We start from the raw sequence: 57,671 nt of genomic DNA on the forward strand, positions 1-57,671 counted from the left end.
AGGGTGTAGCTGCCGGCGTTGGTGCCGGCGCCGCTGACCGTCAGGGTGCCGCCCAGGACCGACGCCGTCTCGCCATTGACGAGGCCGCTGTAGCTGGCGCCCAGGGTGGGGGTCTGGCCGTAGGTGACGGTGGTGTTGTTGGCGGTGACGGTCAAGGCGGCCTTGTTCACCGTGAGAGTGCCCGCGACATAGCTGATGTCGTAGTTGGCGGCGGTAAGGCCGCCCGGGGTGAGGGTGTAGCTGCCGGCGTTGCTGCCCGCCCCGCTGACCGTCAGGCTGCCGCCCAGAACCGACGCCGTCTCGCCATTGACGAAGCCGCTGTAGCTCGCCCCCAGGGTGGGCGTCTGGCCATAGGTGACGGTGGCGTTGTTGGCGGTGACGGTCAGGGCCGCCTTGTTCACCGTCAGTGTGCCGGCGACATAGCTGATGTCGTAGTTGGCAGCGGTGAGGCCGCCGGGGGTGAGGGTGTAGCTGCCGGCGTTGGTGCCGGCGCCGCTGACCGTCAGGGTGCCGCCCAAGACCGACGCCGTCTCGCCATTGACGAAGCCGCTGTAGCTGGCGCCCAGGGTGGGCGTTTGGCCATAGGTGACGGTGGCGTTGTTGGCGGTGACGGTCAGGGCCGCCTTGCTCACCATCAGTGTGCCGGCGACATAGCTGATGTCGTAGTTGGCAGCGGTGAGGCCGCCGGGGGTGAGGGCGTAGCTGCCGGCGTTGGTGCCGGCGCCGCTGACCGTCAGGGTGCCGCCCAAGACCGACGCCGTCTCGCCGTTGACGAAGCCGCTGTAGCTGGCGCCCAAGGTGGGCGTCTGGCCATAGGTGACGGTGGTGTTGTTGGCGGTGACCGTCAGGGCGGCCTTGTTCACCGTCAGGGTTCCGGCGACGTAGCTGATGGCCGAACCGTCCGTCGTGGCGGCCCCGCTGGCCGTGATGGTGTAGCCGCCGACGTTGGCGCCACTACCGGCCCCGGTGGAGGTGAGCGTGGGCGCGGTGCCGAGGCTGGTGCCGCCCAGATAGGCGTGCGCCACGCCGGTCGCGCCGCCGGACAGCGTGTAGGCCAGCGTGCCGCTGACATCCTGGCCGTAGGTCTTGGTCACGTCGCTGGCCGTGATCACCAAGGTGGGTTGTTCCGCGAAGACATAGCGGTTGCCGCCGACCGCCACCGTGCCGGACGCCAGGGTGCGGTTCCACAGGGCGGTGTTGCCGCTGTCCAGGTTACCGAAGGTGTCGCCGGCGGAGGTGGCGGAATAGACCAGCCAGCGGCCGCTGGCGGCGGTGATGGCGCTGGAGCCGGCGGTGTTGATGAAGGCGCTGGTGGTCGACAGGGTGACGGCATCGCCGGTGGCCTGGCTGGTGACCGCGTTGGCCAAGGTCAGCGTTCCGCTGGTTGTGATGGTGACGCCACCGGTGGCGGTGATGCCGCTGATACCGCCGGCGGTGCCAATGGTCAGGGCGCCGGCGTTGGTGAAGGCCATGGCGCCCCCGGCGGTGGCCGCCAGGGTGCCGACGCTGTTGGCCTGGGTCAGGGTGATGGCGCCGCCGGCGTCCAGGCCCAGGCTGCCCACGGTGATGGTGGCGCCGCTGGCCTGGGTGATGGTGCCGCCGGCCTCCAGCACCAGGGTGCTGGCATGGGCCGGGGCAATGGCGGCGCTGATGACGATGTCGCCGGACACAGGCGGATCCACCACCAGGGTGCCCGCGGTGACGCGGTCCAGCTCCGCCGCCGACAGCTCCAGCGTGCCGGTGGTGGCATCGCTGGCGCTGCCAAGGTCGACCGTCCAGCCGCTGGTGACGGGGGCCAGGGTGACGGTGCCGCCGCCGGTGGCGCTCACGGCGCTGGACAGGTCCATGCGATCGGCGATCAGGGTGACACCGGTACCGGAGATGGCCTGGGACACGGTCAGCAGGCTGTCGGCCCCGGCCGTCAGTTGCACCGTGGTGATGGCGGTGACCCCGCTCAGGCCGTCGACCGTGCCCACGGTCAAGGCGCCTGAGTCCTTGAAGCTGACGCTGCCGGCGCTGGTGGTGGCCGCCAGGGTGCCGACGCTGTTGGCGGTGGTGGCCAAGCTGATGTCGCCGGCGGCGCGCACGGCCAGGTTGGTGGCGGTAATGGTGGCGCCGCTGGACTGGGTGATGGCGCCGCCCGTGGCCAGGGACAGGGTGGAGACATTGCTGGGCGCGATGGCGCCCGCGATGGTGTAGCCGGCGGTCTCGCTGATGTCCGTGCGGCCGATGACCAGAGTGCCGGCGGTGACGCCGTTGATGCCGGCGGCGCTCAGCACGTCGGCGCCGGTCACGCTGCCGCCCACGGCCAGGGCGCGGTCGGCGGACTGCTGGCGCAGGGTCACCGTGCCCGTGGTGGTGATGGTGGGGGCCGCGCCGTTGGACAGGGCAAAGTCGTCGCTGGTCAGCGTGATGGCGCCGGTCTGCGTGCCACTGCCGAGGCTGGCGGCCGTGCTGACGCCGTCGCCCAGCAACAGACCGGCACCGGTGGTGCCGCTGCCCGTCAGGGCGATGGCGCCGCTGGTGGTGCTGACCGTTTCGCCGTAGAGCCGCAAGCCGGTGCCGCCCGTGCCCGTGCCGGTCAGGGTGATGGCGCCGGTGGTAGCGGTCACGCTGCCGCCGTTGATCAGCAGGCCGGTGTTGCCGCCGGGGCCAGCCGCCGCCGTGCCGGTCAGGGCGATGGCACCGGTCGCCGCCTGCACTGTGCTGGACACCAGTTGCAGGCCCAGGTGCGCGCCGGCGGCCGTGCTGGTGGTGGCCGATCCGGTCAGGGTCAGCGTGCCGCCGCCGCTGGTGGTGAGGCTGCTGCTGTTCAGCGCGATGCCGGAGGAGGTGCCGGTGACGCTGGCCTGCCCGTCACCCTTCAGGATGGCGCTGCCCCCCTCCAAGCTGATGGCGCTGTTGGTGATGCTGATGGCGGCGTCGTCGGTGGCGCTGGTGCCCGTGCTGTGGGCGTTGCCGGCCGTCGTGGGGTCGCTGACGACGGGGCCCCCCACCAGGGCCAAGGTGCCGCCCTTGGTCAGGATATTGACGTGGCTGAGGGTGATGCCGCCGGTGCCGCTGCTGTCGCTGTCGGCGTAGGCGGCCAGCGTCAGGGCGGCGGTGGCGGTGCCGTTGACGGTAATGGCGCTTGAGGTGCCCTGCAGGGTGACATTGTTGCCGGCCACCAGCGTCAGGGTGCTGGTGCCGCTGCCGGTACCGACCGCGAGGCTGGTGTCGGTGACGGTCAGGTCGCCGCCGGCCGTCAGGGTCAGGGTGCCGCCCGCCGCCAGGGTGGCGGTGTTGGTGGGGGTCGCCACCATCAGGTTGCCGCCGGCGGTCAGGCTGTCGCTGCCCGTGCCGCTCAGCGTCAGGCCGTTATAGCTGGTGCCGCCTGCGGTCACGCTGTCCACGGTGACGGCACCGGAGGTGACGACGCTGAACGTGGCGCCGTTGGCGGTGAAATGCGTGACGGCGTTGCCCGTGTTGGTCAGGGTGTAGCTGCCGCCCTCCAGCGCCAGGCCGCCGGCGCTGATCGCCTGGGTTTGGGTGATGCTGGTGCTGGCGCCGGTGAAACCCAGGCCGCCGGTCAGGGTGATGCCGTCGGTGGTCCCCACGCTTCCCACCGCCAGGGCGGTGTTGGAGCCGATCAGCACGCTACCGGTGTTGGCGGCCAGCGTGCCGATGCTGTTGATGCTGTTGCCGCCGGACAGGCCGCCCAGCTGCCAGACGCCGCCGCTGCCCAGCAGCAGCAGGCTGGGTGTGGTGATGGCGGCCGACTGCGTGCTGGTGCCGGTGCTGTTCAGCGTAAGCGTGCCGGTGCCGCTGACCGTCAGGGCGTCATCGACGGTGATGGCGCGGCTGCCGGCCTCGATATCCAGGCTGGCGTTGGCGGACAGCGTGATGGTGCCGCCCGACACGGTGTAGAGCAGGCTGGAATCAATGCCGCTGGGCCGTGCGCCGGCCAGCGCGCTGGTGCTGACGGTGGGGCCGTCGCTGGTCATCTGCACCGTGCTGCCCAGAACGGTCAGGCCGGTGGTGGTGCCGCCGCTGGTGGTCAGGTGGATGGCGTTGCCCAGCGTCGTGTTGCCCAGCGCCGGATTCAGGTAGGCGACCAAATTGCCGCCGGTGATGGGGCTGCCGTCGGCCAGGATGTAGTAATAGCCGTTGGCGCCGGCGAAGCCGCTGCCCAGGCTGGTGCCGTTGGTCAGCGCGCTGACGCGGTTGGCGACGGCGAAGCTGCTGCCGGCGGCGTCGCTGTAGGCGGTGCCGGTGACGATCTGGACGCCGCCCGAATGTTCCCAGGTGAAGTAGGGCAGGGTCACGCCGTCGACCATGCCCCAGACGGGCGTGGTGTAGTCCCACCCGGCACCGGTGAAGGTGCTGCGCGTCTGCATCTGGGCGGTCGTCTTCCCCGTGACGCCGGAGGTGGTGCCGCCACCCACGCCGACCGACAGGCCGGAGGTTTCGGTGTCATAGAAGCTGTTGCTGGCGGTGCCGACGTTGCTGCCGATCAGGCCGCCCAGGGTGGTGGTGCCGGTCAAGGCCAGCGCGCCGATGCTGTAGGTTCGGGCCACCGTGCCGCTGTTGGTGCCTACCAGGCCACCGGCGGCGGACCCGCTCTTCACCGTGCCCAGCAGCGCCACCTGCGCGTAATCGTCGGTGATGGTGCCGATCAGGCTGTTGACCAGGTCGACGCTGTTGTTGCCCACCAGGCCGCCCACGGACTGGGCGCTGCCGGCGGCGGTCATGCGGATACCCCCCAGGGCGTAGCTGCCCTGGATGGTGCCATTGCTGTTGCCGACCAGCCCGCCAACATCGGTGCCGCTGGCGGTGATCAGGATGTCGGCCTTGGCATCCTGCAGCAAGGCGCCACCGGTGATGCTGCCGATCAGGCCGCCCACGGTGCTGCCGCCCGCGATGCTGCCCCTCACGGTGACATGGCTGACGGCACCGCCGCCGGCGTCGCCCACCAGGGCCCCGACGGCGCTGCCGCCGGTGACCGATACGGTGCCGAGTGACAGGTCGTGAAGGTAGCCGATGCCGCCGGTTGTCGCGAACAGGCCGACGTCGGTATTGCTGGGCAGATTGATGGTCAGGCCGCTGATGCTATGGCCGCCGCCATCGAATGTGCCGGTAAAGCTGTCGATGGGGGAGAAGCCGCCGCTGCCCCACACGCCGCCGGTGGCGGATAGGGCGCTGCCAAGGTCGATATCGTTGGCCAGGGTGTAGCCGAGGCCGGGGTTCAGGTTCGTCAGCTGCAGCTGATGGGCCGAGCGCACGGTGGCCGACGCCTCCGCCACCAGCATCGGCCGCGTGCCGCCGTCCACCATGTACCAGGTGCCGGACATGTCCCAGCCGGCGTTGGAGAAGGTGGTGCTGGTGAAGCCCTGGGTGCCGGTCAGGCCGGTGAAGCCTGTCACCGTCAGGCCGCTGCCGCCGGAGGCGGCGCCGTAGCTCCGGCCCGTGGTCGTGACGTCCCAGAATGAATTGCTGGCGGTGAATGTCACACTGGACAGGCCCACCAGGCCGCTGGTGTAGATGCTGCCGCTGGTGCTGCTGATCCGGCCGCTGGCGTAGCTGTTGTTGATGCTGGCGCCCGCCACCTGGATGATGCCGACCAGCCCGCCTTCTTCCTGAAAGCCGGTGACGTCGCCGGTGGCGTAGGTGTTGGTCAGGCTGGCGCCATACAGGTTTCCCACCAGACCGCCGACCACGCTGCCCCCGCCGGTGACGGTGCCGCTGGCGCCGGAGGTGGCGATGTTGCCAGAGGCGAGGCCGACCAGGCCGCCGACGTCGGTCCAGCCGCTGACGGCGCCGGATGCCCAGGACCGATTGATGGTGCCGGTGCTTTGTCCCACCAGGCCGCCCACGTACAGACCGTGGCTGCTGGTGCCCGAACTGCTGACGGCGGCGGTGGACCAGCTGTCCGCGATGGTGCCATTGGTGAAACCCACCACGCCGCCGACACTGTCGGCGGTGGCGCTGACCGTGCCCGACATGCCGGCGAAGCTGATGGCGCCGGTGGCGCTGCCCACGACGCCGCCCACCTGGCTGGCACCGCTGACCGTGCCGGAAACGGTGATGTTGCTGATGGTGGTGCCGGTGGCCGACCCCACCAGGGCGCCCACGTTGTTGCCGCCGGAGACGGAAACGTTGGTCAGCGCCAAGTTGGCCAGTTTGGCCGAGGCGGTGGTGGAGGCGAACAGGCCCCTATTGGTGGCGCTGCCGGTAATGGTCAGGCCGCTGATGGTATGACCCTGACCGGACAATTCGCCGGAGAAGCTGGCGATGGGCATGAACCCGCCGCCCCATATGTCAGCGGCGTCCGCGAGGGAGGTGGTCAGGCTGATGTCATTGGCGATGGTGTAGCGGGCGGTGGGGGCCAGGGCCACCAACTGCAGTTCATGGGCGTCGCGGATGGTGGTGCTGGCTTCCGCGCGCAGGACCGGGCGGGACAGGCCGGCGGGTAGGTACCAGGTGTTGCTGAAATCCCAGCCGCTGAAGTTGGATTGAACCGCCATCTCGGCGGTGGTGCGGCCGGTGATGCCGGTCGCGCTGCCGCTTCCGACGCCGCTGGACAGGCCGGTGGTCTGCTGGTCCCAATAGGAATTGTTGACGGTGGCGCTGACGTTGAAGCCGATCAGGCCGCCAATCTTCGTGCCCGGCGCGCTGATGGCGCCGCTGGCGTAGCTGTTGCTGATGGTACCGGTGGCGCTCTGACCCACCAGGCCGCCTATTTCATCCGCGCTTCTGCCAGACGTTTCCGTGACGGTGGCGGTGGAATAGCTGTTGGAGATGTTGGTGGATATCCCCGCCAGGCCACCCGCCAGGGCTTGGCCACCGACCCCGCCGCCACCGGTGACGGTGATGGCGCCGCCGGCGTAGGACGTGTTGATGGCCGTGGCGCTCAGGTCGGCGGTAACACCCAGCACGCCGCCGGCATAAGCCTGCCCGCCATTGACGAAGCTGAGATTGACGTCAGCCATCGAGGTGGAACCGGTAATGGTTCCGCCATTGTACTGTATCCCCACGATGCCGCCGACGCCGTAGCCGCCACCGCCCTGGAAATTCAACGTGCCGGTGACATAGGCGTTCACGATATGACCGCCGCCGTTGGCGCCGACCAGGGCGCCGACATGGCTGTCGGCATTGGTGACGGTGATGGCGACGTTGGTCAGGCTGATGTTGTTGAGGGTGCCGGTGTTGCCGCCGAACAGGCCGATGTAGGTGTTGCTGCCGCCACCGTAGTTGATGGTCAGCCCATCGATGGCGTGCCCCTGCCCGTCATAGGTGCCGCTGAAGGGTGTCGAAGGGGTGCCCAGGGGGATGAACCCGGCGGGGACGCTGCCGGTGGTGGACTTCCAGATGCCGCCGGCGGTCGGCGCCGGCATGCGGATGTCGTTGCTCTGGGTGTAGCTGGCCGTCAGGTCGTGGGCGACCAGCTGCAATTGGTGGGCATTGCTGATGGTCAGTGAATATTCCCAGAGGCCCAGGGGCCGGGTGCCGCCGTCGCTCAACCACCAATCGGTGGTGAAGTTGAAAGCGCCGTAGGCGCTGGCCTTGTAGGCGTAGGTGCTGGCGCCCGACTGCGCTGGATCGCTGGTCACGGCCGCGGCGCTGCTCGTGCTGCCCCCCACGACGGCGCCCACCGCCGCCGCGCGGCCGGTGCTGTAGGTGTCCCAATAGCTGCTGGTGATGCTGCCCGCGCTGACGCTGTCGCCGTTGGTGCCCACCAGGCCACCGATGCTGCCGGCGCTGCCGCTGCTGAGCGTGACGCTGCCGCTGGCCCAACTGGTGGTGATCGGGTTGGCGTTGATGCCGACCAGGCCGCCCACGCTGGTCACGCCGGCGACGGTGCCGGTCGCGTAGCTGGTGGCGATGCTGCCGCCCTCTGAAATGCCGACCAGGCCGCCGACAGCGTCGTTGCCGGTGACATTGCCGGTGGCGTAGGCGTTGGTGATCGCGGCCCCCTGGCCGGAACCGATGAAGCCGTTCGTTCCCACCAGGCCGCCGACCCGGCTCGCGCTGGGCGCGTAAACGGTGCCCAGGGCATAGACGTCGGTCAGGCTGCCGGACCGCTGCCAACCGACCAAGCCGCCGATGCCGGTGCCGCTGTAGCCCTTGGGGACGGTGATGGCGACATCGGTCCAGCTGTTGCTGATCGACTGCTGGTCGTCCTGGCCGACCAGGCCGCCGATGAAGTCGCCGTACCCGGTGATGGAACCGGTGACATGAACGTTGGTGACGGAGCCGCCGTTGTTGGCGCGCCCGACCACGCCGCCCACACGGTTGGAGCCGGTGATGTTCACATCCTCCAGGCCCAAGTTGCTGACCTTGGGACCGTTGCCTGTGGGCGTGTCGCCGAACAGGCCCACTGCGACGGTGGTGGGCCGGTTGATGGTCAGGCCGGTGACGGTATGGCCCTGGCCGTCCAGGGTACCGGAGAAGCTGTTGATGGGGGCGAAGCCGGCGCCGCTGTTCCAGGCGGCGGTGGCGCTGGCGTCGATGTCACGCCCCAGGGCATAGGTGCCGGACAGATTGGTGGACAAATCCTGCAGGTTCTGGGCGGTGTTCACCAGCATGTAGGCGGTGAGAGAGCCGCTGCCCAGCGCGACATTGCCGGCATAGCTGGTGGGCGAGGCGTAGCTGGCCGGGTTGTAATAGAGGTTCACCGACCCGCTGCTGCCGGTCATGGCCACGCCGCCGCTGGTGAAGGTGACGGTGCCGCTGCCCGTGCCGGTGTTGTCGGCGTGCAGGGTGACGTCCCCGGACCCCGCCGTGTGGCTCAGCGTGCCGCCGTTGAAGATGATGCTGTGGTAGGCCGACAGCGTCAGGCTGTGGCTGGCCGCCCAGGTGACGTTGTTGGCGACGGTGATGTCGCCCGTCTGGCTGCCGGTGTTGCCGGTGGTGATGGTGACGTCGGCCGTGGCCAGGGTGTTCTGCAGCGTGGTCGTGTTGATGACGGAGCTGTCGCCCGTGGGGGTGAACGTGCCGCCGGACAGGCTGCTGTTGAGGTTGCTGCCGGTGGAGATGGTGACGTTTTCCGGGTCCAGCAGCAGTTGGCCAACGGCACCCAGCGGGGCGGTCAGGTCCACCGCGCCGGTGAAGTCCAGCAGCTTGTGGCTGGACACTTCGGCGAAGCCGCCGTTGCCGCTACGGGGACCGCCCTTGGCACTGAGGGCGCCGGCGAAGCCGGTGTACTGGTCCGACCAGACGATGACGCCACCGCCATTGCCCTTGGCGCCCGCGTCGGCCTTCAGGGTGGCGCCGGCCGCGACGGTGGTCTGGGCGGCGGTGGCCACGGTTTGCTTCACCAGCTTGGCGGACGCATCGCCGCCGCCCTGGCGGTCACCCCCCAGCAGGATGGTGCCGCCGGCTCCGGTGGTGCCGCTGGCATCGACCACGGCGCCGGCCTGCACGGCCACCGATTTGCCCGTCGCGATGACGGTGCCGCCGCTGCCGTCGGCGTTGGTCGCCGTCAGGGCGCCGGCGACCGTGACGGCGCCGCCCTGGTCCGTGGCCGTATCCGTCGACCCGCTGGCCGACAGCCAGATGTGCCCATTCTTGACCGTGGTGCCGGTGGCGCGGATGGCGCCGCCGCCGTTGCCGGCCAGGGCATAGATGTTGCCGCCGGCGGCCTTCAGTTCCGCCTGCGCCGCCGCGATGGCGCCGGTGTTGGTGACGTCGCCGCCCCCCACCTGGACATAGACGCGCTCACCCGCGTCGCCGTCCTTCAGCAGCACCTGCTGGCCGGCGGCCAGGCCCACGGTGCCGTTGGGCGCGGTGATGGTGCCGTCGTTAGTGACGCTGCGCGCGATCAGCAGGACGTCGCCGCCGGTGGAGGAGATCTTGCCCAGGTTTTTGACCTCGGCATCCGTGTCGCCCTTGAACAGCAGCGTGCCGCCGGCCATGAAAGCGTCGTTGGCGATGTCCAGCGTGCTGGCGGTGAAACTGCCGCCCGTGACCACCACGCCGCTGGACCCCACGACCACGCCCGCCGGGTTGATGACGTACAGTGTGCCCGTGGCCTTCAGCGTCCCCAGGATGGTGGACAGGTTGCCGCCGGTGACGCGGTTCAGCGTGGCGCCGCTGCCGTTGTTGAAGCTGACGGTGCCACCCTGGCCGATGGAAAAGCTTTTCCAATCGATGATGGCGCGCTGGCTGCCCTGGTTGACGGTCAGGCTGCCGGGGCCGCCGCTGATGCTGCCCGATCCGGCCTGGAAGGCGCCGCCCGTGGGCAGGGTGGGGCCGCTGCCGGCGCGGGCCGGTCCGGCGGCGGTGACGGCCAGCAGGGCCATGGCCGTGCCCGCCAGCAAGGCGGCCCGGTGGCCGTGCCGTTGGGGCTTTGGTGAGAAGATCACATGGCCTTCAGCGCGCGCCGCACCGCCTTGCGGGGCATTCCCCCGCATCCACATCCCAACCCGAGAACCCATGCTGTCCGCCCCTGGAACCTGTGGCCTGAAACTTTGGCGTACCGGGCTCATTGGGGACACCACGCGGGTGACGGTCCTGCCCTGGCCGCCAACACCGCGTCACTGGTCATGCCCCGGCTCGCGAATACGCCGCCAGTCACGCAACCGTTCAGCTGGCGACTGGCACCGGGACCATAACGCAACCCTTGCGGGCAATTTACAGAAATTGTCGAAAGTGTACCGCAGTTATGCTGCTAATTATCCTCAAGTGATTGATGCGTTTATTGGCATACACCCGTAAGGCATACGTGGTTAACGCAGCCACGCCGCTACCGGGCGCCAAGTGGCGGCTTCCCGGTGGGGAATCCCATATGGGCGCCCGGGAAGGTACGCATTCCCGGCCCCCGCCGGCTGGCCGGCGGGGGAAACCGGGGACGCTACTGCAGGCGCAGCTTGGCGACATCGCCGGGCGTGATCTTCGACGGGGCCGCGCCAAAGCGCGCGGTCACGTAATTGGCCACCGCCGCGATCTCCTCATCCGAATAGGCGCCGGAGAAGCCTGGCATATAGGGCCGGCCGGCGATCTGGGGGCCGGAGCCCTTCAGGATCATCAGGGCGACGTTGGCGGCACTGGGGTCGTTGACCGCCCGCTTCGCCGTCAGCTGAGCCTCCGCCGAATTGACGCCGGTGCCGCTCCAGGCATGACAGCTGGCGCAGGCACCTTCGAACATGCGCTTGCCGTCCAGGTTGTCGGCCACGGTGGCGCCATGCTCCCGCGGGGCGGGGCCGGCCGGGGCGGGAAGGCCGGTGTGCACCGCCGGCACGCTTTGCAGATAGGTCCGCATCGCCGCGATGTCCGACGGGCTGAGCTTCGAGAAGCTCAGCTCCACCGCCTCGCGCATCGGGCCGGAGGCGACGCCCTTGCCCTTGGCGTGGCCGTGGGCCAGGTAGGCTTCGATCTGCTCCGCCGACCAGTCCCCGATGCCCGACGTCGCATCCGGGGTGATGTTGTAGGCGTTCCAGCCCTCCGCCTGGCCGCCGGCGAACTTGCGCCGGGTGTCCATGGCCTGGAACGGGGTGCGCGGCGTATGGCATTCGCCGCAGTGCGCCGCTCCCTCCACCAGATAGGCGCCGCGGTTCCATTCCGGATCGCGCTCGGCCACCGGCATGAAACGGTGGTCGGGGTTGAACAGCATGCCCCAGAAGATCATCAGCCAGCGCTGGTTGTAGGGAAAGGCGAAGGTGTCGGGCAGGTTCTCCCGCCGTACCGGCGCCAGGGAGAACAGATAGGCCTTGATGGCCAGCACGTCCTCGTCCGTCATCAATGTGTACGACGCGTAGGGGAAGGCGGGGTAGAGATGCCGTCCCCCGGGCGCCACGCCCTTGTGCACCGCCTTCAGGAAGTCCGCGTCGCTCCAGCGGCCGATGCCCGTTTCCGCGTCTGGGGTGATGTTGGGGGTGTACAGGGTGCCGAAGGGCAGCTTGAACGGTCGGCCGCCGGCGTAAGGCGTGCCGCCCTCCGCCGTGTGGCAGGCCTGGCAGTCGGCCGCCGCGGTCAGATAGGCGCCCCGTTCCAGCAAGGCGGCGTTGGCCAGTTCCTTGGGCACCCCGGTGGGCGAGGTGCCCTTGAAATCCGCCAGGTTGACTGGGTGGCCGCCGGCGAAATCCAGTGGGCCGGGCAGGAACACCATCCGGGCCAGCACGGCGGCGCCCGCCACGACGATGATCCCGGCGACCAGTAGGGCCGCCCTTTTCGTGCTTCCGCGCATCAGGTCCGCCCCCCCTTGGCCAACAGTGTCCGGTCTATGGGCATGCGTGTCAGCTGCACGCCCGTGGCGGCATAGATGGCGTTGGCCACGGCGGGCTGCACCGTGGTGGTGCCGGGCTCGCCAATGCCGCCAGGCGCCTCGGTTGAGGGCACGAGGTGCACCTCCACCGCCGGCATTTCATCGATGCGGACGACGCGGTAGTCGTGGAAATTGCTCTGCTGCACGCGCCCCTTTTCAAAGGTGATCTGGCCATGCAGGGCGGCGGACAGGCCGAAGACCATCCCTCCCTGGATTTGCGAGATCACGCCATCCGGGTTCACCACCATGCCGCAATCGACGGCGGTGACCAGGCGGCGCACCCGCACGTCGCCGTCATCCCGCACGGCCACCTCGGCGATGGTGGCGAGATAGCTGCCGAAGACCGACTGCAGACAGATGCCCCGGCCCACGCGCCCACCCGCCTCGGCAGGCAACGGCGTAGCCCAGCCGGCACGCTCCGCCGCCGTGTTCAACACCTGCAACGCCCGCGGGTTGGCCGACAGCAGCGCGCGGCGATATTCCAGCGGGTCGCTTTTGGTTTCCCGGGCCAGCCGGTCGATGAAGCTTTCGACGGAGAAGACAGTGTTGTTGGGGCCCACGCCGCGCCAGAAGCAGGTGGGCACGCCCTGCGGCTCATGGCGGACGTAATCGACGTGGAAGCCGCCGACGGCATAGGGCTGGTCGCTGGCGCCATCGATGGCGTCGATGTCGATGCCGCCGGTGAAGGCCGGCGGCAGCCACCGGGCGATGACCGAGGGGCCTACCACCGTGTGGCGCCAGGCCACCGGCTTGCCATTCTCCAGCTTCGCGGACAGCCAGCTGCCGTAGGTGGAGCGGTACATCGCCTTCTGGATGTCCTCCTCCCGCGTCCAGACCACTTTCACCGGGCCATCGACATGGGCGGCGATGCGCACCGCCTTGTCGATCATATCGACCTCCAGCCGGCGGCCGAAGCCGCCGCCCAGCAAATGGTTGTGAACGGTCACCTGCTCGGGCTTCAGACCAGCGGCCTGCGCCGCCATGGCCTGGGCCTTGGTCATCACTTGGGTGCCGGTCCAGACATCGCAGGCGCCCGGCCGCAGGTGCACCGTGCAGTTCATAGGCTCCATGGGCGCGTGCGCCAGGAAGGGCAGCTCATAGCTGGCGCTGATGACGCCGGGGGCGCCCGGCTGCGCATCCGCCCCTTCGCTCTTCACCGGCACGCCCGGCTGCTTCGCGGCCTCATGCATGGCTGCGCGCAGGCTGTCGGTGGACAGCGTGGCGTTGGGGCCTTCATCCCAGGTGATGACCAGCTTGTCCAACCCCTTCTTGGCCGCCCACATGTGATCGCCGACCACGGCCACCAAATCGTCCAGCACCACCACCTGCCGCACTCCCGGCACGGCGCGGGCCTGGGCGTCGTCCACGCTCTTGACCTTGCCGCCGGGTACCGGGCAGCTGGCCAGGGTGGCGAACTTCACGCCCGGCGGCATGGCGTCGATGCCGTATTGGGCGGAACCGTTGCCCTTGGCCTCGATGTCCAGCCGGGTCTGGGTCTTGCCCAGCAGACGGAAGGTCTTCGGATCCTTCAGCGGCGGATCGGCCGGCGGGGTCAGGCGCGCGGCGGCGGCGGCCAGATCACCATAGGGCAGGGAACGGCCGGTGGCTGCGTGGAGAACGGTGCCGTCCCGGGTCTCGCAGCTGGCCGGCGCCACCTGCCAGCGCTTGGCCGCGGCCTCCACCAGCATGGCGCGCGCGGCGGCGCCGGCCTTGCGCATGGGCGTCCAGTAGGCGCGGACGGAGGTGGACCCGCCGGTCGCCTGGATCTTGAAGATGGGATTGCCGTAAAGCGCGTCGCTGGCAGGTGCCGCCTCCAGCCGGACGGCGGCCAACGGCAAATCCAGCTCCTCCGCGATGAGCATGGTCATGGCCGTGTAGATGCCCTGGCCCATCTCCACCTGCGGCATGATCAGGGTCGCGGTGCCATCACCGGCGATGCGGATGAAGGCGTCGGGCGCGAACACGGCGGGGGCGTTCTCGCCCGCCACCGCCAGACGGCCCAGTGGCAGATCGACGGCCAGCAACAGGCCGCCGTAGGCCAAGCCCCGCAGCACGTCGCGACGGGAGGTGCCGGGCGTGGAAAGATATTTGTCCATCGTGCACCTCAGGTCAGGGAGGCGGCGTGCTTCACGCCCTCGCGGATGCGGACGTAGGTGCCGCAGCGGCAGATGTTGCCCGCCATGGCAGCCTCGATGTCGGCGTCATTGGGCGCCGGCGTCTGCGCCAGCAGCGCCGCGGCCGACATGATCTGACCCGACTGGCAATAGCCGCACTGCGCCACCTGCAGGTCCATCCACGCCTTCTGCACCTTGGCGCCGGCCGGGGTGGCGCCGATGCCTTCGATGGTGACGACGGCCATGTCGCCCACATCCCCGACGGCGGTCTGGCAGGAGCGAACGGGGGTTCCATCCAGATGGACGGTGCAGGCGCCGCACTGGGCGACGCCGCACCCGAACTTGGTGCCCGTCATCCCCAGGACATCACGCAACACCCAGAGCAGTGGCGTGTCCTGCTCCACATCCACATCGTGGACGGTGCCGTTGATCGAAAGCTTGACCATGGATTTTTTCCCGTGCTGGCGGCCCTTGCCCATCCGTTGCCGGCACCGTCTGCGAAGCGGTGCCGGCAACGAAGGCGCGTGTCACAGAGCTTCGCGCAGAACGGTGCGGTTCCGGAATCATACCGCGGGCGGGGGTGGGACCATCGACGGGGCGTGGCCATGGCGGCAGAATCTCATAGACTATTGTATTATAAAATAAATTTTCATTTCCCCACCATTTTTGCCTGCGAAGTGTTGCCCGCTGTGCAACGATGTTTATGGTCAATTGCGGACCATCAGGGACTTCGCCGCCATCCTGACCATCTCTTGCCCCAGGCGGCGTCTTGCTGATTTGGCGCGGCGTCAGAGGGTGTGATGGTCATCCTTGCCGGCAGGTAACGGTGGATGGACTGTCCGTCACCAACGGGAGGGAAACGGACCATGACACGCACCATCACGGAAAAGCGCGCGGCCTTCCGCGCCCTGCATCAGGACGGCTGTTTCCTGCTGCCCAACCCCTGGGACGTGGGCAGCGCCCGGATGCTCCAGCACCTGGGTTTCCAGGCCCTGGCGACGACCAGTTCGGGCTATGCCTGGACGCAGGGCCGGCCGGATTACGGCGTGACGCGGGACGACGTGCTGGAGCACCTGCGCGCTTTGGTGCCGGCCACCGACCTGCCGGTCAATGCGGACTATGAATCCGGCTTCGCCCATGAAATCAGCGACCTCACGGCCAATGTTCGCATGGCGGTCGAGGCTGGTGTCGCCGGCTTGTCGGTGGAGGACATCCGCGCCGACGGCCAGCCCGGCCATTACGACACCGCCACGGCCATGGAGCGTATCCGCGCGGCGCGGGCCGCCATAGACCAGGTCGATGCACACGCCCTGCTGGTCGCCCGTACCGAGATCCTGTTGAGCGACCCGTCCTGCGTGACCGAGGCCATCGACAAGATGGTGGCCCTGGCCGAGGCGGGCGCCGATTGCCTCTATGCCCCCGGCCTGGTGGACAAGGCTGACGTCGTGGCCCTGGTCCGCGCGGTGGCGCCCAAGCCGGTGAACCTGCTGGTCATGCGCCCCGGCCCCAGCCTGGCGGAAATCGCCGACTGGGGCGTGCGCCGGGTCAGCGTCGGCGGCGGCTTGGCGCGTGCCGCCTGGGGCGGCTTCCTGCGTGCGGCGGAGACGCTGCGGGGCGGATCGTTCGACGGGCTGGCCGCCGGCGCCTCGGGCAAGCAACTCAACGAGATCTTTGGCGCCTTCAGCGGAGCTTGAGCGACAGTTCCACATCCTCGCCGAAGGGCAGGGAAAGATAGCCGTTGGCGGGGTCGCGCACCCGGGTCAGATAGTCCGGGCTGTGGTCAGCGTTGTCGGCGAGGATGTAGGCGCCCGGCCGCAGCCGGCTTTCCACCAGGTCCAGGATCTCAGGATAGAGGGCCTTGGCGCCGTCCAGCAGCAACAGGTCTATGGTCTGTGGCAGGTCGGCGGCCAAGGTCTGCAGGGCGTCGCCCTCGCGGATTTCCACCAGGTCGATCAGGCCGCCTTCCGTCAGGTTGGCCCGGGCGCGGGCGACCTTGGACGGCTCGAACTCCGTGGTGATCAGCCGGCCGCCGCCATTGTCGCTCAGGGCCGCCGCCAGATGCAGGGTGGACAGGCCGAAGGAGGTGCCGAACTCCACGATCGTGCGTGCGTTCGAGCCGCGCGCCAGCATGTACAGCAGCGTTCCCGCCTCACGCGACACCGCCAGGGGCATGTCCTTCAGGGCGCTGTAGAACCTGCGGTACTCGGTCTTGCTGCGCATCAGGTGGGTATGGTCGCCGCGCGCCATCATGTCGGCCACGCCGGGAATGGAGGAGGGCGTGATCCGGGCGGCCTCCGCGAACAGGCGGTCCAGCAAGGGTGCCACGGGGGCGGTGGTCAGGGTGCTCATGGGGATGAATCCGGGTTGACGCGGCGCGGTCTTGCGCCGCCCTCAAAATACGACTAATTCGTCATGTTCCCTATTCGCATTGCCCCGGCCCGCCATGCCCGACCGCGCCAGCCCCCGCATTTCCTCACGAAAGCAGCCGCAGCAGGCCCGCTCCGCCGGGCTGGTCGCCACCATCCTGGAGGCGGCTGTTCAGGTTTTGGCGAAGGAGGGGGCGGCACGCTTCACCACCGCGCGGGTGGCGGAAAAGGCGGGCGTCAGCGTCGGGTCGCTGTACCAGTATTTTCCCAACAAGGCCGCCATCCTATTCCGCCTGCAAAGCGACGAATGGCGGCAGACCGCCGACATGCTGCGCGCCATCCTGGAGGATCGCGCCCGGCCGCCGCTGGTCCGGCTGCGCGCCTTGGTCCACGCCTTCCTGAAGTCGGAGTGTGAGGAGGCGGCGATGCGAGGGGCCCTGGCCGATGCGGCCCCCCTCTACCGCGACGCGCCGGAAGCCAAGGAGGCGCGGGGATCGGCCGACGATGTCGTCGCAACCTTCATGCGTGAGGCCTTGCCCAACGCCACCGACGCCGTGCGCGCCATGGCGGGCGACCTGATCAAGACGACCGTGAGCCAAGTGGGCAAGGACTATTCCGAAACCCCGCGCACGGACACGGAAATCGCGGTCTATGCCGATGCCATGGCCGACATGTTCTGCGCCTATCTCCGCAGCTTGGACCAGGGCTGAGTCCATATACGAAGTTACGTCCTATCCCGCCGTTTTCCCTTGGTTTTAAGGTGGCGCGCGGCCTCGGGTGGCGGGGCCGGGTTCGGCCATGGGGGACCCTGAGGATGCGGACCGGGGCGATGGGCCGGCGGCTGGCCGGCGCGCTGTTTCTTTTGCTGGGCACGACGGGTTTGGCCGGCGCCTCGCCTTGGGGCGAGGTGGGCGATAACCCGTTGCGGGGCGATATCGAAATGCTGGCGGCGGCCGGCCTGATCGATGGCGTCACTACGCAATGGCCCTTGCCCTGGACGGCCATCGTGCCGGCGCTGAAGGCCGCCGATCTGGACGCCCAGCCGGATTCGGTGCAGGCGGCGGCGCTGCGCGTGCTGGGCCGCGCCACGCGGGAGAACCGGCCGGGTTTCAGCACCAGCGCCAGCCTGGACCTGACCAATGCACCGGCGCTGGTCCACGGCTTCGACAGTCTGGGCCGGGGGGAGGGGCAAACCCAGGTGGCGCTGTCCTACAGTTCCAACACCGTGGCCGCCCGGCTGGCCGTGGGCAGCTACACCCAGGACTTCAAGAACGGCGCCACCAAGCTGGCGCTGGACGACAGCTATCTCGCGGTGAAGGCGGGCGACGCCCTGGTCTACGGCGGCTGGCTGACCCACTGGTGGGGACCGGGCTGGATCTCGGCCCTGACCCTGTCCAACAACGCCCGGCCCATGCCCCAGGTGGGTATCCAGCGTCTGGACACCTCCCCCTCGACCTGGCCGGTGCTGGAATGGCTGGGTCCCTGGCAGGCGGAGTTCTTCCTGGGCCTTCTCGACGGCCCGCGCCTGCAGAAGAACACCGTGTTCGACGCCTTGCGCGTCACCGTCAACCCGGCCCCGGGGCTGGAGATCGGCTTGGCGCGGACGGGCGAAATCTGCGGCCAGGGGCACCCCTGCGATCCGGCGGAGTATTTCCAGCTGAACAACTCCCCCACCGACGTCAACAGGACCAATGACGAGGGCGTGGTGGACATCAAGTATAGCCATGACCTGTGGGGCGTGCCGGTCCAGGCCTATATGCAACTGATGAATGAGGATAGTTCGCCCATCACCCATTCCGGCACCAGCCACCTGTTTGGCGCCACCGCCTTCGTGCCCCTGGCGGGCCGCCCCCTGCGGCTGACGGCGGAGTACGCCGACAGCATCTCCACCACCGACATCTTCAGCTTCGCCAGCCGCATCTACGGCTTCTCCTACACCAACGGTGGCTACCCCGATGGTATGCGCTATCGCGGTCGCACCATCGGCTTCAGCCTGGACGACGATTCCCGCCTCTTGTCCCTGCAGGGCAGTTGGACCGATGCCGATGGCTGGACCTATGAGATGACGCTGCACCACGCCGTCATCGGCACGGCGCAGTCGGCCGGCGCCAACATCGTCAGCCCCGCCCCCGTCAAGGTGAACATCCTGGAAGGACGCCTCAGCCTGCCGTTCCGCCACTTCACCCTGGACCTGCGCGGTAGTGTCCAGGACGACCAGGCGCGGCCGGACCATGGCTTCCTGCCGGCGGTGGAGGCGGCCCTGCGCATCGCGCTGTAGGGGGCGCGCATCGCGCTGTGAAAATAGCGCGGGCTCATGGGAATAAACCCGCGGTCCGTATCCGTCATGGGATTGAGGGGAGACATCCCCACGTTGCCTGCCGGAGGATCCATGCCGTCCATCGTCGCCTGCGCCAAGACCACCACCCCGCGCGATCGCGTCCGCGATGTCGCCGCCGGCCTGTTCGCCGACCGGGGGTTGGACGGGTTCAAGATGCGGGACCTGGCGCAGCGCCTGGGCGTCAGCGTCATGACGCCCTACCGCTATTTCGAGAATAAGGAGGCCATCCTGGCCTGCGTCCGCGCCCACGGCTTCGCCTGTCTGGCAGACGCGCTGGACCAGGCGCGGGGCGGCGGCGCGCTGGAGGAGCGGGTGGCCGGCCTGGCCACGGCCTACGGCGCCTTCGCGACCGCCGAGCCCGCGCGCTATCGCCTGATGTTCGCCCTGGCGCCGGCCCAGGTGCCCGGGGTGGCGGAGGTGCGACGTCAGGAACGCCGGGTGGAGGACGCTTTCGCCGCCCACGCTGCCGGCTTCGCAGCGCCGGGGCCGTCGTGTGCGGATCCGGTCGCCCTGGGCCGCCTGCTGTGGTCCACCCTGCACGGCGTGGCCGTTCTGCACCTGGGCGGCCAGCTGCCGCAGGCGGACCTGACCGACGCCCTGTGCCAAGCCGCCCGGGCGCTGGTCATCGCCCGTGCCGGGAAGGGCTCCACACCCGCCGGGACCGCCGCGTGACCATGACGGCGCCCCAGCCGTTGCGGATGCCGGAGCCGGCGCCGCGGGCCGAAGCGGTCGAGGTGCCGCCGCGCCGCGCCCGGCGGCACCTGACGCCCAAGCGCGCGCTGGACATGACGCTCAGCCTGGCGCTGTTGCTGGCCTGCCTGCCGCTGCTGGGCCTGATCGCCCTGCTGATCCGCCTGGACAGCCGGGGGCCCATCCTGTTCCGCCAGCAGCGCATCGGCCTGGCGGGCCAGCCCTTCCACATCGTGAAGTTCCGCACCATGCACGTGCTGGAGGATGGCGCCGACGTGGTGCAGGCCATCGAGGGCGACCCCCGCGTTACCCGCGTGGGCGGTGTCCTGCGGGTGACCAGCCTGGATGAGCTGCCGCAACTGCTGAACGTGCTGTCGGGGGAGATGTCGCTGGTGGGGCCACGGCCCCACGCCGCCGCCCATGACGACTATTACCGCGCCCGCATCCCCAATTATCTCTACCGCCAGAACGTGCGGCCCGGCATCACCGGCTGGGCCCAGGTCAACGGCGCGCGCGGGGCGACGCCCCAGGTGGCGGACATGCAGGCGCGGGTGGACCTGGACGCCTGGTACGTGGACAACGCGAGCCTGGCCCTGGACCTCAAGATCTTGGCGCGCACGCCCCTGGTAGTCCTGAGCCGGCGCAAGGCGTGCTGACGAAGCCCGGCACTATTTCGCCGACACTATTTCGAACGCATAGCGATTACCCCTGGGAATAAACGCGGAAGGCCATCCGTCTTAGGGATGAGAGGACCGTGATCCACCGGGGAATTGGCCCCTGGGATGCCGGTGAAGATGGACGTAAGCTGATGCGGCGTAGGCACGGGCGCGAGGTTTTCCATTGGTTCGACATGGCCCGTGTCGGAGAGCCCTAAGCCGTGCCCCAGCAATTCGCGAACGCCCTGGTCATGCAGCTGCCGGCGCTGAGGCGATACGCCTTGGCGCTGGTGGGCAATGCCGCGCTGGCGGATGATCTGGTCCAGGATTGTGTGGAACGCGCGCTGCGCCAATCAGCGCAATTGCGGGAGTTGCCCCGCATCTCCGGCTGGCTGCGGCGTATCTTGCGGAACCTGTATACCGACGAGATCCGCCGCGGCAACAGCCGGGGGGAGGAGCAGGACATCACCGAGTTGGCCGACCATGTGGAACTGAGCGCGCCGCCGACCGACGTCGGGGCCGCGCGGGACTTCGTGAAGGCGGTCAGCCGGCTGACGCCGGAGCATCGGGAAATCCTGCTGCTGTCCAGTGTCGAGGAACTGAACTATCGCGAGATCGCGGAGGAGTTGGGCATCCCGGTGGGTACCGTGATGTCGCGCCTGGCGCGGGCCCGTGAGCGGTTGCGTAGCGTGATGCAAGGCGAGGGCGCGGAAATCATCCCGCTGCCCCTGGGCCAACAGCACCCAGTATCGAAAGACCGAAAGTGAGCGACCATACCCCCAACCATCCCTCCATCGCGGAGGTCGATCTGCACGCCTTCCTGGATGGCGAGCTGCCGGAAGACCGCGCCCGCGTTGTCGAGGCCGCACTGCTGGCCGACCCCGCCCTGGCGGAGCGCCTGGCCGGGTACGAGGCCGACAAGGCCATGATGAAGCGGCTGTACAGCCCGCTGATCGACCGGCCGGTGCCGCAGCACCTGGTCGACCTGGCGCAATCTGCCGCCAATGGGCACGCCGCCCGGCCCTGGGCCGACTGGCGCCGCCTGGGCGCGGTGGCCGCCGTCGTGCTGCTGCTGGTGGGTGGCGCCTACCTGGCGGGCCGCCCGGCGGGCGGGCCGGCCGGCGATGTCGTGCAGATGGCGCTGGCGGCACGCGATGTGCCGGCGGCTGTGCCCAGTGACCTCGCCCCCTACAACGCGGCGCTCAGCCGCGTCGTGGCCCTGAACATCAAGGTGCCTGACCTGACCCGCGCCGGCTATCGCCTGGCCGGCGTGAAGGTGGAGGGGCAGGCGGCCACGGTGGCCTACCGCGACGCCGACGACCGGCTGTTCACCATCTACCTGCGCCATTCCGACGGCTCGGTGCGCTTCGACCAGTTCAAGCGCGACAAGCTGCGCGTCTGCATCTGGCAGGACGACCAGCTGAGCATGGTCATGGCCGGGGAGATGTCGGCCGCCGTGATGCAGAAGCTGGCCAGCATGGCCTATGTCGGCCTGACGGCGTGAGGTGCACCAGAGGCATGATCTGCATGCCGCTGTAGGATGCGACTGCATCCGCCGCAGCATTTTGGGGAGCGAAGCGGACTGAAATGCGAGGATCAGCCAAGGCGGACGGATGTCCGCCGCCCGGCGTCTGAGGGGGGCTGATGATCGGCAACGATCATCGGCCACTAACGGACAGATCTTGCCGACAGGCTGTCGGGGCTGAACAGCGTGGCGGGGTGCGGGGCGGTGACGGTGTAGGGCGTCGCCTCGCCATTGAAGGCGAAGGTGTAGGCGTAGCCGCCCAGTTCGAAGTCGTGGATGAACTGGCTGCCGATCACCACCGCCGGCACGTCCGGCATGAGGTACATGGTGGCCTGCCCGAACTTCCACAGCTTGCCTTGCTCATCCCAGGAATCCCCGTAAACCGCCATCCAGGTGTCTTCGTCGAGGTAGAGCCGCCGATGCGGGACAACGTCATGCGCGCCAGCGGCCAGGGTGCCGTCCACCACCCAGACGCGGTGCAGCTCATAGCGCAGCGCGTCGGGATTGGGGTGGGTGCGGCCCAGCACCTCGCTCACCGGCTTGGCGTACAGGCGGTTGTTGTTGTAGGGCACGAACATCTCGGCCTTGCCCACCAGCTTGAAGTCATAGTGGTCCAGGCCGCCGAAGAAGATGTAGTACTCGTCCTCGCTCATATAGCCGGCCGCGTCGGTGTCCGGCACGTCGTAGGAGATGGCCGGCGCCTTGCGCACGCGGTGTTCCCCCGGCAGCAGGCGCCAGGCGGCGAAGTCGTGGCGCTTGATGTTGATCGGCTGCCAGTTGAGGTAACCTTCGCCCACGCGGGAGGCCGGGGCCACCGCCAGGTGCAGCGTCTTGAAGTAATAGCCGCCGTAACTGTCGGGCGTGGCATCCCGGTAGTAATAGGGGAAGTCGGCAATTTCCTTATAGCCGCTGGCCTTTTCCACCACCCCGTCCGCCGGCACGACATAGGTGCTGACCGTCACCTCGCGCGCAGGGCCCCAGTAGGCCAGCAGGTGGTTCCACATGGCCTGGAACCCATCCTTGGGGATGGGGAAGGGGATGCCGCCCACGGCCCTCTCCACCCCATAGGCGATGCCTTCCGGCGCCGGCCGGGCGCGCGTGGCGTTCAGCCGGATGTTCTCATAGACCCAGTCGGGGGCGGCGGCCGTGCGATGACTGGGATAGATGTCCATGCGATAGTCGGCGTCGCGCTGGAACAAGTGCTTCGCACCCTCCGGCAGCCGGTCGGCATAATCGCGGAAGTTCTTGGCGGTGATGGAGAACAGCGGTTTTTCCGCCGCGAACGGGTCGGGATGTGGGCCCGTGGCCATGGGGCCCGGCGCGCTCAACCCGCCCGTCCAGGCCGGAATGCTGCCGTCCGTGTTGCCCGCCCGCTCCGCACCCACCGGGGTCAGTCGGGACTTCAGCTGTGCCGCCTCCTGCTCCGTCACCTGGGCGCGGGTGCTGGTGGGCTGGCAGGCCAGCGCCAGCGTGGCCAGCAGCACGGCGGCCAGCGATATGGGGGCCAGCGATATGGGAGACGGGACGGCAGTGGATCGCATGGGCTCGCGTACGGCGCCTGGTGGTGTGAGGGGTTGCGCGCCGGCGTGCCGGGATTTCCCGTGTTTTGGCCGGCGCCGGCGATGGGTGCCGGGGATCATGGCGTGCGGCCCTTGGCGACACAAGCGGGATGTGGCGCTGGCGCATCCTGTCGCGGGGTATGGTAGTGTCGATGCGGCAAGCCTTTGATGGATTGAGCCAAAGCGCAATGGCGTCCCGCGTTCTCGGCCTATTGGTCTTCCCCGTCCTGTGCCTGGCCGCTCCAGTCCGGGCGGCGGATCTCTATTCCGGCGACGGGCTGGATCTGCGCTGGGACAACACGGTGCGCTACACGGTGGCGGATCGTATCGGCCCTCGTAAGGGGGCTTTGCTGACCAACACCAACTGGGATGACGGTGACCGCAATTTCGGCCCGGGCCTCGTCTCCAACCGGCTGGATCTGCTGTCGGCCCTGGACCTGGGCTGGGGCGAATGGGGCATGCACGCCAGTGCCGCCGCCTGGTACGACACCGCCTATCAGGGCCGGACGGATGACGCGGATCCGCAGGCCATCAACGCCTCCACCGCCACGCCCGGCCACTTCGCCCCGGCGGTGCGCGACCTGCAGGGCCAGCACGCCGAAATGCGCGAGGCCTTCGCCCATGGCGCCTTCACCCTGGCCGGCATGCCGGTGTCGGTGCGCGTGGGCCGACAGGCCCTGGTGTGGGGTGAAAGCCTGTTCTACGACACCAATTCCATCGCCGCCGCCATGGCGCCGGCGGACTACAGCCGCGCCGTGGGGGGCCCCAGCGCCTATACCAGCGACATCTACCGGCCGGTGGGGCAGGCGGCGGTGACGGTCCAGCCCTGGCCCGAGGTGGCCTTGTCCTTCTATGACCAGTTCGAATGGCGGCCCACGCGCCAGGCGGGCAGCGGCAGCTATTTCAGTTACCTGGACTATCTGGGCGCCGGCGCCGACCGCCTCTATGTCGGGCCCGGCCGCTACCTGGCCCGCCAAGCCGACCGCACGCCCGATGCCGATGGCCAATTCGGCGTGTCGCTGCACGCCACCGTGGACGGGGTGGATTACGGTCTTTATGCCCTGCGCTACAATTCAATGGACCCGCAATATGTCGTCGGCCCCGACGGCGACGCCTCGGCCCCTGGCGCGGCCGGCTATTACCGCCTGGTCTATCCCGGCAGCGTTCATCTCTATGGCGCCAGTTTCAGCGCATCCCTGGGCGATAACACCGTGACGGGCGAGGTTTCCGCCCGCCATAACATGCCGCTGGTGCTGCCGCCGCCCTTTGTGAACGGGCCGGTGACGGACCGCTATGCCGCGTACGTCCGGGGTGACATGGTGCACGGCCAGTTGTCGCTGACCACGGCCCTGGGCCGGTCCAGCTTGTGGGACAGCGCCGACGTGAATGCCGAGGCGGCGGTGGACGATGTGGTCGGCGTTGTGCGCGACGATGACGGCAACCAGTGGCATCAGGTCGCCACCAAGGCCCGTGTACTGTTCGAGCCGCACTACTTCCAGGTTCTGCCCAACCTGGACCTGACGGTGCCATTGGGCCTGGGCTACAACATCACCGGCCACAGCCTCAGCTACTACGCCCAGAACGCCGGTGCCGGCGACCTGACGGTGGGGGTGACGGCGACCTACCGCAGTGTGTGGAAGGCCAACCTGACCCTGACCCATTACATCGGCGCGCCCAGCCAGCAACTGCTGGCCGACCGCGATTTTGTGGCCCTGGGTCTGGAGCGGACGTTCTAGGTCATGGAGCGCAGGCGCGCGGGCGTCAGGATGTCGGTCGTCCCGCCATCCAGCAGGCGGGCCACCTTGGCCACCACCTCATCCGCCGCCTGGGCCTGCATGTCCACGCTGCCGCCGGCGATGTGGGGCGTCAGGAAGACATTGGGCAGCCGCCGCAAGGGGTGGCGGGGCGGCAGCGGCTCTTCCTCAAAGGTGTCCAGGCAGGCGAAGACGTCGCCCCGGCGCAGGCGGTCCAGCAGGGCCGTGGGTTCGATCAGGCCCCCCCGCGCCACGTTGATCAAGACGGCACCAGGGCGCAGGCGAGCCAGTTCGGCCGCCCCCAGGGTATGCCGGGTGGCGGGCGTCAGGCCCCGGTGCAGGCTGACGATGTCGGCCGCCAGCACTTGGTCCAAGGCGGCGGCGCTGGCGCCCGCCTGGCGGATGTCCGCCTCGGCGGCATTCTCGGACCACACCAGCACCCGGGCATCGCAGTCGACCAGCCGCCGGGTGAAAGCGTGGGCGTTGGCACCCCAGCCGACCAGGCCCACCGTGGCGCCGGTCAGGTCGCGGGCTTGCGGCGGCCGGCCGCGCCCGTCGCCGCCCAGGCGCGCCTTCATTTTCTGCGCCAGGGGTAATAGGCCCAGGCGCGTTAGCGTGGGCTTCAGCCGCCGGGCCAGGCCGCGCAGACCTCGGAGCGGTGGCACCACTCCCCAGCCGCCGTCACGCATGACCGCATTACCCTGGAAGGCACGGCGGCGGCCCAGGATGGCCAGGCCCAGGGCGAATTCCGCCACGCTGTCGGCGTGGGCGTCGCTGGCGTTGACCAGGGCCACGCCCCGGGCCAGCAGGTCGTCGGCGCCGAAACGCGCCACCGACAGGCCGGCGACGCCCACCACGGCCAGATTGGGCAGGCGGTCCAGCAGGTCCGGCGCCAGTGGCGGGGCGCCCCGGCCCAGCAAGGCGGCCACCACGTCCGGCCGCGTTTCCGTCACGTCGCCTGGGGTGGCCAGGCGATAGCCGGCCAGCAGGGGCGACAGGGCGGCCCCCCAATGTCCGTCCACCAGGATGATGCGTTCCGCAGGCGCGGGCGCGGTGGCCGCCGCCGCCAAGAACGGGGGGACGGCACCGATGTGTCCGCGCTCGATCAGGTCACATAGGTGCAGGGATGGGACCAGGGCGGCCAGGCTGTGCGGCGGCTCCGTCCCCGTGCGGATGGCGTCCAGGAAAGCATCGTGCTCCAGGGCGAAGCTGGTCATGCCGCCGGGGAAGGCGGTGGTTAGGGGGCGGCCATCCGTCTGCACGGTCAGCGCCGTCTCGGTGACAGCACAGCTTTCGCCGGCGGCATGGAAGGCGTAGTCCTCGCGCCGGCACCCGGCGGCGTTGTCGCAGAGGAAGGCGGCCTGGGCGCCGCCCGGCCAGCGCATCAGGGCGCTGAAGGTCTCACCGGAAACGTGGGCCGCGAGGTGGTCCGGCAGGCCCCCCATCATCCACAGCAGGGCGTCCAGGGCATGGATGCCGTTGGCGCTCAGCCAACTGGTGGCGCCGAAGCCCGGCGGCTGGCCTGCCAGGGGCTTGTGAAACACCGCCTCCGCCTGGCGCCATCCGGCCAGACCGGCGCGAGCCCGGGCGGCGCGCAGCGAGGGGTAGAAGCGGCGGTTGTGCCCACCCGCCGCCACCAGTCCCCGGGCGCGGGCCAGGTCGGCCATGGCCTGGGCCTGTGCGGCGCCGGGCGCCACCGGCTTTTCCACGAACAGATGCTTGCCCCGGCGCAAGGCCCTCATTCCGTATTCGTAATGAAGCTGGGCACTGGCGTAGATGTGGACGGCGTCGATGTCGTCGCGGGCCAAGGCCGCACCGGCATCCCCGGTGCTGGCGCCAAAGCCGAAGGTGGCCGCCGCCGTGTCCGCCCGCCCCCTGTCCAGGTCGCAGACCAAGGCGAGATCCACCAGCCCCCGATCGCGCAGGGCGGCCAGCACGGGCAGGTGCACATGGGTCGCCATCGGGCCGGCGCCGATGACCAGGACCCTCAGGGGCGGGATGGGGATCGCGGAAGACATCACCCCTGAAGACGGATGGCGGCGCCCGCTTATTCCCCACCCGGTGAAATATATAGTTGCGGTAGCCAACCCCGATTTGTGCCAAGAAATCAGCGCGTAATCAGGGATTCCTCATCATCATGCACAAGCGTGGCGCAGGGCGTGAGCTGGCCCGGTCGGCCTGGGATTTTTTCCGGGAATTCCGGGCCCACGCCGGCGGCGACGGGCTGAAGGCCGCCATCCTGATCATGCTGGGCGCGGGACTTGAGGGCGTGGGCCTGGTGCTGCTGGTCCCCCTGCTGGATCTGGTGGTGGGGGGAGACCGTGGGGGTTGGGCAGCGGCGCTGGCGGGGCGTTTGCCGTGGCGGTCCACCGGCGACGATCCCCTGGCCCGGCTGCTGCCGCTGCTGGCCTGCTTCGCCCTGCTGGTGGGCCTGAGGGCGGTTGTGCTGTGGCACCGGGACGTGTTGCTGGCCACCCTGCGCATCGGCTTTGTCGAGGCACAGCGCACGCGGCTGGTGGCCCGGCTGGTCGCGGCACCCTGGACGCGGCTGTCGACCCTGCCGCATGCCCGGGTTAACCACCTGCTCAGCAGCGACATCATCCTGACCGGCGCCTGTGCCCATTTCATGCTTCAGGGCGCCACCTCCCTGTTTCTGCTGCTGGTGCAGTGGGGGCTGGCCTGCCTATTCTCCACCCCCCTGGCGGCCGTCACCGGTGTGCTGTTGGCGGTGGCCACCCTGGCCCTGCTGCCGCAACTGGCGCGGTCGCGCCGCTTGGGGCGCGAGGTGGCCGACGCCAATCTGCACCTGGCCACCAGCGGCGCCCAATTTCTGGGGGGCCTCAAGCTGGCGCTCAGCCAGAATATGCAGCAGCGTTTCGCCGATGAGTTCAACGGCACCCTGGGCCGGCTGATGGGCCGCCAGGTCGCCCTGACCCGGGAACAGACCAAGGCGCAGTTGGCCTTCAGCACGCTGGCGTCCCTGGCGGGGGCCGCCGCCATCGTGGTGGGGGTCTGGGCGCTGGACGTGCCGCCGGCGGTGCTGATCGTCTTCGTGCTGGTGCTGGCGCGGATGAGCGCGCCGGCCGCCCAGTTGCAGCAGGGCGCCCAGCAGTTCGCCAACTTCCTGCCGTCGTACGAGAAGATCCGGGCGCTGGAGGCGGAGCTGGCCGGCGGCGTGGCGCCGGTGGCGGCCGAGATGGCGGACGGTGGCGCTTTCGCTGGCCCGCAGCCCATCCGCTTCCACCAGGTCAGCTATCGCCACCCCGGCGGCGACCGGGGTGTGTCCGGCCTGGACTTGACCCTTGAGGCCGGCAGCTTCGTAGGGGTGACGGGCGCCTCGGGCGCCGGCAAGACCACCTTCGCCGATCTGTTGGTCGGCCTGACGGCGCCAGATACCGGCACCATCACCGTGGGCGACCGCGCCCTGGCCGGTGCCGCGCGGCGGCAATGGGCGGCCGCCATCGCCTATGCGCCGCAGGACACCTTCCTGTTCCACGACAGCATCCGCGCCAACCTGGCCTGGGCCAACCCCTCGGCCAGCGAAGCCGAAATGCGCGCCGCCCTTGGCCTGGTGGGCGCCGGCGCCCTGGTGGACCGCCTGGAACAAGGACTGGACACGGTCGTGGGCGCCCAGGGCGGCCTGCTGTCGGGCGGGGAGCGCCAGCGCTTGGCCCTGGCCCGCGCGCTGATGCGTGAGCCGCCCTTGCTGGTGCTGGACGAAAGCACCGGCGCCATCGACATTGCGGGCGAGCGCGCGTTGCTGGCCGGCCTGGCGACGCTGCCGTGGCGGCCCACCATTGTGCTGATCGCCCACCGGCGGGAAAGCCTGATGCTGTGCGACCGTGTCCTGGAATTCGCCGAGGGCCGTGTCATCGCCGACCGCCGAATGGGCATGCCCGACGCTCAGGCGTCGGCCCACAGGGCGCGGTAGCTGGCGGCGATCGCCTCCAGCCGCCGCAGGCCGGCGGCCAGGTTCGGGATTTGGGCGGCACGGCGCGATGGTGCCTTGGGCAGGGCGGCCAGCGTGGGGATCAGGGCATCCAGGTCCGCCACCACCCGGGCATGTCCCGCCTCCGCCAGGTGGCCGAAGGGGCCGGTGGCATCGGCGCTGAGGAACAGGGCCGGCACACCGAAGAGTACCGCCTCCGCCGCCACGCCGGAGGCCAGTGACACCACGGTGTCCATATGGCGCAGCAGGGCCGGCAGCGGCAGGGCCGAGGCGGGATCGATGCGGATGTTCGGGCCGCGCAGCGCCAGCAACCGGGCATGGCGCCGGTCGTCCCCGGGGCCGGCGGCGGGGTGCCGGCGGATCCACCAGCGCCATTCCGGCGGGCCCGCGGCGATGCGGTCGGCCACGGCATCCCAAACGGCGGACGGACCGGTGGTTTGCAAGGCCACCAGGATGTCGCGCTGGGCGTCGCCGCCGGCGGCCTGGCGGAACCGTTCGTCCCAGGCCCGGGTACGCGGGTCGGCATCGTCGAGAAAGGGGCCCAGGCGGGGATGGCCGCCGGCCAGGGCCTGATGCCAATGCCCATCCGCCCAGGCGCTGATATGGGCGGCATCGGCCGGGTCCCAGGTCCAGAACAGCGCGGGCAAGGTGGTGTAGCCTTCGGTGCCGACGCCCGCCCAGCCATAGGCCTTGTGCCGCCCGCCCTGGGGGCAATGCTGCACATCCACCGACAGGATGCCGCGCCGCCGGCAAGCGAGCGCCAGGGCGGATCCCAAGCCGGCATACCAGGTGGTGGTGAAGGCCAGGCGCGGCCGGGCGATGTCCAGCACCAGGCCCAAGGCCTGGGCCCGGGCGCGCAGCCCCATGGCACGCCGCGCCAGGCGTTCCGGCCGCAAGGAGGGCGCCGGCACGCCCTGGCGGGCCAGGAAGTCCACCACTTCAGCATGGTCCGGCAGGTCCAGCGGCGCGCGGACCAGCGGGGCCAGCGCCTGGGCGGCGCTTGTGATCAGGTCCACCGCCAGGGTGGGCCGGCGCCAGGGCGTACGCCGGCCGGGTTGCAGGTGCAGGTAGCGCGCCCCGTCGCCCTCCAGCTCCGCCATGAGGGGTTCGCCATAGCGATCCTCCCAAGCGCCGTCGATGCACTCCACCGACACGCCATCGCCCAGGAACAGGATGTCGGCCCGGTGGGGCCGGAGGATGACGTTGTCCCGGCGCCCCAGCGTCGCCAGCGGGTGGGCCAGGGTGCGCAAGCCGCGCACGACCCGGGATGGCCGGCCGGCCTCAGGGTCGGCCACATGCTGGCGGTAGAGGTCCAGGTACAGGTCCATGCGCGCCAACGGCCACAGATGGGCGTCGCCGCTGGTCCAGCGGCTGACGGCGAAGCGTGCCTCGATCTCCGCCACCAGGGCCAGGTACTGGGCGTGGAAGGGCGTCGCCATGGCCGCCTACCGGGCCGCCAGCTCATCCATGCGCGCCTGCCACGCCGCCTCGATCTTCAGGCGCATCTCATCCCACATGCTGTGAGACTCTCGGGTGGAGCGGGTCCAGGCGCCCTTCAGCCGGTCGGTTTCATTGAAGCGGTGAATCTTGCGCCGCGCCTCCAGCCCCTCCAGCGCGCGACCCAGGGGGCTGGCCAGCAGCCATTCCCCGGCGCGCTTCAAGGCCGTGGTGTAGGGGACGCAGTTCAGGCTGTCCCCATGGACGTCCACGGGCGGCGCCCCCACGGCGTTGGGCAGCCAGTCGGCCGTCCAGGCGTTGGCCTCCCGCACCGTCTCATACACGTCTGGGCCATACAGCGGGATCATCTGGCACAGCTCCTGCGCGTCATAGAGGCTGCGGCGCGCCAGGGGCAGGGCCGCCAGCGACAGGAAGGTGTTGGGGCAGAACAGGCCGTTCGCCAGCTTGGCGTCCATCAGGGCCAGCAGGCGGCAAAAGGCGCGCGTGCGCCACATGGTGCCGGCGTCGGTCACCAGCAGGAAGTCGATGTCGCCATTGGGGGGGAAGTTGCCGGCGGCCAGCGAGCCCGTCATCGCCACCATGCGCACATTGGGCAGGCTGGCCAGGAAGCGGGCATAGCGCCGCGCCGTCGGCCATTGCCGGCGCGACAGCTCCCGCCGGGTACGGCGGATGGCGAACAGGTCGGTCCGGCCGCGCAGGGCGTGATAGGTGCCGTCCGTTTCCAGGTGGCGGGCCAGGGCCGGGCCGCCCAGCGCGTGCTGCACGTCGCCCGGCGTGCAGCGGATGCCATGCAGATAGCGGTGTATTTCAGGCACGGACACCGGGAAATGGAAAATATCCCGATAGGCGATCGTCGAGTAAATCGCCGTTTCCAATTTATTCATCGTAAGGACGACGGTCATGAAATCCCCTGTCGGCCGATCAATATCGGCGTCCGCACATTTAGATTATTTATTTTAAAAGGCGCATTGTTTATTTTATCTGTGCTGGATATGCTGCGCCATCGATGTTTGATTTTTGGTGGGTCATGGCCATCCGGCACAAGGTCGTTCTTTACAATCCTGCGGCTGTGTTTCACACCATGCCGCTGGGCCTGCTGGCCATCGGCTCCAACCTTGATCCCGCGCGCTTCGACGTGCGCATCATCGACGCGCGGATCGAGGCGGACCCCTTGGACGCGGTGCTGCAGGCCATCGATGGCGCATTGTGCTTTGGCGTCACCATGCTGACCGGCCGGCCGCTGGGCGACGCGCTGGCCATGCTGCGGGCGGTCAAGCAGGCGCGGCCCGACCTCACCACCGTGGCCGGCGGCTGGCATCCCTCCCTGTTCCCGGTGGAGACGCTGGACGAACCCAGCATCGACATCACCGTAGCGGGGCAGGGCGAGCGCACCTTCGCGGAGATCATGGATCGTCTGGCCGAGGGCGGTGATGTTGAGGGCATCGCCGGTGTCGCCTACCGCGACGGCGACCGCGTGGTGCGCGCCAAGGCGCGGCATCTGGAAAGCCTGGACGCCTTCGCCCCGCCCAACTTCGACCTGATCCGGGTGGAGCGATACTTCGAGCTCAAGGGCCGGCGGCAGCTGGACTACATCGGCTCCATCGGCTGCAACTTCCGCTGCGCCTTCTGTGCCGACCCCTTCGTCTATGGCCGCGACTGGAAGGCGACCTCGGCCAGCCGCATGGGGGTGGAGATCGAAGCGCTGTGGCGCCGCTATCGCTTCACCGACCTGAATTTCCAGGACGAGACCTACTTCACCCACCGCCACCGCGTGGCCGACATCTGTGAGGAATTCCTGCGGCGGGGGCTGGATTTCACCTGGGCGGGCACCATGCGCGCCGACCAGGGCGTGCGCCTGCCGGACGAGATCTGGCGCCTGTGCGTCCAGTCCGGCCTGCGCCGCGTGCTGGTGGGGGTGGAGACCGGGTCGCACGAGATGATGAAGCGCATCAAGAAGGACACCACCATCGATGCCATCCTGGAGACGGCGGCCAAGTGCCGGCAGCACGATGTCGCCGTCATCTTCTCTTTCATCGTGGGCTTCCCGGAGGAGACGGAAGCGCAGGTCGAGGCGACGCTGGGCCTGATCAAGACCCTGCGGGCCATGAGCCCCAAGTTCGAAACCCCGCTGTTCTACTACAAGCCCTATCCCGGCTCGGCCCTGGCCGCCGCTGTGGCGGACCAGACGCCGCGCACCCTGGACGACTGGGCGCGGTTCGACTATGTGGCGGGGCCGGCGGGCACCTGGGTGCCACCGCATCTCTACCGCCGCATCGAGCGCTTCAAGTTCTACAACAAGTATGCCGCAGGCACCGCAGCCACTGGTCAAGGTGCCGGCCGTCTGCTGCGCCGGGTGGCGCGCTGGCGCATCGACCACGACGTCTACGCCGCCCCGGTGGAGAAGTTCCTGGTCCAGCATCTGCGCCCCGAGCCCTCCCTATCCTGAGGCCTGTTCCGCGTCGACCAGGGGGGCGCCGGCCGGCGCGTCCCGCGTCGCGGACTTGGGCCGCAGGGCCATTTCCCAGGCGCGCTCGAACCCCGCCGGCGACAAGGCGCGGCGGACGAACGCGGCCCCCTTGCGCGCGGCGTCGGCCCACAGGTCGGCATAGGCCTCAGGCTGCGTCAGGTAGGGGCCCCATTGGTCCTCGGGCAGTGTCAGGGGATATCCGGGTGCCCGCAGCCCTTCCATGGCCGTGCGGTTGCCCAGCACGGGGCAGCCCCAGGCCCAGGCCTCCGCCACCTTGGTCTTGATGCCGCCGGCCACCAGCGCCGGCACCAGGGCGATGCTGCCGGGCCGGTAAACCTGGGCCAGATCGTCAGCATAGCCGTGCCAGCGCACGCCGGGCACATTGGCCAAGGGGCGGGTCTGGCGGCCGTGGATGTGCAGCGGCGTGGCCGGCTTCAGGCGGCGCCACTGATCCAGCAGGAAATCGATGGCCGTGCGGTTCTGCAGCTGCCGGTCGCTGCCGATGAAGACGAAGCGCAGGGGCGCATGGCCGTGCCCCCATGGCTCCGCCCGCAGGGGCACGCCGGGCGGGATGGCGCGCACCACCGGCGGCCCGTCCTTGGACAGGGCATCCGCAGGGGCGTGCCGGCACAGCATCTGCCGTTCCACCGGCGACAGCAGCACCGTGGCGCTGGAGGCCAGCATCACCTCCCGCTCCGCCGCCGGCAGGGTGCGGGCCTCATAGGCCGTCACCAGGCGGGCCAGCGGCCCTTCCGCCAGGCGGCGCGCCCAGCGGGGAAAGTGCGGGCCGACGTGGCCGGTCAGCAAGGGCAGGCGGTGGTGGCGCAGATAGGTCATGCGCCGCGACATCAGGTCGTCGAAGTCGGTGACGATGTGCAGGTCGGGCAGGGTGCGCCGCAGGGTGCGCAGCAGGGTCTGGCAGCGCACGGTGTCGAGGTAGACGGCATCGAATGCCCCAGCAGCGATGAGCGCCGCCACCCGCTCCGCCTCCCGGGGGCCGGCGTACAGCAGGCATTGCAGGGGCGGCGGGCGCCCGCTCGCCAGGCTCGCCAGCCAGGCGGCAGCGGCGCCCAGACGGTCGGCCCTGCCGCCCTGCAGCACGGAATGCAGGGTGATCACCTCCACCGTATGCTGGCGGCGCAGGGCCACCAGGATGTGGCCCATGATGGGGGTGCGGCCGTTGCGCTGGGCCAGATCGCGGGTCGTCACGAAGGCGATCCGCAAGGCGGGTCTGGAATGGCTGTCCATGGGTCTACCTGAGGCGGGCGCATCCCATGTGCGCCTATCCCCAGGACGGATGGCGGTGCCGGTCTATTCCCTGACTTGAGGCAAATGATTCATGGCGCAGCAGAGCGCCAGGGGGATCCACAGGCCGGCATCGACGAAGGTGTCCTGGTTCAGGAAGCTGAATCCTAGCGCCGCGGCGCTGGCCAGGCGGAAATAGCGGTGGAAGGCATCGTGCGGCCGGCCGCGGAACAGCTGGCGCCAGAAGAAGACGATGAACAGGGCGAAGCCGACCACACCGGTTTCCGACAGCAGGCGCAGGAACAGGTTCTTGGCATTGCCCTTTTCTGGCGAATTGGGGTCCAGCCAGCCGATGCCTTCCTTGGCCCCCTGGGTGAACAGCTGGGTGGCGAAGGCCCAGTCGGGAGCGTATTCGCCGAAATAGCGGTAGTTGTTGCCCAGGGACACGCCGAACACGGGATGGTCCAGCCAGGTCAGACCGGCGGCCTCCGCCGCGGCGAAGCGGCCGGCCAGGGCCAGGGCGTCGGTGACGCCGGTGGCGACATCCCCGCCGGCCAGGCTGTTGAGGTCGGCGGATTCCGTCAGATAGGCGATCGGCCCCATGACATAGGTGGCCCCCGCCCCGGTGCCCAGGCCGCTCATGACCACCACCGCGCCGCCGCCGGCCACCAGCACGCCCAGGAAGGTGGCCGCCGCCAGGATGCGGCCGCGCAGGGCGGCGAGGAAGACGCTGAGCCCCAGCATGGCGACGATGCAGGCGAGACCGAAGCGGGAGCCGGAGAACAGCAGGCCGCCGATGGCGACGGCGAAGCCGCCCGCCAGCCGCAGGGCGTGGCCGGGCAGGGCCGGCAGCCCCACCCCCTCCTGCCGCGCCATGGCGCGGGCGATCAAGGCGGGGATCAGCAGCACGATGATCTGGGTGGCCAGCCACGACGGCTCGAACGTCATGCCCTGGGCGCGGTTGACCAGGCCGTCATAGCGCACGGCGATCAGGTCGGTGACAGCCTGGACGATGCGCAGCAGCTCCCCATGCTGGGCCATGGCCACCACCTGCACCCCCGCGAAGGCGATGGACACACCCATGCCGATGAACAGGAAGCGCAGGGTCATGCGGATGTCGGCGGCGTTGCGGATCTGCAGCCGGGCCACGACATAGAAGGCTAGGCCCACGCCCCATGTCAGCAGGGCGCGGACCAGGCTGTCCAGCGGCGTCTGGCCCTTGAAGGCGTCCGGCGGCTGGACCATGACCACGCCCAGGCCGCTGACGACGATGTAGAGGGTGAACAGGCCCAGGGCCGCGAAGCCGTCGCCCACCAGCCGGGGCCGCTGGCCCAGCACCACCAGGCGGTAGGCGGCCAGGATCAGCAGCAATGCTGCCGGCACGATGGCCAAGGGCCGGGCCAGCGTGCCGTTGCCGAAGGGCAGCAGCGGCGTGGCCGATACCGGCACGCACAACAGCAGCACCTGCCACAGGCGTCGTTCAATGGGCTGTAGCGGATCGGCCGTCATGATGACGCCAGGGCGGGCCGCGCCACGGTCAGGGGTCGCAGGCGCAGCAGATACACGAGACCCACGGCGGCCCGGAGGGCGCCGGCGGCCACCGAGGCGATGCAGGCACCGCCGAGGCCCAAGCGCCAGGTGAGCCAGCTGCCCACCGTCAGGCCGAACAGGGCGGGGTAGAGCTGCATGCGGAAGACGGCGCCGCTGGCACGATAGCCGCGCAAGGCGGCGCTGAACAGCGTCGCCGCCAGATAGCAGGCGTAGGCCAGCGCCAGCAGGCGCAGCTCCCCCGGATGCGCGGCGTAGGCGCTGTCGCGGCCATAGAACATGCGTGCGGCCCAGGTGGGCGCGGCCAGGATGACCAGGAACAGCGGCCCGACCAAGCCGCCCGCCACCAACCCGCGTTGACCCACCAGGCGCAGCAGATCCCGGAAGCTCAAGGTGTCGCGGGCGCGCGCCACCTCCGGCACCAGAACGTTCTCCATGCCGAAGATGACGGGGCTGGCCACGGCCACGACGTTGGCCAGCGCCACCAGGGCAGCGGCCCCGGGCGCATCGTCGTGCCAGGCCAGCAGCCACAGGAACCATTGGGTGGACAGGGCCGCCAGCAGGTTGGCGCCCAGCACCGGCGCGCCCAGGCGCCAGTGGTCCGCCATTTCCGTCCGCAATCCGCTGACGGCGGCTTGCCCATTCCGTCCCAGGTGCCGCGCCGCAGGCAACGCCGCCAGGGCCGACGCGGCGGCGACCAGCAGGAACACCCCCCCGATGGCGAGGTTGGCGCGCAGGGCCCACACCGCCACCAACGGTCCCAGGTAGCGCAGGGTGTCCAAGGCGATCAGGGGTATGTGCCGGCTTTCCGTCAGCAGGGCGCGCCGCACCACCTCTTGCAATTGCCAGCAGACCAGGGCGGCCCCGGCGGCCGGAAGCAGGCCCAGGTGGCCGACACTGGCCGTGGCGACGCCCAGCAGGGGCAGGAAGGCCAGGGCGCAGAGGGGCGTCAGCAGCAGGGCCACCGCCAGGGGCCGGCCGCCGGGGGCCGGCCGCACCGACAAGGGGTAGGTCACCAGCGCCTGATGCAGGGTATTCAGCACCAGGATGAAGGACAGCACCACGGAATAGGCGCCGTATTCCGCCGCCGGCAGGCTGCGGGCCAGCGTCACGTTCAGCGCGAAATTGCCGAAGCTGACGATGGCCTGATCGGCCAGCCCGCCGGCAAGTCCCAGCCCCGTCCTTTTCACTGATGCACCCGATGCGGTGAAGGCCTTCGAAGTGGGGGCAGAGTGGTCCGGCCGCGCGTCGCGGGAAAGCACTATATTTTTCCGGAATTGGGGAATATCGGCCGGCCGCCATCCGTCGTTCTGCCAGGTTTCAGGCGATCGGGGGCGATGACGGTGGGTGTGGATACTCCAGATTTGGCATGGGCCGGCCGCACCGTCCCCGACGGCGCGTCCGATAGCGCCTGGGTGCCGCGCGGCCAGGGGGGCGACGGGCTTGGGGGCGATGGCCTGGGCCTGTTCCTGGGCCGCCTGCGCCGCCACTGGTTCCTGGCCGCCTTCCTGTTCCTGGCCAGCGTCGGCGCCTCCGTCGCGGCCGCCTTCCTGCTGCCCTCCTACTGGCGGGTGGAGGTGCTGGTGATGCCGGTGTCCAAGAGCGGCGCCGGCTTCAGCAACTTGGACCTGGGCAGCGCGTCCGGCCTGCTGGGCGGCCTGGGTGGGCTGGGTGGTGTCGCCGGCCTGCTGGGCAAGTCCTCCTCCTCCAACGAGGATGAGGCCATGGCCGTGCTCGGCTCTCGTGAGCTGTTCGACACCTATGCCACCCAGCAGGACCTGCTGCCCATCCTGTTCGCCAGCAAGTGGGACGCGGCGGCCAAGCAATGGAAGGTGCCGGCGGACGAGGTCCCCACCCTGCGCCGGGGTTTCAAGCTGTTCAACCGCAGCATCCGCGACATCACCCTGGACCGGCGCAGCGGCATCGTCACGCTGGCCATCACCTGGAAGGACCGCGACCTGGCGGTGCGCTGGGCGCGCGACCTGATCGCGCTGACCAATGCGCAATTGCGGGACCGCGCCCTGGCCGACGCCAACCGCAACCTGGCCTATCTGCGCACCGCCATGGCCAACGCCCAGAAGGAAGGCAACAGCAACGCCCTGAACGCCGCCCTGGTCAGCGCCTACGAACGCACGCTGCAGAACTACATGTACGCGACGGGGCAGACGGAATTCGCCTTCCGCATCATCGATCCGCCCACCGTGCCCGACGTGCGCGAACGGGTGTGGCCCAACCGACCCCTGTTTCTGGCCCTGGGCGTCATCCTGGGCGCCCTGCTGGCCGCCGGTGGCGCGCACTTGCGTGGCCGGGCTGTGGGGCGCCGCTGACAAATGCGCGCGTCCAAGATCGCCATCCTGGTCCCCAGCTACAACGGCGGCACCCTGCTGGCCGAAACGGTGGCCTCCGCCGCCCAGGCCGGCCTGCCGCCGGACAGCTATGAGATCGTGGTGTGCGACAACGCCTCCACCGACGGCAGCGCCGATGCCCTGCCGGACCGGGACGCGCAAGGGGCGGCCATCACCTTGCGCCGCAATGTCCAAAATCTTGGCCGTGTCGCCAACTGGAACCGCGCCGTCGAGGTGGCGGAGGAAATGGGCTTCGGCTTCGCCCTGTTCCTGATGGTGGGCGACCTGGTGCATGGGGCGGGCCTCACCAAGCTGCGCGACCGCATGGTGGCCGCCGGGGCCTGCCTGGGAATCGCCAGCTACGAGATCGTGGATGAGGCCTTGCGGCCCCGGCGGGTGGCCCGGCGCATCCTGTGGCGGGGCGCCATGGGCCTGTCGGCGCAGGCCTTCCTGGTCCAGTCGCTGGCCAGGGGCGCCATGCTCTACGGTCCCCTGGGCGCCAACCTCTATTGGCTGGGTGGCGGCGCGCATCTGCGCTTCGACCCGTCGGACGAAAGCCACACAGACCAGTTGGCCACCGCCGTCTTCACCCGCGTGGCCGGGGGCGGCGTGGTCTATCTGGACCAGCCCATTTCCCGCTGGCGGGCCCGGCCCGGCCGCTTCCACAGCGGCATGGAACCCCAAGGGCGGCTGGCCAGCGATGTGCGGGTCATGGAATGGGCCTGCCAGGCCGCCCGCGTGGCGCCCGATTACCCCAAGATCCGGGCCAGCCTGTTGCTGCGCGGCGCCTGGCTGACCCGGGGCGACCTCAGGGGCGCCTGGGCCTTGTCCGGCGCCCTGGTGCCGGCCGCCCCCTCCTGGACCTGGTTATTCCGCCTGCTGTGCCGGCAGGCGTTCCACAAGACACCCTGGCTGGTGAAGGCCTGAAACGATGACGAAAAGAATTGGGGCGACGATGAGCGCGGGCCGGAAATGGGCCCGCCATGCCATGCTGGTGGCGGCGCTGGCCTCCAGCGTGACGCCGGGGTTGGCGCAGGCGCAGGGGCTGTCGCAACTGCTGGGCGGCGGCAATGGCAACGACCTGACGGGCGACCTGCTGCGCACGGTGCAGCAGCGGCTGACCGGCCAGTCCACCATTCCCTCCCTGCAGCCCGACGTGCAGGTTCAGAACCCCGCGGTTCAGCAGGGCCCCCAGGTCTATGGCCCGCCCTCGGCCATCGAGCGGCTGATGAGCGCCCGCGCCGGCCAGCCCATCCGCCAGTACGGCTATGAGGTCTTCGGCCGGGGGGCGCCGGTGGTGGTGCGGCAGAGCGGCGCCCTGCAGGACGGCTATATCCTAGGCGAGGGGGATGAGATCGTGCTGACCCTGCGCGGGCAGCAGAACGCCAGCTATCGCACCCGGGTGGACCGCGACGGGCGGGTGGTGTTCCCCGGCTTGCCGCCCGTCGCGGCGGCCGGCCGATCCTTCGGCGGCTTCCGGGAGGATCTGGAGGACGCGGCCGGGCGCGCCCTGACGGGGACGGAGGTGCTGGTGTCCGTGGGCGCGGTGCGCCAGATCGCCGTGCGCGTGACGGGGGAGGTCAACTCCCCCGGCTTGTTCAACCTGTCCGGCCTGGCCACCGCCATGGATGCCCTGTCCCTGGCGGGCGGTATCAAGAACACGGGCTCCCTGCGCGACGTGCAGGTGGTGCGGGGCGGCCGCAGCTTCCGCCTGGACCTGTACACCCTGCTGATGGGGGACGCCGCCGGCCGCGATATTCCGCTGGCGGAAGGCGACCGCATCGTCGTGCCCTTGCAGACCAGCGCCGTGGCCGTCGTCGGCCAAGTGAAGCGGCCCGCCATCTATGAACTGCCGGCCGGGCAGCAGGCCACGCCGCTGTCGGCCCTGATGGCTATGGCGGGGGGCACGGAGGTGCGCGGCAGCTACCGCTATTCCATCCTGCGCACCCGCGACGATGGCAAGCGCGAGATGGTGCAGGTGGGTGCCGGCGGCGGCGCCACGGTCCATGACGGCGACGTGGTGTTCGTGGCGCCCACGGCCGACATCTCGCTGGCCAAGGTGGAGTTGCGCGGCGCCACCACCCTGAACGGCAGCTATCCTCTGGAAACGGTGCGGTCCCTGCGCGGCCTGCTGGCCTCCAGCGACATGTTCGCGCCCGCGGTGGGGCGGCCCTTGCCCTATCTGCTGGCCGACGCCGTCATCCGCCTGGATCCGGCGACCTTGCAGCGCACCGTCATCCCCTTCGCCGTGTCCGACGTGCTGGAGGGCAAGGCCGACGTGGCCCTGCAGTCTAACGACGTCGTCTACATCACCAACGTGGCGGAGATGCGCTACATCGCCCACAAGGCGGGCGACCTGCAGCGCAACCCGACCCGCAAGGTGAACGACCATCCCGACCCGGTGCCGCCGCCGCCGGTGCCTGATGCCAACGCCGCCCTGCAAGTCCAGGCGTTGCCGCCCGGCCTGGCGGCGGATCCGCGCCTGGCGCAGCTGGCGGCCATACAGGGCATCCAGCTGCCGGCCGGCCAGCCGGGCGGGGCCGGGCAGGGTGCTGCCCTGCTGGCCGCCAACCCGGCCTATGCCGCCTACGCCGCCAACCAGCTGAGCCAGCAGAACCCGGCGCTGCAGGACCAGGGCCCGCCCAAGCCGGAGGAGGAGCGGCTGAACCCCGGCATTGTGGCGCCGCCGGATATTCTCACCGCCCAGGACGGCAGCACCGCCCGGGCGGATGACGATCAGGACCAGACGATGACCCTGCCGGCCGGTGCCGGGCCCCTGAGTGCCAGCCAACTGGGTGTCAGCCAGGCCCAGCATTCCCGCCGGCCGCCCCTGCGCCTGTTCGTCGGTCTGGATGACGATACCCGCCGCCTGCTGGTCGGCACCCTGACCAACTACCACGTCACGGTGGTGGGCGAGGTCAACAACCCCGGCGATTTCCTGGTCATGCCCGGCGCCACACTGGATAAGCTGGTGCAGGCGGCGGGCGGCCTGACGCCCAAGGTGGATCTGCACGCCTTCGAGGTCACCTCCGCCGATATCGACAATGCGTCCGGCCTGTCGCGCACCGTGCGCCACAGCTATGGCCTGCCGGTGGCGCAGTTCGCGCAGGTGGCGCTGAAGCCCTTCGATCGCGTGCGCTTCAACCCCGTCTTCTCCGACCGCGACACGGGCGACGTCACCCTGTCGGGCGAGGTCAAGTTCCCCGGCGGGTATGAGATCTTGCGTGGCGAGCATCTGTCGTCCGTCCTGGCGCGGGCTGGCGGCTTCACCGACGCCGCCTACCCGGCCGGCGTGGTCTTCCTGCGGCAGTCGGTGGCGGAATCCCAGCGCGACACCCTGCAGAAGGAGGCGGATGCGCTGGAGCGCCAAATCATCTCCATCGTCGGCAATGTCAGCGGCAAGGTGCAGGTGACGGATGGGGAAATCGCCTACGTCACCCAGATGATCGGCCGTCTGCGCCAGGGCATCGGCCCCGCCAGCGGCCGGGTGGCGGTGCATGTCGACCCGAGGGAGATTGCGGCCCATCCGGAACTGGACCTGGTGATGGAGCCGGGCGACCAGCTGGTGGTGCCGCGCCAGCCCAGCGCCGTGGTGGTCTCGGGTGAGGTCATGGCCCCGGGCGGCATCCAGTTCCGCGGCGACCGCAGCGTGGACGACTACATCGCCATGGCTGGCGGCATGACAGAGATCGCCGACGACGACCATGTGTTCGTGGTGCAGCCAGACGGCTCCGCCATCCAGGTGGACGGTGGCGGCTGGCTCTCCAGCCCGCCAAAGCTGGCGCCCGGCTCGGTCATCGTGGTGCCGCGCAAGCTGCGCCACTTCACCTGGGACAGCATCCTGATGGACATCATCCAGGTCACCAGCCAACTGGCCATCACCGGCGCCTCGCTGGCCGTGATCTCAAAGTAGGCCCACGGGGAATAAAGGGCCCCCGGTTTCCGTCCTTGGGTTAAGGGCGGGCCCGGGGCCCGTTCCATTCTTCCTCCGCGATGGGATGGCGGATGCCTCGCATATTAGTCGGCAGTGTTTATTTCCTGCGCCTGGACCCGGCGCGGTGGGCGGAACATCAGCCGTTCCCGCCGCTGGGCACCCTCTATGCCGTCGGCACGCTGCAGGCGGCCGGGCATGAGGTGCATTTCTTTGACGCCATGATCGCCCAGGCCGTGGCGGAGTGGTCGGCGCGGGTGGCGGAAGTGCGGCCGGACGTCGCCGTGCTCTATGACGACAATTTCAACTACCTGTCCAAGATGTGCCTGTCGGCCATGCGGCTGGCGGCGCTGGAGATGATCGCCGCCGCCACGGCCGTGGGGGCCAAGGTCGCCATCTGCAGTGCTGACGCCGCCGACCATCCCGACCTCTACCTTGACGCCGGTGCCGGTGCCGTCATCGTCGGTGAGGGCGAATTGACCCTGGCGGAGCTGACGGCCGCCTGGCGCGATGGTGCCGATGACCTGTCCGCCATCAAGGGTCTGGCCTGGCGCAACGGTGCTGAGACCGTGCGCAACCTCAAGCGTGAGGTACTGCGCGACCTGGACGCCCTGCCGCCGCCGGCCTGGGAACTGGTGGACATGGACGCCTACCGCCAGGTCTGGCGCCGGCACCACGGCTTCTTCGCCCTCAACCTCGTCACCTCGCGCGGCTGTCCCTATTCCTGCAATTGGTGCGCGAAACCCATCTGGGGCCAAGGCTACGCCGTGCGTGGTGCCCGGGCGGTGGCGGAGGAGCTGGCGCGCCTGGTCTGCCTGGCGGCGCCCGACTACATCTGGTTCATGGACGACATCATGGGGCTGAAGCCCCGCTGGTGGGGGGAGTTCGCCGCCGCCATCGATGAATTGGGCGTCAAGGTACCGTTCAAATGCCTCAGCCGCGCCGACCTGGTGCTGCGCGAGGGCGCGGTTGACGACCTGAAGCGCGCCGGCTGCGACATCGTCTGGCTGGGGGCGGAGTCCGGCAGCCAGAAGATCCTGGACGCCATGGACAAGGACCTGTCGACCGGGGAGATCGCGGAGGCGACGGCGAAGCTGAAGGCCGCGGGCATCCGCGTCGGCCACTTCCTGCAATTCGGCTATCCCGGCGAGGGCATGGCCGAGATCGGCCAGACCCTGGCCATGCTGCGCGCCACCCGGCCGGATGAGATGGGCATTTCCGTCTCCTATCCCCTGCCGGGGACGGCGTTTTACGAGCGGGTGCAAAGCCAGCTGCGGGACAAGCGGCATTGGGACGTGTCGTCCGACATGGCCATGCTGTACCGGGGCCCCTACACCACCGCCTTTTACCGCCACCTGCACACTTACGTGCATCGCGACTTCCGTGTGCGCCGCGCGGTGGCGCAGTTGCGGGATGCCGTGAGGGGCCGGGCCGAGGGCGGCGATCATCTGCGGGCCCTGGCCTTCGTCGCCTATTGCGGCGTAGCCATCCCGCTGTCCTGGGCGCGGCTGCAGTTGCTGCGCCTGATGCCGCATCCGGCTGCCCCCCGGACGATGACTGCGGGCAGGGTGGCGCCTTGACCGACATCCTGCTGACCCACGGCTATTTCCTGATGGCGGATCCGGCGGAGCGGGCGGTGATGAAGCCCTATCCGCCGCTGGGGCTGCTCTACATCTCCTCCCACCTCAAGGCCCAGGGCTTCGGGGTGGAAGTGATGGACACCACCTTCATGGACATGGCCGCCGCCCAGGCCACCTTGGCGGCGAAGCGGCCGGCGGTGGTGGGCATCTACGTCAACCTCATGACCCGGGGGAATGCCCTGCGTCTGGCGGCGGCGGCCAAGGCGGCAGGCGCCACCGTCATTTTCGGGGGGCCGGAGCCGGCGAACTACGCCGAGGAATACCTCAGCCGGGGTGGCGATATCGTCGTGTCGGGGGAGGGGGAGCTAACCCTGGCGGAGCTGATCCCCCATCTGGCCCGGCATGGGCTGACCGAACTGGATCAGGTTCACGGCATCGCCTATCGCGATGAGGACGGCGGCGTGCGCCGCACCCCGGCGCGCAAGCAGATCGCCGACCTGGACGCCCAGCCCTTTCCCGACCGGGACGCTATCGACCTGGAGCGCTACCTGCAGACCTGGAAGACGCACCACGGCGTGCGCTCCGTCTCCCTCATCGTGGCACGGGGGTGCCCCTACACCTGCAACTGGTGCAGCCATTCCGTTTTCGGCCATAGCCACCGCCGCCGGTCCGCCCAGAACGTGGCGGATGAGATCGAGTTCATCCGCGACACCTACGCCCCGGACCAGCTGTGGTTCGCGGACGACGTTTTCACCATCAACCAGAAATGGCTGGAACAGTTCGCGGCCGAAATGAAGCGCCGGGGCCTGCGCTATCCCTTTGAGACCATCACGCGGGAGGACCGGCTGAACGAGCGGGTGGCCGATCTGCTGGCGGAACTGGGGTGCTACCGCATTTGGATCGGCGCCGAAAGCGGGTCACAGCGCATCCTGGACGCCATGCAGCGCCGGACCAACGCCGTACGCATGCGGGAGATGATCGCCCTGGTGCAGAACCGGGGCATCCGCGCCGGCACCTTCATCATGTTGGGTTATGACGGTGAGACCTGGGAGGACATCGACGAGACGGCCCGCCACCTGCGCCTGTCGGCACCCGACGACGTGCTGACCACCATCAGTTATCCCATCAAGGGCACGCCTTATTACGACAAGGTGGCGGACCGCATCGCCGGCGGCGGTGCCTGGCAGGAGAGCAGCGACCGCGCCCTGACGGTGGTTGGGCGCAAGTCGCGCCGCTTCTACCGCCATGCCCAGCACTGGCTGGCGGCGGAAAGCCGCCTGGGCCGGCTGGAAGCCGCCCCCCGGCGCGACTTGCTGCGGCACGCCAAGGCGCGCGCCTCCTCGGCGCTCAGCCGCCTTGCCATGTACGCCACCCGGCATGAGGTGGAACATGGCTGAGGCCCTGTTGCAGCCGGCGGCCTTCGACCGCTTCGCTGACGATTACGACGCCGGCTTCGCCCACAGCATCCCCGGCCGCTGGCTGCGCCACGCCGTGTGGCGGCAGGTGGGCGCCCATCTCCGGCCGGGCATGCGCGCCCTGGACCTGGGCTGCGGCACGGGGGAGGACGCCCTGTGGCTGGCCCATGCCGGCGCCCAGGTGACGGCGGCCGACGGCTCCCCCGCCATGCTGCGGGTGACCGCCGACAAGGCTGCGCGCCTGGGCATGGCCGACAGGGTCGTCACGCGCCGGATCGACCTCAACGCCCCCGCCGACCTTTCTCCGGCGGATGGCGGCGGCCCTTACGACCTGGTGCTATCCAACTTCGGCGCCTTGAACTGCGCTATTGACCTGGCGCCCTTGGCCGACGCCCTGCGCCGGGCGGTTGCCCCGGGCGGAGTGGTGGCCCTGGTGGTCATGGGACGCTTCTGCGCCTGGGAAACCCTGTGGTACGGGGCGCGCCTGCGCCGTACCGCCGTGCGCCGCTGGTCCGGCCGCTCCACCGCCGACATCGGCGGCGCGGCCATCCCCATCCGCTATTGGACGCCGGGCGACATCGCCCGCGCCTTCGCGCCGGCGTTCCAGCCGGTCTCCGTCCATCCGGTGGGGGTGTTCCTACCGCCATCCGACCTGTTCGCCGGGCTGGAGCGTCATCCCCGCCACCTGACCCGCCTGATGCGGTGGGAGATGCGGGTGGGCAACCATGCGGCCCTGGCTGGGCTGGCCGACCATCATCTGACCCTGCTGCGGCATGTTTAAGGAAGCGACCGCGCCATGATCCTGTTCTACAACCCCGTCAGCTCCGCCTCCAAGAAGCCGGTCCTGCCCATGTCGTTGCTGGCCATCGGCGCCATGCTGGAGGGGGTGGAGGAGTATCGCATCATCGACGGCAACCTGGTGCCGGACGGGTTGACGGCGCTGCGCCAGGCGCTGGTCGAGACCAAGGCCGACATCCTGTGCGTGACGGTGATGCCGGGGCCGCAGCTGTCCAACGCTTCCCCCATCTGCCGGGCGCTGAAGGCGGAGTTTCCTCACGTCACCATCCTCTGGGGCGGCTATTTCCCCACCCTGCACGGCCAGATCGTGATGCAGGAGGCTTACGTCGATTATGTCTTCCGGGGCCATTGCGAACTGGCCTTCGGCGAGTTCGTGGCCAAGGTGCGGGCAGGGGAGGATGTGACCGGACTGCCGGGCCTGGGTTGGCGCGACGCGGACGGCAAGGTGCACCTGAACCAGAAGCCGCCGGTGCCCGACATCAACGCGCTGCCGGACTTCCCCTACCACCGGGTGGATATGGACGCCTACGTCCGTTCCTCCTTCCTGGGATCCCGCACCATCGCTCACCACGCCAGCTACGGCTGCCCCTTCCAGTGCAATTTCTGCGCGGTGGTGCACAAGGTGAACGGCCGCTACTCCGCCCAGACGGCGGAGCGCACGGCTGCGGTGGTGGAGAAGCTGGTGCGGGAGCACGGCGCCACGGCGGTGGAGTTCTACGACAGCAACTTCTTCGTCCATGAGGCCCGCTGCGCCGAGTTCGCGGAGCGTATCACGCATCTCGACATTGGCTGGTGGGGCTTCGGCCGCGCCGACACCATGCTGAAGTTCAGCGACGCCACCTGGGCCAAGATGCGCAAGAGCGGCCTGAAGATGGTGTTCATGGGGGCGGAATCCGGCGACCTGGAAACCCTGAAGCGCATGAACAAGGGCGGCAAGCAGGACGGCAACGCCATCCTCGCGGTGGCGGAGAAGATGCGCCGTCATGACGTCGTGCCGGAGATGTCCTTTATCATCGGCAACCCGCCGGATCCGGCGAAGGATGCCGAAAATACCATCCAGTTCATACGGATGCTGAAGAAAGTTAATCCGGCAACGGAGATCGTGTTCTACATCTACAGCCCCGTGCCGGTCGAGGGCGCCATGCTGCAGGAGGCGCAGGCGGCCGGCTTCGAATACCCCAAGGACGTGGCGACCTGGACCGAGGCGAAGTGGGAGAAGTTCGCCCAGCACCTGTCGTCCAACCTGCCGTGGATGAACGACGACATCCGGCGCAAGATCGGCAATTTCCAGCGGGTGCTGCACGCCCGCTACCCCACCATGACCGACACCCGCCTGACCCGCACGGGGCGCTTTGCCCTGCGCACCATGGCGGCCTGGCGCTACAAGACGCAGTTCTACGACTTCCCCATCGAGCTGCGCTTGCTGGACAAGGTGTTCCCCTACCAGCGCCCCGAAATTCAGGGATTCTAGGATGGGCGCCCTTCCCCTAGCGCGCGCCTGGCGGGGCCGGCGCCTGGCCCGGGTGCCGGTGGTCACCCTTATGCCGCACAGCCGCTGCAACTGCCGCTGCGTCATGTGCGACATCTGGAAAGCCAACCGCAACGGCACCAGCCTGGAACAGGCGGCGATGGACCGTCTGGTGGAGGATTTCAGCGCCCTGGGCGTGCGCTGGGTGGTGCTGTCGGGCGGGGAGGCGCTGATGCACCCCAACCTGTGGGGCCTATGCGCGGCGCTGAAGACCCTGCCGCTGAAGATCACCCTGCTCAGCAGCGGCCTGCTGCTGGAACGGCACGCCGCCGACATCGTGGACTGGTGTGATGAGGTTATCGTGTCGCTGGACGGGCCCGAGGCCACGCACAACCGCATCCGCGGCATCAAGGACGCCTACGCCTCCCTGGCCGCCGGCGTGGGCGCGTTGCGCCGTCGCCGTGCCGATTATCCTGTGGCGGCGCGCTGCGTCATCCAGCGCGGTAATTTCCATGAGCTGCCCGCTATCGTCGATGCTGCCAAAGCCATCGGCCTGGACAGCATTTCCTTCCTGGGCGCCGACCTCACCTCCACCGCCTTCAACCGGCCGCAGGCCTGGGCGGAGGGCCGGGTGGAGGAGGTGGGCCTGGCACCGGTGGAATGCGACGCCCTGGATGCCGTCATCGATCAATTGGCGGCCAGCCATGGCGGCGACTTCGCCGGTCGTTACATCCAGGAAAGCCCGGCTCGCCTGCGCCGCATCAGCGCGCAGTACCGCGCCGCCCGTGGCCTGGCGCCGCCCCCTTCCGTGCGCTGCAACGCGCCCTGGGTCTCCACGGTGGTGGAGGCCGACGGCACGGTGCGCCCCTGCTTCTTCCACGAACCCATAGGCAGCCTGCGCGACGGCACCCTGCCGGAAATCCTGAACGGCCCGGTGGCCCGCTCCTTTCGCGCCGCGTTGGACGTGGGCAGCGATCCCATCTGTCAGCGCTGTGTTTGCAGCCTCAAGCTATGAGTACCGCCATGGCCACTCCCCAGCCGGCCCCGCCGCCCCCGGCCGTTTCCACCGCCACCCGCCTGTTGTGGACGCCCTGGACGGCGGCCAAGCGCGCGGTGCTGCGCCGCCGCCTGGGCCGGGCGGTGTTCGAGAAGATCCGGGGCCGCTCCTTCGTCGTCTGGCCGGGGGTGTTCAACCCCGTGGTTTTCCGTACCGGCCGCTTCCTGGCGGAATTCATCGCCACCAGCCCGCTGCTGGAACCGGCGGAGGGGGCGACTGCGCTGGACATGGGCACCGGCTGCGGCGTGCTGGGCATCTTCGCGGCCTTGCGGGGATACCAGGTGGCGGCGGTCGATGTGGTGCCCGAGGCGGTGTCCTGTGCCCGGGCCAACGCCATCCTGAACCGGGTAGCGGTGGAACTGCACCAGGGCGACCTGTTCGCCCCCGTGGCCGGCCGCACCTTCGACGTCGTGCTGTTCTCCCTGCCGAAGTTCCGGGGCACGCCCACCACGACGTTCGAACAGTCCTGGCGCAGCCCTGACGTCATCGACCGCCTGGCAGCCGAACTGCCCGCCAGGCTGAAGCCCGGCGGCCGGGCCTACTTCGTGCTGACCAGCCACGGCGACTGCGCCGGTATGCTGAACGGCCTGGCCAAAGCCGGCCTGGTGGTGGAACGGGTGCTGTGGCAGCACTTCGGGGTCGAGACGCTGGCGATTTATTCCGCGACGACGCCAAACCGCGACAGCAGCGCCGCCGTATCCAACTGAGGCCTAAGCGCCGCCAGCATTTCCGCCACGCTCATGCGCACGTGCTTGGCCTCGCCGCCTACCGTCAGGCGGCCGAAGCCCGGCGGGGCGCTCAGGCGGTCGTCCACCAGCACCGGCTGTCCGGCGCGGACCACCAGCAGGATGTCGGCGGGCGTCAGGGCGAAGAAGGCGTCCCACGGGTCGTCGGCGGTGCGCCGGGCGATGACCAGGTCGTCGGCCATCGTGTGCCGCCAGAAGCGCGCGGCGCGGAAGGTCAGGCTGGCAAACAGCTCCGCGTCCGCCACGCGGCCACGGGCCTGGCGCAGATGATCCCACAGGGTGCCGGGGGCGGAGATGGTAGCGTCGGTACCGAACAGCAATTGGGTGTGGCGCAGGGCGGCAGCCGCGTCCGCCGTGCGGCCGAACAGGAACAGGTTGCTGGCGGGGCACCACACCAGGGCGGCCAGGCGCCGGAAATCCTCGCCCTCCAGGCTCACGCCGTGCACGCCGGCGACGGCGCGGCGGAACAGGTTTTCCTTCAGGAAGGCCAGGGCGCGGCGGCGGCTGTCGACCGTCACGCCCTCTGCCAGGTGCGTCACCGCCGGTCCCAGCCCCGCCATCCACCGCCAGGGGCTGGCCAGTTCCGGCGAATGCAGGTCCTGAAAGGGTGCCAGCACGCGGATGGGGCCCTCGACCGGGGCGCCGCCATGGTCAGCCACCGCCGTCACACCCCACAGCAGGTTCTTCAGCAGACCGACCTGGACGCGCAGGCGGGCGGGGATGGCTTCGATGCGCGTGACCAGCGCGCGGTTCGCCTGCACGTCGTGGCTCCAGCCCAGGAAGTCGTCGTAGGGCGGGGAACCGGTGGGTGGATAGCAGTTGAAGGCCAGGTGGTCGTGGGAATTGATCAGGCCTGGAAAGGCGATGCAGTCACCCAGCCGCCGACCGTAGGTCGCCGCCAGATCCGCCAGGCTGGCCGGGGGCGCGGTGGGGCCCATCCAGTGCGGCGGCATCACAGTGTCTCCGACCCGGCATGGGACAGGCGATAGGCCAGCAGGCCCAGCGCCTCATGCGCCGCCAGATCCAGGTGCGCCAGGTTGGCGGCCAGGGACAGATGGGTTTCCGGCCCCCGGGCGGTGGTCAGGTAGTCCGACGGCCATGGGATAACCTTCCAGCCCACGCGCGAGGCCGAGAGCATGGCGCGGGGCATGTGGTAGGCGGAGGCGACCAGCAACCAGGCCTGCCCCGGCGCCGGCTGCGCCATCCGCTTGGCCAGCACCAGGTTTTCCAGGGTGGTGCGCGACCGCGCCTCATAGCTCACCCGCGTGTCGTCCAGGCCTAGGTCAGCCAGCACGTGGCGCGCCACCTCGGCCTCCGGCATGCCGGCCGTGCCCAGCTCACCCGACCCGCCGCTGAAGATCACACGCGCCTCTGGATGGTGCCGCGCCAAGGCGGCGGCGGCCAGCAGGGTGCCTCCGTCCGGGCCCACGCCCGGCACCCCCCGGTCGCGCAGCACCTCGCCATTCAGGCCTTCGCCCAACACCAGGATGCCATCGATGGTAGCGGGTTCCGTGAGCGGGCGGGGATACAGACCTTCGATAGGCCGCAGGGCCCAATTGCCCACGGGCAGGGCCAGCAGGACCAGCAGCGTCAGGGCGCAAGCCGTTGCCGGCACCACGGCCGCCGGGTGGCGCCGGGCCGCCAGCACGGCGGCGGCGAGGGCCGTCCACACCAGCACATGGCTGGGCGCCACCAGGTACCAGCCGATCTTGGAGACGGTGAAGAATTCCAGCGGCGTCATCCTGGCGCACCGCCCATCAAGTATTTGAGTTTACACCGTATAGTCCTACGCTTCCGCTTCATGTTGAAGGGGTGCCGGCCATGACGATGACGGATGTGATGAGGACGCCGATGCGCCTGCTGCGCGGCCTGGGGCCATGGCGCCGCTCGCCCCGGCGCTTCCAGCCCTTCAGCTACACGGCCCCTGACCGCTATCCCTGGCTGTTTACCTTCGTGCGCGATCGGCTGGGCGACGGGCCGGACCGCCGCCTCCTGTCCTTCGGCTGTTCGGTGGGGCAAGAGGTCGCCAGCCTGCGCCGGCTGTTCCCGCAGGCGCGGCTGAAGGGCATCGACATCGATCCCCGTAACATCGCCGAGGCCCGCGCCCTGCGGCTGCCGGGCGTGGACTTCGCCGTGGGCGACAGCACGGCCGGGGAGGATGACGGCGCCTATGACGCCATCTTCTGCCTGGCGGTGTTGTGCAACGGCCGGCTGACCGTCAACGGGGCCGAGCGCTGCGACCCCGTGCTGCACTTCGCGACCTTCCACGCCATGGTGGCGGACTTCGCCCGCTGCCTGAAGCCGGGCGGCCTGCTGTGCCTGGTCACCACCAACTTCCGTTTCCGTGATACCGAGGTGGCCGCCGGCTTCAACGTGGCCCTGACCATCACCCCCCACCAGTTGGCGCCCGACGTCATATTCGGGCCGGACAACCGCCTGATGCCGGGGGAGCGCTACACCGACGTCGTCTTCGTCAAGCGTTGAGCTAGAAGACATACTGGACCAGCAGGCCGATGGTCTGGACCGTGTAGTTCTCGGGAATGACGCCTAGGTAGGTGTTGTTGTTGATGGCGCCGGCCGTCAGGCCCGTGTAGTGGAAATCCACCACCCGCTCATAATTGAAGCGATAATACAGGCGGTAGGACAGCTCTTCCGACATCTGCCAGCGCACATCGGTTTGCAGGGCGTGGCTGTCGTAGGTGATGTCGGGGAAGCTGCTGCCGGCCTGCGCCGGCGTCAGGCTGTTGAAGAAGGCGCCGGTGCTGGCGAAGGCGTAGTCGATGGCCGTTCTGGCGCGGGTGAAGGTGTAGTCCGCGTTCAGTGAGACGACGCCCCAACTGTGGTGGGCGTTCAGGCCCACCGTATAATTGTCCGACCCCACCGTTTCCGTCCAGCCGTTGGCCAGGGGATAGCCCGGGCCGCCGGCACTGCCGCTGGTGCCGCTGCCGGTGGCGTTGATGTTGGCGACACCCCGGTCCTGGTTCTGATAGGTGAAATAGCCCGTCAGCGTGGTCGCGGCCGACATCTGGTAGGTATAGGCGGCGGTGACATCATAGGCGTGGGTGGCCTGCAGGCCGTAGGCGGCGTCGTACTCGTCCACCTTGACGCTGCCGGTCAGCTGCAGGTCGCTGCGCGGGGACAGGATGTAGTTGGCTTGGCCACGCAGCACATGCTCGCTGCGGTTGGCCACGTCGAACTTGCGCAGGTCCGCCAGGGCGAAGGCCGGATCGCCCGCCGGCGTGGCGGGGATATAGCCGGGCAGGGCGGAGGAATAGTAGGGCGTATAGGGGTTGGACTGGTAATCGCTGCCGATACGCCGCGCGAACTCATACGACATGCGGGCGGTGCCCCACTCATACCCCGCGGTGCTGACCTGTAGCCGGGCGATGTTGTCGTGGGCGTCCGCGATCTCGCGCACCGTATGGTCGATGGTGTCGTTCTCGTAGGACAGGTCCAGCTTCCAGTGGGTGTCCAGGCGGTAGGCCGCCTTGACCGTCGCCTGCAACTCGTTGTTGGCGAAGGGCATGTTGCGGATTTGGACCAGGCTGCCCGGGGTGTTGGCCTGGTAGATGCCGCTCAGGGACGGAATGAAAGGCGCCAGCCCGCCGTCGATGGCAATGTAGCCGTACTGCCCGGTTTGCGGGTTGTAGGCGACGTAGTTGGTGCGGTTGGCCTCATCCCGGTCGCGCACCTCCACCGTCAGGCCCAGGTCTGGGCTGACGGTGTAGTGATACTGCGCCACCGCGTTCAGGATGTTGATGGCGGCGTTTGCGGTGGGCTGGCTCAGCGCCGAGGCGTTGTTCCATTGGCCGAGGTTGATGGTGTTGCCGCCGCTGGTGATCAGGCCGCCGCCCGTGCTGGGCGCCTGCAGCTCATCATCCTGGCGCATCAGGCTGTAGGACAGGCTGGCGGTGAAGCGTGAGGCCGGCGACAGCTGCACCGCCAGATCGCCCTTCACCGTGTGATAGTCGTTGTTGGGCGCCAGGCTCAGCCGGCCGGTCTGCGGGATATAGGCGCCAGCGGTGGTGTTGGAGGTCAGGCCCGGGTTCTGCCAAGTGAGATCCAGGATATCGTTGCGGAAGAACGACCCGGCATAGGCCAGGTTGGCCTGGAAGTTCTGTTCCTTGTAGCGCACGCCGCCGGTGACATCGACGGTCTGGTAATGGATGGGCTGGATCAGCTGGGTGGCGCCGTTCTGGAACGGATAGCCGAAGGTGGCGCTGATGGGCTGCGTGCCGTTGCGCTGCTCATCCGAAATCTTCAGGAACAGCTCGGCATGCTCATCCACCGTGTAGGTCAGGGAACTGCCGGCCTTTTCCCGCAGGATGCGCAGGGTGCTGGGCCCCACCGCCGCCGCCACGGCGTTGACCTGCGCCGGGGTGGAGGCGCCGGGCGTCAGGCCGCCGCGCAGGGTGAGATTGCCGGTGCCCGCCCCGTCCCACAGCGACTTGGCGGTGGTGGAGAAGGTGTGCGGGATGCTGTCGAAATAGGCCTGCAGGTCGAACACGCCATAGCGGCCGACGTCCACCTGGTAATACTGGTCGGTGCGGCCCAGGTTCTGGCCGTAGGCGGAGGCGTGCAGGGCGGTCTTGCGGTTCTCTGCCGAGAAGCCCAGGCCGGTGACGGTGAAGCCGTTCTTCCAGTCGCCGTATTCGTTCAGCGCGGCCGAGCGGCTGTCCTGGCCGAAGGTGCCCATGATGCCGGCCTCGAACCAGCCCTGGGTCCACCAGTCGGGGGCGCTCTTGCTCTGCGTCATGTCCGGCGTGCGGAAGGGCACGGGATACATCAGGCCCGTGGGCGTGCGCGTCACGTCGTCGATGATGGACAGGCCGTCGCTGTCCCGCGCCCGGTTCATCACCTGGGCCGTGGGGTTCAGGACGTTGCCCGGCCCGCCGTAGCCGGTGGCGCCGCTGTCGGCCTGGGCCGCCGTCACGGCCAAGGGGGCCGCCAAGGGGGCGGTGGCTGCCAGCAGCCAGCGGGTGGAGGTTTTCAGACGAGGTCTCATCGTTCGAACCGCGCGCCGGAGGGACTGTTGGACCCGTGGATGTTCACATGGCAGGTCTGGCAGCTGGTGGCGATCAGGCGCGGGTCGGGCATGGGGCCGCGCGCCATGTTGCCGGCCGTCAGCAGGCTGCCGGGATGGCCGTCTTGCGAGTGGCACTGCTGACACAGCACCGGGCGCGGCGCGTTCAGCAGGTTCTCGAAGTTGGACCCGTGCGGCGAATGGCAGTTCAGGCAGCTTTCCCGCACCGGCGCATGCTCGAACAGGAAGGGCCCGCGCTTGTCGGCGTGGCAGGTGAAGCACACCTCGTTCACGCTGTCGGCCTTCAGCAGCGGCGCCGTGGTGGAGCCGTGCGGGTTATGGCAGTCGGTGCAGCTGAGCTTGCCCTCCAGCAGGGGCATGTGCGACCGGCGGGCGAATTCCGCGTGCTGGGCCTTGTGGCATTGGAAGCAGGTCTCGTTGATGCTTTCCCGGGCGGTCAGGCCGCGCGCGCCGAAGGTGGTCATGGGGTTGTGGCAATCGGCGCAACCCAGCTGATTGCTGTCATGGATGCTGTCATGCCAGAAGATGCGCTGGCCGCCGGCGTGGCAGGTCAGGCACTGGCCGTTCTGTTCCGCCACCGGTGTTTTGCTTTTCTTGGAAAAGCTGATGATGGTCGTCAGGTCCGAGGGATCTTCGACATGGGCCGAGCCGGGACCATGGCAGGCCTCGCAATTCTGCGCCTGCAACTCCGTGCGGGGGTTCTGCTGGAACACCTTGGCGTGGATGGTGTGGGCCCAGTTGGTCGCCTCCTGCTGGTGGCAGCTCTCGCACGTTTCGCGCCCGACATAGGTGCGCTGCGGCTTGGCCTCCGCCTTTGGCGCGTCGGGCTTGGAGACTTCGGCCTTGGGCGTGTCAGCTTTCGCAGTGTCAGCCCTGGGACTATCAGGGGCGTAGCTGGCCAGGCGGGTCCATTTGGACGTGGGCGGCTGGGCCGCTGGAGCAGGCGTGAACTGGGTGGCCTTCAGGCTAGGGTAGGGCGCGCCCGTCGCCATGCCCATGTGCGCGGCGCCCGCAGGCATGGCGGCGATGTCGCTGTCGATGCGCTGCAGGGCGTCGGCATCGACATGGCCCGCATGGATGCGCGCCATCTCATCCCGCAGGGCCGCCTGATCAGGCGGCAGCACAGGCGTTTCCGCCCGGGCCAGGCCCGCCAGGCCGCAGGCCAGCAGCAGGGCCAAGGCGATCGCGCGCCTCATTGCGGCGCCAGGGATTTGAGGTAGGCGACCACGTCCCGGCGCTGCTGTTCATCCGCCAGGCTGAAGGGCATCTTGTTCGGGACGGATGGATCGCCGACGAAATCGCCCAGGTATTTGTGCGGGTTGGCTAGGTAGGCGACGATATTGTCCTCGCTCCACACCAGGCCTTTGGCCGCCGCCTGCTGTACGGCGGGGGAATAGCTGTAGCCGCCGATGCTGCCGGCCGGGCGGCCGACCACGCTGAACAGGCTGGGCCCCACCTTGTTCACGCCCTGCTCCGCCGAATGGCAGGCGGCGCATTTCTTGAAGACGGTGGCGCCGTTGGCGGCGTCGCCCGCGGCGTGGGCCGTGCCGGCACCCCCCACGGCCAAGGCCACCACCAGCGCGGCGGAAAACAGGTTTTGCTTCGGCGTCATACAGCGGCTCCCTCAGTCCCTGTCCCCTCAGACGGGTGGGACCGGCGGGATATTCCCCTGCCGCCTCGAAAAAGAGTGATTTGGGGAAAAGTGATTAGGAAAGGTTTGGGGCCGGTGGGTGGCTATCAGACGGTCTTCTTGGCCTCCCCCGTCACCGGCGTCCAGGATGGCGGGTCGCTGGCAGGGAAGGAGTCCTCGCTGGCGTCCTCCACCGCGTCGCGAGCTGGCACATAGGGCGGTGGGGCGTTGGCCTTGTCGATCAACGCCTTCTGGCCATCGACCATGGCCTGCGGCACCACGGGGCCCGGCGTCGTGACCACGGTCTGATGGCCTCGGATCCTCGGATCCTCCATACGGGCCGGCGCCATGGTGGGGCCGCTCAACACCTGGCGCATCTGGTGGGTCTGCGGCCGGGGCAGGGGGTGGGGCCGCTCTTCCGGATCGCTGATCTCATAGGGCAGGTTGTGGCGCTCGGCATAGTCCACCGCTTCCTGCAGCTTGTCGAAGGCGAGGAAGACATCCATTTGCGGATCGCCGCCGCCCTTCCAGCCCATCAGCGGATCGGTTTCATGCGTGGGCTTGGCCTCATAGGTCAGAATCCACGAGGTTTTGCGGCCCGGCGCGTTTTGCATCGTGGCGGGCGAGGGCCGGCGGATGTAGACGCGGAGCGGGACGGGGATGCCCAGGGGATCGCCCGGGGACCGAAGCGGCTTGGTCATGTGTCACCTCCAGAAGGAAACAGCGCTTCAAGCGTCATTGCCCGGCTTCGTTCCCCGCCCCCGAAACGGAACCGGCCGCCCTTGCATCTGTTGACGCCGCATACCCCTTGCGGAGACAGGATCATGAGCGAAGAAGGCAACGGCACCTCCCGCCGCACCGTCATCGGCGGCTTGGCGGTGGGCACGGCGATGGCGGGTTTCACGGCGATTCCCGCCCAAGCGGCGCCTGCCCCCGCCGGCGGCAAGCGCACGGCGCCCGAATACCCCAACCCGCCCTTCCCCAAGCAGGAACAGCAGGAACCGCCGGGCCTGGCCAGCCGCATGAACCCAAGGCCGGACCATGGCGAGGAAAGCTACAAAGGGTCCGGCCGCCTGGCGGGGCGCAAGGCCCTGATCACGGGGGGCGACAGCGGCATCGGCCGCGCCGCCGCCATCGCCTTCGCCCGCGAGGGGGCGGACGTGGCCTTCGGCTACCTGCCGGTGGAGGAACCGGACGCGAAGGAGGTGGTGACGCTGATCCAGGACGCAGGCCGCAAGGCCGTGCCCCTGCCGGGCGACATCCGCAACGAGGCCTTCTGCCAAAAGCTGGTGGCCGACGCGGCGCGCGAACTGGGGGGACTGGACATCCTGGTCAACAACGCCGCCCGGCAGCATTCGGTGGACAGCCTCACCGACATCAGCAGCGAGCAGTTCGACGACACCTTCAAGACCAACGTCTACGCCATGTTCTGGATCACCAAGGCGGCCATGGCGCACCTGGGCAAAGGGGCGGCCATCATCAACACCGCCTCGGTCAACGCCTACGATCCGTCGCCCAACATTCTGGATTATTCGGCGACCAAGGGCGCCATCATGATTTTTACCAAGGGCCTGGCCAAGCAGTTGGCCAAGAAGGGCATCCGGGTGAATGCCGTGGCGCCCGGCCCGGTGTGGACGCCCCTGCAGCCCAGCGGCGGCCAGCCGCCGGAAAAACTGGTGACCTTCGGGTCGGATACGCCCCTGGGCCGGCCGGGGCAGCCGGCGGAGCTGGCGGCGCTCTACGTGCT

At 69.3% G+C, this 57,671-nt stretch carries 39 protein-coding genes (1 of these 39 only partly in view); 21 read left to right on the plus strand and 18 right to left on the minus strand.

What is annotated here, in order from left to right; all coding sequences use genetic code 11:
• From FBZ88_RS27745 to FBZ88_RS27760, 4 genes are all read right to left on the minus strand, one after another.
• A partial coding sequence (locus FBZ88_RS27745) for an MBG domain-containing protein (protein WP_186464631.1) occupies nucleotides 1–10,391 on the minus strand: 10,391 nt, incomplete at its 3' end.
• A gap of 440 nt (nucleotides 10,392–10,831) precedes the next feature.
• A complete protein-coding gene (locus FBZ88_RS27750) occupies nucleotides 10,832–12,163 on the minus strand; it encodes a cytochrome c (protein ID WP_145620238.1) in 1,332 nt (443 codons plus the stop codon).
• Nucleotides 12,163–14,337: a xanthine dehydrogenase family protein molybdopterin-binding subunit gene (locus tag FBZ88_RS27755; RefSeq protein ID WP_145620239.1), complete on the minus strand. Its 2,175-nt coding sequence runs from the start codon at nucleotides 14,335–14,337 to the stop codon at nucleotides 12,163–12,165. The genes FBZ88_RS27750 and FBZ88_RS27755 overlap by 1 nt, the downstream gene beginning before the upstream one ends.
• A gap of 8 nt (nucleotides 14,338–14,345) precedes the next feature.
• The gene (locus tag FBZ88_RS27760; protein ID WP_145620240.1) at nucleotides 14,346–14,801 is read right to left on the minus strand and encodes a (2Fe-2S)-binding protein; all 456 of its coding nucleotides are present in this window, start codon (nucleotides 14,799–14,801) and stop codon (nucleotides 14,346–14,348) included.
• 420 nt (nucleotides 14,802–15,221) lie between these two features.
• Here FBZ88_RS27760 and FBZ88_RS27765 point away from each other — a divergent pair, with 420 nt between their 5' ends.
• Nucleotides 15,222–16,049, plus strand: a complete 828-nt coding sequence (locus FBZ88_RS27765; RefSeq protein WP_145620241.1) for an isocitrate lyase/PEP mutase family protein — start codon at nucleotides 15,222–15,224, stop codon at nucleotides 16,047–16,049.
• Here the strand turns inward: FBZ88_RS27765 and FBZ88_RS27770 are convergent.
• Entirely contained in the window at nucleotides 16,036–16,704 is a 669-nt protein-coding gene (locus FBZ88_RS27770; protein ID WP_145620242.1) for an O-methyltransferase, read from the minus strand. The genes FBZ88_RS27765 and FBZ88_RS27770 overlap by 14 nt on opposite strands.
• A gap of 94 nt (nucleotides 16,705–16,798) precedes the next feature.
• Between FBZ88_RS27770 and FBZ88_RS27775 the strand changes: the two genes are divergently transcribed.
• The 6 genes from FBZ88_RS27775 to FBZ88_RS27800 all read left to right on the plus strand — a co-directional run bounded on the left by FBZ88_RS27775 (nucleotide 16,799) and on the right by FBZ88_RS27800 (nucleotide 21,909).
• Nucleotides 16,799–17,431 (plus strand): TetR/AcrR family transcriptional regulator, encoded by a 633-nt coding sequence (locus FBZ88_RS27775; protein ID WP_145620243.1) that lies wholly within the window; start codon nucleotides 16,799–16,801, stop codon nucleotides 17,429–17,431.
• A 104-nt stretch (nucleotides 17,432–17,535) separates the two neighbouring features.
• Nucleotides 17,536–18,999 carry a capsule assembly Wzi family protein gene (locus FBZ88_RS27780; protein WP_145620244.1) on the plus strand — a complete coding sequence of 488 codons (1,464 nt, stop codon included), beginning with the start codon at nucleotides 17,536–17,538 and terminating at the stop codon, nucleotides 18,997–18,999.
• Between the two features lie 111 nt (nucleotides 19,000–19,110).
• Nucleotides 19,111–19,731, plus strand: a complete 621-nt coding sequence (locus FBZ88_RS27785) for a TetR/AcrR family transcriptional regulator (protein ID WP_186464632.1) — start codon at nucleotides 19,111–19,113, stop codon at nucleotides 19,729–19,731.
• A gap of 2 nt (nucleotides 19,732–19,733) precedes the next feature.
• A complete protein-coding gene (locus tag FBZ88_RS27790) occupies nucleotides 19,734–20,405 on the plus strand; it encodes an exopolysaccharide biosynthesis polyprenyl glycosylphosphotransferase (RefSeq protein ID WP_145620278.1) in 672 nt (223 codons plus the stop codon).
• A 221-nt stretch (nucleotides 20,406–20,626) separates the two neighbouring features.
• Nucleotides 20,627–21,172, plus strand: a complete 546-nt coding sequence (locus FBZ88_RS27795) for an RNA polymerase sigma factor (protein WP_244909682.1) — start codon at nucleotides 20,627–20,629, stop codon at nucleotides 21,170–21,172.
• Nucleotides 21,169–21,909 carry an anti-sigma factor family protein gene (locus FBZ88_RS27800; protein WP_145620246.1) on the plus strand — a complete coding sequence of 247 codons (741 nt, stop codon included), beginning with the start codon at nucleotides 21,169–21,171 and terminating at the stop codon, nucleotides 21,907–21,909. Before FBZ88_RS27795 ends, FBZ88_RS27800 begins: the two co-directional genes overlap by 4 nt.
• Nucleotides 21,910–22,073: 164 nt before the next feature.
• On the opposite strand, the gene FBZ88_RS27805 is transcribed toward FBZ88_RS27800, so the two are convergent.
• The gene (locus FBZ88_RS27805) at nucleotides 22,074–23,471 is read right to left on the minus strand and encodes a DUF1329 domain-containing protein (RefSeq protein ID WP_186464633.1); all 1,398 of its coding nucleotides are present in this window, start codon (nucleotides 23,469–23,471) and stop codon (nucleotides 22,074–22,076) included.
• A 206-nt stretch (nucleotides 23,472–23,677) separates the two neighbouring features.
• Between FBZ88_RS27805 and FBZ88_RS27810 the strand changes: the two genes are divergently transcribed.
• The gene (locus tag FBZ88_RS27810) at nucleotides 23,678–25,225 is read left to right on the plus strand and encodes a DUF1302 domain-containing protein (protein WP_186464634.1); all 1,548 of its coding nucleotides are present in this window, start codon (nucleotides 23,678–23,680) and stop codon (nucleotides 25,223–25,225) included.
• Here the strand turns inward: FBZ88_RS27810 and FBZ88_RS27815 are convergent.
• Nucleotides 25,222–27,261, minus strand: a complete 2,040-nt coding sequence (locus FBZ88_RS27815; protein WP_145620249.1) for an NAD(P)-dependent oxidoreductase — start codon at nucleotides 27,259–27,261, stop codon at nucleotides 25,222–25,224. The genes FBZ88_RS27810 and FBZ88_RS27815 overlap by 4 nt on opposite strands.
• Nucleotides 27,262–27,380: 119 nt before the next feature.
• On the opposite strand from FBZ88_RS27815, the gene FBZ88_RS27820 reads away from it, so the two are divergent.
• Nucleotides 27,381–29,174, plus strand: coding sequence for an ABC transporter ATP-binding protein (locus FBZ88_RS27820; protein ID WP_145620250.1), 1,794 nt, complete (start codon nucleotides 27,381–27,383; stop codon nucleotides 29,172–29,174).
• Here the strand turns inward: FBZ88_RS27820 and FBZ88_RS27825 are convergent.
• Nucleotides 29,147–30,631, minus strand: a complete 1,485-nt coding sequence (locus FBZ88_RS27825; protein ID WP_145620251.1) for a hypothetical protein — start codon at nucleotides 30,629–30,631, stop codon at nucleotides 29,147–29,149. The genes FBZ88_RS27820 and FBZ88_RS27825 overlap by 28 nt on opposite strands.
• Nucleotides 30,632–30,637: 6 nt before the next feature.
• Complete coding sequence (locus FBZ88_RS27830; protein WP_145620252.1) at nucleotides 30,638–31,552, minus strand: nucleotidyltransferase domain-containing protein; 915 nt, start codon at nucleotides 31,550–31,552, stop codon at nucleotides 30,638–30,640.
• A 125-nt stretch (nucleotides 31,553–31,677) separates the two neighbouring features.
• On the opposite strand from FBZ88_RS27830, the gene FBZ88_RS27835 reads away from it, so the two are divergent.
• Nucleotides 31,678–33,096, plus strand: coding sequence for a B12-binding domain-containing radical SAM protein (locus FBZ88_RS27835; protein WP_186464635.1), 1,419 nt, complete (start codon nucleotides 31,678–31,680; stop codon nucleotides 33,094–33,096).
• On the opposite strand, the gene FBZ88_RS27840 is transcribed toward FBZ88_RS27835, so the two are convergent.
• The 3 genes from FBZ88_RS27840 to FBZ88_RS27850 form a co-directional block, all read right to left on the minus strand.
• Entirely contained in the window at nucleotides 33,088–34,326 is a 1,239-nt protein-coding gene (locus FBZ88_RS27840) for a glycosyltransferase (protein WP_145620254.1), read from the minus strand. The genes FBZ88_RS27835 and FBZ88_RS27840 overlap by 9 nt on opposite strands.
• Nucleotides 34,327–34,428: 102 nt before the next feature.
• On the minus strand, nucleotides 34,429–35,871 hold the full coding sequence (locus FBZ88_RS27845; RefSeq protein WP_145620255.1) for an O-antigen ligase family protein: 1,443 nt from the start codon (nucleotides 35,869–35,871) through the stop codon (nucleotides 34,429–34,431).
• A complete protein-coding gene (locus tag FBZ88_RS27850) occupies nucleotides 35,868–37,100 on the minus strand; it encodes an MATE family efflux transporter (RefSeq protein WP_145620256.1) in 1,233 nt (410 codons plus the stop codon). The genes FBZ88_RS27845 and FBZ88_RS27850 overlap by 4 nt, the downstream gene beginning before the upstream one ends.
• 147 nt (nucleotides 37,101–37,247) lie before the next feature.
• Between FBZ88_RS27850 and FBZ88_RS27855 the strand changes: the two genes are divergently transcribed.
• From FBZ88_RS27855 to FBZ88_RS27895, 9 genes are all read left to right on the plus strand, one after another.
• Complete coding sequence (locus tag FBZ88_RS27855) at nucleotides 37,248–38,237, plus strand: GumC domain-containing protein (protein WP_145620257.1); 990 nt, start codon at nucleotides 37,248–37,250, stop codon at nucleotides 38,235–38,237.
• Between the two features lie 3 nt (nucleotides 38,238–38,240).
• Nucleotides 38,241–39,182: a glycosyltransferase family 2 protein gene (locus FBZ88_RS27860; RefSeq protein ID WP_145620258.1), complete on the plus strand. Its 942-nt coding sequence runs from the start codon at nucleotides 38,241–38,243 to the stop codon at nucleotides 39,180–39,182.
• A 28-nt stretch (nucleotides 39,183–39,210) separates the two neighbouring features.
• A complete protein-coding gene (locus FBZ88_RS27865) occupies nucleotides 39,211–42,168 on the plus strand; it encodes an SLBB domain-containing protein (RefSeq protein WP_186464636.1) in 2,958 nt (985 codons plus the stop codon).
• Between the two features lie 92 nt (nucleotides 42,169–42,260).
• Complete coding sequence (locus FBZ88_RS27870; protein ID WP_145620260.1) at nucleotides 42,261–43,766, plus strand: B12-binding domain-containing radical SAM protein; 1,506 nt, start codon at nucleotides 42,261–42,263, stop codon at nucleotides 43,764–43,766.
• Nucleotides 43,763–45,163, plus strand: a complete 1,401-nt coding sequence (locus FBZ88_RS27875) for a B12-binding domain-containing radical SAM protein (protein WP_186464637.1) — start codon at nucleotides 43,763–43,765, stop codon at nucleotides 45,161–45,163. Before FBZ88_RS27870 ends, FBZ88_RS27875 begins: the two co-directional genes overlap by 4 nt.
• A complete protein-coding gene (locus FBZ88_RS27880; RefSeq protein ID WP_186464638.1) occupies nucleotides 45,156–45,962 on the plus strand; it encodes a class I SAM-dependent methyltransferase in 807 nt (268 codons plus the stop codon). The genes FBZ88_RS27875 and FBZ88_RS27880 overlap by 8 nt, the downstream gene beginning before the upstream one ends.
• A gap of 15 nt (nucleotides 45,963–45,977) precedes the next feature.
• A complete protein-coding gene (locus FBZ88_RS27885) occupies nucleotides 45,978–47,450 on the plus strand; it encodes a B12-binding domain-containing radical SAM protein (protein ID WP_145620262.1) in 1,473 nt (490 codons plus the stop codon).
• Nucleotide 47,451: 1 nt separating this feature from the next.
• Nucleotides 47,452–48,462 (plus strand): radical SAM/SPASM domain-containing protein, encoded by a 1,011-nt coding sequence (locus FBZ88_RS27890; protein ID WP_145620263.1) that lies wholly within the window; start codon nucleotides 47,452–47,454, stop codon nucleotides 48,460–48,462.
• Nucleotides 48,463–48,470: 8 nt separating this feature from the next.
• Nucleotides 48,471–49,211: a methyltransferase gene (locus tag FBZ88_RS27895; RefSeq protein WP_145620264.1), complete on the plus strand. Its 741-nt coding sequence runs from the start codon at nucleotides 48,471–48,473 to the stop codon at nucleotides 49,209–49,211.
• Here the strand turns inward: FBZ88_RS27895 and FBZ88_RS27900 are convergent.
• Together FBZ88_RS27900 and FBZ88_RS27905 are read right to left on the minus strand one after the other, a co-directional pair.
• Nucleotides 49,160–50,203 carry an amidohydrolase family protein gene (locus tag FBZ88_RS27900; RefSeq protein WP_145620265.1) on the minus strand — a complete coding sequence of 348 codons (1,044 nt, stop codon included), beginning with the start codon at nucleotides 50,201–50,203 and terminating at the stop codon, nucleotides 49,160–49,162. The genes FBZ88_RS27895 and FBZ88_RS27900 overlap by 52 nt on opposite strands.
• The gene (locus FBZ88_RS27905) at nucleotides 50,203–50,991 is read right to left on the minus strand and encodes a YdcF family protein (RefSeq protein ID WP_145620266.1); all 789 of its coding nucleotides are present in this window, start codon (nucleotides 50,989–50,991) and stop codon (nucleotides 50,203–50,205) included. Before FBZ88_RS27905 ends, FBZ88_RS27900 begins: the two co-directional genes overlap by 1 nt.
• An 80-nt stretch (nucleotides 50,992–51,071) precedes the next feature.
• On the opposite strand from FBZ88_RS27905, the gene FBZ88_RS27910 reads away from it, so the two are divergent.
• Complete coding sequence (locus tag FBZ88_RS27910) at nucleotides 51,072–51,734, plus strand: class I SAM-dependent methyltransferase (protein ID WP_145620267.1); 663 nt, start codon at nucleotides 51,072–51,074, stop codon at nucleotides 51,732–51,734.
• A gap of 1 nt (nucleotide 51,735) precedes the next feature.
• On the opposite strand, the gene FBZ88_RS27915 is transcribed toward FBZ88_RS27910, so the two are convergent.
• From FBZ88_RS27915 to FBZ88_RS27930, 4 genes are all read right to left on the minus strand, one after another.
• The gene (locus tag FBZ88_RS27915; RefSeq protein ID WP_145620268.1) at nucleotides 51,736–54,255 is read right to left on the minus strand and encodes an MtrB/PioB family outer membrane beta-barrel protein; all 2,520 of its coding nucleotides are present in this window, start codon (nucleotides 54,253–54,255) and stop codon (nucleotides 51,736–51,738) included.
• Nucleotides 54,252–55,490: a DmsE family decaheme c-type cytochrome gene (locus tag FBZ88_RS27920; protein WP_211102830.1), complete on the minus strand. Its 1,239-nt coding sequence runs from the start codon at nucleotides 55,488–55,490 to the stop codon at nucleotides 54,252–54,254. Before FBZ88_RS27920 ends, FBZ88_RS27915 begins: the two co-directional genes overlap by 4 nt.
• On the minus strand, nucleotides 55,487–55,906 hold the full coding sequence (locus tag FBZ88_RS27925; RefSeq protein ID WP_145620269.1) for a c-type cytochrome: 420 nt from the start codon (nucleotides 55,904–55,906) through the stop codon (nucleotides 55,487–55,489). Before FBZ88_RS27925 ends, FBZ88_RS27920 begins: the two co-directional genes overlap by 4 nt.
• 125 nt (nucleotides 55,907–56,031) lie before the next feature.
• Nucleotides 56,032–56,625, minus strand: a complete 594-nt coding sequence (locus tag FBZ88_RS27930) for an NADH dehydrogenase ubiquinone Fe-S protein 4 (RefSeq protein WP_145620270.1) — start codon at nucleotides 56,623–56,625, stop codon at nucleotides 56,032–56,034.
• Between the two features lie 123 nt (nucleotides 56,626–56,748).
• On the opposite strand from FBZ88_RS27930, the gene FBZ88_RS27935 reads away from it, so the two are divergent.
• On the plus strand, nucleotides 56,749–57,671 hold the 5' portion of the coding sequence (locus FBZ88_RS27935) for an SDR family oxidoreductase (RefSeq protein WP_211102831.1). The gene runs 73 nt beyond the window's last position; the window shows 923 of its 996 coding nt (coding positions 1–923); its start codon is at nucleotides 56,749–56,751; the stop codon falls past the right edge of the window.

Source organism: Nitrospirillum bahiense (assembly GCF_007828025.1).
GTDB lineage: Bacteria > Pseudomonadota > Alphaproteobacteria > Azospirillales > Azospirillaceae > Nitrospirillum > Nitrospirillum amazonense.

Excerpts from the sequence above, each read along its gene's own strand:
- FBZ88_RS27750 (WP_145620238.1), bottom strand. The coding sequence starts at position 12,163 with ATGCGCGGAAGCACGAAAAGGGCGGCCCTACTGGTCGCCGGGATCATC.
- FBZ88_RS27755 (WP_145620239.1), bottom strand. The coding sequence starts at position 14,337 with ATGGACAAATATCTTTCCACGCCCGGCACCTCCCGTCGCGACGTGCTG.
- FBZ88_RS27760 (WP_145620240.1), bottom strand. The coding sequence starts at position 14,801 with ATGGTCAAGCTTTCGATCAACGGCACCGTCCACGATGTGGATGTGGAG.
- FBZ88_RS27765 (WP_145620241.1), top strand. The coding sequence starts at position 15,222 with ATGACACGCACCATCACGGAAAAGCGCGCGGCCTTCCGCGCCCTGCAT.
- FBZ88_RS27770 (WP_145620242.1), bottom strand. The coding sequence starts at position 16,704 with ATGAGCACCCTGACCACCGCCCCCGTGGCACCCTTGCTGGACCGCCTG.
- FBZ88_RS27775 (WP_145620243.1), top strand. The coding sequence starts at position 16,799 with ATGCCCGACCGCGCCAGCCCCCGCATTTCCTCACGAAAGCAGCCGCAG.
- FBZ88_RS27780 (WP_145620244.1), top strand. The coding sequence starts at position 17,536 with ATGCGGACCGGGGCGATGGGCCGGCGGCTGGCCGGCGCGCTGTTTCTT.
- FBZ88_RS27785 (WP_186464632.1), top strand. The coding sequence starts at position 19,111 with ATGCCGTCCATCGTCGCCTGCGCCAAGACCACCACCCCGCGCGATCGC.
- FBZ88_RS27790 (WP_145620278.1), top strand. The coding sequence starts at position 19,734 with ATGACGGCGCCCCAGCCGTTGCGGATGCCGGAGCCGGCGCCGCGGGCC.
- FBZ88_RS27805 (WP_186464633.1), bottom strand. The coding sequence starts at position 23,471 with ATGCGATCCACTGCCGTCCCGTCTCCCATATCGCTGGCCCCCATATCG.
- FBZ88_RS27810 (WP_186464634.1), top strand. The coding sequence starts at position 23,678 with ATGGCGTCCCGCGTTCTCGGCCTATTGGTCTTCCCCGTCCTGTGCCTG.
- FBZ88_RS27815 (WP_145620249.1), bottom strand. The coding sequence starts at position 27,261 with ATGTCTTCCGCGATCCCCATCCCGCCCCTGAGGGTCCTGGTCATCGGC.
- FBZ88_RS27820 (WP_145620250.1), top strand. The coding sequence starts at position 27,381 with ATGCACAAGCGTGGCGCAGGGCGTGAGCTGGCCCGGTCGGCCTGGGAT.
- FBZ88_RS27825 (WP_145620251.1), bottom strand. The coding sequence starts at position 30,631 with ATGGCGACGCCCTTCCACGCCCAGTACCTGGCCCTGGTGGCGGAGATC.
- FBZ88_RS27830 (WP_145620252.1), bottom strand. The coding sequence starts at position 31,552 with ATGACCGTCGTCCTTACGATGAATAAATTGGAAACGGCGATTTACTCG.
- FBZ88_RS27835 (WP_186464635.1), top strand. The coding sequence starts at position 31,678 with ATGGCCATCCGGCACAAGGTCGTTCTTTACAATCCTGCGGCTGTGTTT.
- FBZ88_RS27845 (WP_145620255.1), bottom strand. The coding sequence starts at position 35,871 with ATGACGGCCGATCCGCTACAGCCCATTGAACGACGCCTGTGGCAGGTG.
- FBZ88_RS27855 (WP_145620257.1), top strand. The coding sequence starts at position 37,248 with ATGACGGTGGGTGTGGATACTCCAGATTTGGCATGGGCCGGCCGCACC.
- FBZ88_RS27860 (WP_145620258.1), top strand. The coding sequence starts at position 38,241 with ATGCGCGCGTCCAAGATCGCCATCCTGGTCCCCAGCTACAACGGCGGC.
- FBZ88_RS27865 (WP_186464636.1), top strand. The coding sequence starts at position 39,211 with ATGAGCGCGGGCCGGAAATGGGCCCGCCATGCCATGCTGGTGGCGGCG.
- FBZ88_RS27870 (WP_145620260.1), top strand. The coding sequence starts at position 42,261 with ATGCCTCGCATATTAGTCGGCAGTGTTTATTTCCTGCGCCTGGACCCG.
- FBZ88_RS27880 (WP_186464638.1), top strand. The coding sequence starts at position 45,156 with ATGGCTGAGGCCCTGTTGCAGCCGGCGGCCTTCGACCGCTTCGCTGAC.
- FBZ88_RS27885 (WP_145620262.1), top strand. The coding sequence starts at position 45,978 with ATGATCCTGTTCTACAACCCCGTCAGCTCCGCCTCCAAGAAGCCGGTC.
- FBZ88_RS27890 (WP_145620263.1), top strand. The coding sequence starts at position 47,452 with ATGGGCGCCCTTCCCCTAGCGCGCGCCTGGCGGGGCCGGCGCCTGGCC.
- FBZ88_RS27895 (WP_145620264.1), top strand. The coding sequence starts at position 48,471 with ATGGCCACTCCCCAGCCGGCCCCGCCGCCCCCGGCCGTTTCCACCGCC.
- FBZ88_RS27900 (WP_145620265.1), bottom strand. The coding sequence starts at position 50,203 with ATGCCGCCGCACTGGATGGGCCCCACCGCGCCCCCGGCCAGCCTGGCG.
- FBZ88_RS27905 (WP_145620266.1), bottom strand. The coding sequence starts at position 50,991 with ATGACGCCGCTGGAATTCTTCACCGTCTCCAAGATCGGCTGGTACCTG.
- FBZ88_RS27910 (WP_145620267.1), top strand. The coding sequence starts at position 51,072 with ATGACGATGACGGATGTGATGAGGACGCCGATGCGCCTGCTGCGCGGC.
- FBZ88_RS27915 (WP_145620268.1), bottom strand. The coding sequence starts at position 54,255 with ATGAGACCTCGTCTGAAAACCTCCACCCGCTGGCTGCTGGCAGCCACC.
- FBZ88_RS27920 (WP_211102830.1), bottom strand. The coding sequence starts at position 55,490 with ATGAGGCGCGCGATCGCCTTGGCCCTGCTGCTGGCCTGCGGCCTGGCG.
- FBZ88_RS27925 (WP_145620269.1), bottom strand. The coding sequence starts at position 55,906 with ATGACGCCGAAGCAAAACCTGTTTTCCGCCGCGCTGGTGGTGGCCTTG.
- FBZ88_RS27930 (WP_145620270.1), bottom strand. The coding sequence starts at position 56,625 with ATGACCAAGCCGCTTCGGTCCCCGGGCGATCCCCTGGGCATCCCCGTC.